This is a genomic window from Ferrovibrio sp. (genome assembly GCF_035304305.1).
GTDB lineage: Bacteria > Pseudomonadota > Alphaproteobacteria > Ferrovibrionales > Ferrovibrionaceae > Ferrovibrio.
The window spans coordinates 1-54,390 of sequence record NZ_DATGQG010000067.1 but is presented as its reverse complement, the minus strand read 5'-3'; the positions used below and the strand labels follow the sequence as shown (position 1 = coordinate 54,390).

The window sequence follows — 54,390 nt, the reverse complement described above, 5'->3', positions numbered from 1 at the left end:
GGCATAACCCGCGGCGGTGCTGAACACGCCCGGCGCCTGCCAGAACAGCCGCTCGGCGCCCCAGAAGCAGCCCAGCCCGAACAGGGCCCGCTGCATCTGCTCCGGGAACGGCGCCTTCAGCGGATTGCCGTTGACGAAATGCCGCTCCGGCACCGGCATCGGCGTGGCGCGGCCGGGCAGCGCCCTGTCGCGCGGCGGCATTTCGATCTTGTGACGCGGAACGCTGAACCACATGGCGGACTCCTGCTGTGACATGGACAAGCTGGGGCTGCCCTGCGCTGGGGTCAAGACAGGTCTGCAAGAAGCGACGGTTTTGCCCGCTGTCGCGAAAGGCTAGGGTGAGATCTGCAGCCATGACCGCGCCCGACCAACGCAGCCCTTCCCGCCCATGCCCATAGCCCTTTACAGCCGCCTGTTCGGTACCGGCACCGGACGCGGCATCGCCTCCATGGTCATCGGCATGGCCTCCTTTGTCGTCAACGACACGATGATCAAGCTGGCGAGCGAAAGCGCGCCGCTGGGCCAGCTCATCGTGGTGCGTAACGGCATGTCGCTGCTGCTGATCCTGGCGCTGATCTGGTTCAGCGGCGAGATCCGCCAGCTGCGCCGCGCCGCCAACCGCGCCGTGCTGGCCCGCAGTACCTTCGACATTGCCGCCACCTTCCTCTACCTGCTCGCCCTGTTCCACATGCCGATCGGCAACATCATGGCGATCAACATGGCGACGCCGCTGGCGATCACCGCCGCCGCCGCCCTACTGCTCAAGTCGCCCGTCGGCTGGCGGCGCTGGAGCGCGGTGACCATCGGCTTTGCCGGCATCCTGCTGATCGTCCAGCCGCGCGCCGAGGGCTTCAACGCCTATGCCCTGCTGGCGGTGGCCAGCGTGGTCTTCATCGTCGCCCGCGACCTTTCCACCCGCAACATCGACCAGTCGATCCCCTCGCTGGTGGTGACGCTGACCAACGCGATGTTCATCCTGCTGAGCGGCCTCGTCCTCTCCGTCTTTCAGGGCTGGGTGGAGATGAGCTGGCAGACCATGGCCCTGCTCGCCGGCGCCGGCTTCTTCCTGGTCTTCGGCTATCTGCTGATCGTCGACGCCTTTCGCCATGGCGACCTCATCGCCGTCGGCCCCTTCCGCTATACCGGCCTGGTCTGGGCACTGCTGTCCGGCTACCTGATCTGGGGCGACATCCCCAATCCGCTGGCGCAGGCCGGCATCGCCATCGTGGTGGCGAGCGGCCTCTACGTGCTGCACCGCGAACGCATCCGCGCCCGCGACGAGAAGCTCGCAACCGCAAGCCTTCCCAAATAGCCGCCCGCGCGGCACCATCGCGCAATGAGCGAGCCGCGCCTGAAGACCCGTTTCCTCGTGCAGGCGATCCTGCGCCGCTACGACCAGGAAGCCGTCGCCGCCTATATCCGGCGCAAGGGCGACCCGGATGCCGGTACCGTCATGCTCAAGATCGCGCTCAGCGCGCAGGAGGCGATCGTGCTGGCGCAGGCCCGCGACGCCGAGGGACGGCCGGGCTGGCTCCGGCTCGGCGGCGGGCGGATCGACGAGGCAGAGGCTGAAGCCCAGATCGCCCGGGCGATCCAGCGCGACCCCGATCTCTACGTCATTGAGGTGGAGGATGCGAAGGGCCGCCTGCTGGTCGAGGGGCAACTGCTCTAAGCCCCGGATACGGCGGCAGGAATTCATCATCCGCCCCAGCTTGACATTGCCTCCCCGGGCCCGTATCTCTGCGCCGCCCGACGGCGCCGTCCGCCGGGTCCCGTGGCGGGGTAGCTCAGTGGTAGAGCAAGGGACTCATAAGCCCTGGGTCGGCGGTTCAATCCCGCCCCCCGCTACCAATTTCCTCCCGACGATCCTGATATAAACCGTCATCCTTGCGCCCGGGCATCCACGGTTTTTGTTCCGGCACCAATCAAGACGTGGATGGCCCGGCCATGACAGGAGAGATTACGCGACCTGCTTCTCTCGTGCCGCCGGGCTTTCCGCCGCTGCTTCGCTGCGCGCGATCCAGCCGCCGCCAAGCAGGCGGTCGCCGTCATAGATGACGCCGGCCTGGCCGGGGGCAACGCCGTATTCGGGCGTGTAAAGCTCCAGCTCGGCCACGTCGCCGTCGCGCACGAACAGCCGCGCCGCCACAGCCGGCTGGGCCGAGCGCAGTTTCACGCTGACATCCAGCCCCTCGTCGGGTACCGGACCGGCCAGCCAGTTCAGTTCGCGCAAAATCACCCGCCGCCGCGCCAGCGCCGCGCGCGGGCCGACCACCACCTGCCGCTTCGCCGCGTCGAGGCGCAGCACGTAGAGCGGTTCGCTCGCCGCAATGCCGATACCCTTGCGCTGGCCGACGGTGAAATGGATCACGCCGTCATGGCGGCCGAGCACGCGGCCCTGCAGATCGACGATCTCGCCGGGCTCGACCGCGTCGGGCCGCAGCTTCGTCACCACGCTGGCGTAATCGCCGTTCGGCACGAAGCAGATGTCCTGGCTGTCCGGCTTGTCGGCCACGGCGAGGCCGAATTCCTCGGCCAGCCGCCGCACTTCGGGCTTTTCCATGTCGCCCAGGGGGAAGCGCAGGTATTCGAGCTGCTCGCGCGTCGTCGTGTAGAGGAAATAGCTCTGGTCGCGGCGCGGATCGCGGCCGCGATGCAGCTGCGCGCCGCCATCCTCTCCCACCACGCGCTTCACGTAATGGCCGGTGGCCAGCGCCTCGGCGCCGAGGTCGCGCGCGGTCTCCAGCAGGTCGCGGAACTTGACCCGCTGGTTGCAGCGGATGCAGGGGATCGGCGTCTCGCCGCGCATGTAGGATTCGGCAAACTCGTCGATCACCGACTGGCGGAAGCGGCTTTCGTAATCCAGCACGTAATGCGGAATGCCGAGGCGGTCGGCCACGCTGCGCGCGTCATGGATGTCCTGGCCGGCGCAGCAGGCGCCCTTGCGGCTGATCGCGGCGCCGTGGTCGTACAGCTGCAGGGTGACGCCGATGACCTCGTAACCCTCGCGCTTCAGCAGCCCGGCCACCACGGACGAATCCACCCCGCCCGACATGGCGACCACCACGCGGGTTTCGGAGGGCGGCTTGGCAAAGCCGAGGCTGTTCAACGCGTTCGTCATCACTTCCATCATCAGGGGCCCAACCGGGGCGCCGCCGCGGAGGGCGGACTATAACGCCCGGCCGCCCCGGGACAAGCGCATATCGCGCTGCGCCTCATCCCGCCGCTGGACGGGTGCCGGTGCAGGCGGCGACAAAGCCTGCTTATCCGGTGCTTATTCCAATCTTATTTTTCCTTAAGCGGGGCTTATGCCGCCTTAAGCGATGCTTACACGCGCCTGAATGCGGCTTATCGCCGCTTAACCGGTCGCCTCTCTGTCACTCGGGGCCCCGCTCGGCACTGACCATTCCAGCCCGCTGGAGTCCGCTAGGGCCCGCTGGAGTCCACTGGGGCCCGCTGGAGCCCAATCCGTTACCGTTCCGAACCATTCCGGCCGGCGGGCGCCCAATACCTCACCCCAACCAGCCCCCAAGCGCGGAAGGGAGGGACACAAATGAGCCATGGGAACATTTAGCGTACATTAGGCAGAAAGTCAATAGGGGCCTCCTCTCCCCGCTGCAGCGGGAAGCGGATGCGGCAGAGCAGGCCGTCGCGGCGCCAGGCCATCTCCACCTCGCCGTCGAGCTGGTGCTGCACGGTTTTCGCGATCACCCGCAGGCCCATGCCCTGCTCCCGCGGCCGCTCCACCGGCCTCGGGCTCCGCTCGCTCCAGGCGATCATAACGTCTCCGTTCTCGGCCCAGGTCACGTCCAGGCGGCCGCCCGGGCCGGACAGCGCGCCGTATTTCACCGCGTTGGTGGCAAGCTCGTGCAGGGTGATCGCCACCGATTGCGCCATCGCCGGCCGCAGCGAGAGCGGCGGACCGGCAAGGCGGATCGGCGTGCCACCGCCGCGGAAGGGCGCAAGTTCGTCGGCCACGACGCGCTGCAGATCGACGCCGGTCCAGCGGTTTTCCGCCAGCAGGGTATGGGTGCGGCCCAGCGCCATCACGCGCCCGGTCAGCGAGGCGGTCAGCTGCGGCACGGTCGCATCGCGCGCGAGCGAGATCATCCCGAGCACCACGGCGAGGATGTTCTTGGCGCGATGATCCACCTCCTCCGCCAGCAGCTTCATGCGCTCCTCGCTGCGCAGGCGTTCGGTGATGTCGCGCAGGATCACGGTCAGCAGGCGGCGGCCCCGCACCTCCGTCTGCGAGATCGAGGCCTCGATGGGAAATTCCTCGCCGCTGCGGCGCAGGCCGTGAACCGCATTGAGGGAAAGGCCCATCGGCCGGCGGCCGACGCCCGAGCGGATAAAGGCCTCGACATGATGCCGGTGCGCCGCGCGCAGCCGTTCGGGGATCAGGAGGTCGAGCGGCCGGCCGATCACCGCTCCGGGCTCATGGCCGAACATGCGCTCGGCCGCGCGGTTGAACATCAGGATCTTCTGGTTTTCGTCGGCGGTGATGATCGCATCCATTGCCGTGTCGATCACCGCCAGCATCCGCGCCTCGCTTTCCTGCAGGGCGGCCTCGCTGGATTGCAGGCGATCGCGGCTGAGCGCCAGCAGGCGGAAGTTGCGGCGGCCCGCAACCAGCGCGAAGACCATCCCGAGCAGCGCCAGGCCCATCGCGGCGCAGATCGCCACGATGAACCAGTTGGCGTGACGCAGCATCTGCGAGGGGCCCGCCAGCAGGGATGCCGGCGTCCAGATCGTGACATGCCAGCCGGCAATGGGCAGGGCTACCGTCACGGCGAGGCTGCTGGTGCGATCCGGCAGCAGGGCACTGCGGATCCGCCGCACCGTTCCGCCCGCCAGCACGCCCGGCAGCGACTGCAGTGGCTCGCCCGCCGCCACGCCTGCCGGCGGCGGCGCCGTATGGCCGACCACGATATTGTTGCCATCGGTCAGCGCGGCATCCCAGCCGGCCGGCAGATGCAGCGACTGCAGCAGTTCCGAATAGCGCTCCGGCAGAGCCGGGGCACCGAGCACGTAGCGTACGCTGCCGTCCCGGATCACCGGAACCCGTATTCCCGTTCCCGGTCCTTCGGCATCCGGGCGCAGATTACCCAGCGTCGGCAACTGCGTACGGAAGACCTCGGCAGCCGCGTCAGGATCGTGCAGAGGCGGCATCGCGGCGCCGAAAGCCTGGTAATTGAAGATCTGGCGGCTTTCGTCGGTGAGAATGAGGTTGAGCCAGTAGGGCCGGGACTGGATCAGCCGCTGCGCCTCGAGATGGAAGGCCGCCCAGTCGCCGGCATCGATCCGCGTCGATGCGGCAAGGGCGGACAGCGCCGCCGTTTCCTCTCCGATGAAACGCGTGACGGAAACCGTGGCAATATCGGCGGAACGCTCCAGCGACTGCCGCAGCTCGCCGATCCGCTCGACATTGAGCATCCAGGTGAAAACCGCGGCCATGGCCAGCAGGGGCAGCAGAATGGCTGCAAGCAGGATACGGAAGGGCAGCTCGCGCAGACCTGGCGCGAAATGGCCCATTGCGTGCCCGTTGCCGTCCGGATTTCCCGCATTACCGGGCCTGGTCGCCGCTGACACGCCACTCCATCCAAAAGCTACCACGCGGGACAGATGCGAAGTCCCGAACGGTAACAATGGACGTGACGCCTACAGGTTCCGGCGCGTGTTCAGCGCCGGCGGAATACCCGCTCTGCAAACCGGGGATAGGTCTCGGCAACCTCTTCGGCGATGCGGCTGCGCAGCAGCTGCAGGGTCGTTTCGTCGGGGACGGCGGTCTGCGGCACCCTGGCGGGGCAGTCGAAGTCGAAGCCGGTATTGTCGCGCACCTCTTCCACCGTATGGCCGGGATGCACGCTTTCGAGCCGAAAGCGGCGCTTTTCCTTCTGCCACGAGAACCAGCAGAGATTGGTCAGCAGACCGATCGGCCCGCCGGGACGATAGGTGCCGTCATTCCTCGGTCCGGCGGCGGAGATGAAATCCACCTTCGGCACCATGACGCGGCGCGTATGCTCCTCGCGGAACAGGATGACGCGCGGCACCAGATAATAGAGGTAGCCCGAGCCGAAGCTGCCCGGCCAGCGCACGTCAGTCTGCGGATAGGCGCCGCCGGCGCCGACCAGGTTGATGTTGGCCTCGCCGTCGATCTGACCGCCGCCGAGGAAGAAGGCATCCAGCCGGCCCTGCGCCGCGAGATCGAACAGCTCGACGCCGCCATCGCAGAGGAAGTCGTTGCGCACAGAACCCAGCACGTTGACGCGCAGCGCGCCGTTCGACTGCGCCCGCGCCAGCAGCGCGGCCGAACCGGGGATCGGCGAGGATGCGCCGGTCGCCACGATGCGGCAGCCCTCGAGCAGCCGGGCAATGGTGCAGATCAGCAGTTCTTCGCGGCTGAAGGCAAGCGTATCGGACATGGTCATGCTCATTCCGCGGCCCGCTCCCGGCCGGCAGCATGCACATAGCGGTCGAGGTAGCTGCGGAAACCCTCGTCGGAGCGCGCCATCTCGCAATAGGTCTTCAGATGCGCCTCGTCCTCGGCATGGATGTCCCACAGCCGCAAAGGCCAGGCGCCGCGCGGCGCCTCGGCGATGCCGCCGATATAGGCCGCCGTCAGCGTGCCGGCGGCGCTCTCTTCCGTTGCCAGCAGATCCACGTCGCGCACCTCCTCCACCGTCACCAGTGCCGCGGCGGAGGCATGCGCCATGGCGACCAGTTCGCGCCGGCGCCCGATGAAGACATTGCCGTTGCGGTCGGCGAACGGCGCATGGAACACGGCAAGGTCCGGCCGGATCGCCGGCAGCAGCACGATGGGATCGGGCTGTTCGCTGAAGGGATTATCGATCACCTTCCAGTCGGGACGGTTGGCCAGCAGGTCGCTGCCGAGAATGCCGCGCAGGGGCATGAAGGGAATTCCCTTGCCCGCCGCCTGGATCGCGGCATGGATGGCCGGACAGGTGGCGTCCATCATGCGGAACGCGCCCTGCTTCAGCTTCGCCGCAAAGCGCGGCGCACCGCCATATTCACCGAGCGTCACGGCCGAGGTTTCCAGCGTGGCGACGGCGCCGGCGCCGATCAGCATGTCGGCCTGCAGGCCGGCGACCGGCACGCAGACCAGATGCAGGTCGCGGATGTCGCGGCGGATCATGGCGCGCGTCAGTTCCATGGCGACGCCGGAATAATCCGGCGGCACGGCGATCTTCGCGCCGTTCGGAATGCGCGCGGCGAGAGCGTCGACGGACGGCAGAAGCTGGGAGGCCATGAGCTCGCTCCGTTTTTTTCTGGCGGTACGGAGCCTTCAGTGTCGGCGCAATATTCCGTGCTGGCAAGCCGGAGGTTTAAGACGCAAACCAGCCGGCCAGCGGCTTGAAACAGCCGAGGCCGGCCGCCTGCGCCAGCAGCTGCTCGGATTGCGTGCGCCCCAGCCAGAAGCATTCCTTGCGGTGGAGCCCCCTCGCCGTCAGCCGCCGGCGCAGCAGCGCGGCACGTCCTGCCATGCTCTGCCCGAGCCGGAAGGGCAGCACCAGCAGGCCCTCGATGCGCGCGCCGAAGCGCTCGCGCAGGGCGGCTTCCAGCTGCCGGCGACGGCGGGCATCGACCGGGCCGGAGACCGCCGCATCGGCGACGACGAAGAGCCGGCCCTCGAAGCGCTGCAGCAGTTCGGCGATGACGGCATCCGGGCGCAGGTCAATGCTGCCGTCATGCCGCAGGCTGACGCCGGCCAGTTCGTGCAGCGGCAGCAGGGCCGTCTCCAGATAGCTGCCGGTGTCGAGCAGCGCCGCGGAGATGTCGCGATAGGTCAGGCCGAGACGACCGGCGCGGCGCAGGCGCTGCATCACCACTTCGCGCGGCGGAGACTTCCAGGCTTTCGCCGCCGCGCGGCGCCAGATCCATGCATTGCCCGAGAGATCGAGCGGCGGACCGCCGTTATGGCCGATTCCCGGCAGGGACCACAGCGGAACGGAGGCCGGCCGCTGCAGCAGCAGCGCGATATTGGCATGGCGGCGCGGAACGTAGCGGTCTCCCATGCATCAGACGCTGCAAACGCCATGCCGTCCGCCCGCTCCGGGAATGGCGGGACTTACAGATGCTGCCGGGCGTCACGCTGCCCCAAAAACAGGCAGTCTGCGCACGCCATCATCACGTCTCCTTCTGGTCACGGAACGCGGCACGATCGTCCGGGTTTATGGCGGTCGTAAAAGGAGTTCGTCATGGCCGCCAATCGCAAATCCGAAAAGACACCCGCGTCGAAAGAGCAGCTGGCCGAAGCCCAGCGCAGCGATCGCGACCGGCAGGAAACCGAGATGGAGCTGGACGAAGCCCTGCGCGACACCTTCCCCGCCAGCGATCCGGTATCGATCAGCCAGCCGACCACGGCGGCACCCTCGCTCTCCGACCGCCCCGATGCGAAGGCCGGCGACCACGCCCGCATGGAACTGGTGGATGCGGCGCCCCGACGGGTGAATGTCAGCGAGGAAGACGACATCCGCTTCTGGACCGAGAAGTTCGGCGTCACCGAAGAAGAGCTGAAGGAAGCCGTGCGCCAGGCCGGTTTCTTCCCCTCTGACGTTGCCGATTATCTGGGCAAGAGTCTGTAGCAGGTCACCGGATTTCCCCGTTTACCGTGTGTTGGAACTGGAGTAGCCTTCCCTTGGGTAGACAGGGAGGCCCCGTGGCCCGCATTCTGGTCGTCGAGGACGAGAGTCTGGTCGCCGTGACGCTGTGCGACGCGCTGCAGGATCACGGGCACGAGGTGCTGCATGCCGTCAATGGCGGCGCGGCGCTGGCGGCGATGGAAAAGCAGGTGCCCGACCTCATTGTCACCGACTACCGCATGCCGCGCCTCAACGGCGCCGAACTGGTCGACGCGGTGCGCCAGGATCCGCGCTGGCGCGATGTGCCGGTGCTGATGGTGAGCGGCTATCAAGATCCGCAGGAGGGCGGCAGCCGGCGCCCCGGCGAGGCCTTCCTGCAGAAACCCTTTACCCATGACAGCCTGCTGGCCGCGGTGAACGGCCTGCTCGGCCGCCCGACCGTCGCCGCCTGAACACGCTCAGTCGTCGTCGCGGACGTAGGGGTTCTTGCCCTTGCGCAGATGCATGCGGATCGGCACGCCCTGCAGGTCGAAGACCTCGCGCAGGCCGTTGATCAGATAGCGCAGATAGGATTCCGGAATGTGGTCGGCGCGCGGCGCGAACAGCGCGATCGTCGGCGGCCGCGCCTTGGCCTGCGTTGCGTAACGGATGCGCACGCTGCGGCCGCCCGCCAGCGGCGGCGGGTTGCGCGCCACCGCCTCTTCCAGCCAGCGGTTCAGCTGGGACGTGGGAATGCGGCGGTTCCAGCGCTCGTACTGCGCCAGCACTGCCGGCAGCAGGCGGTCGAGATGACGGCCGGTCAGCGCCGAGAGCGTGACCACCGGAATGCCGCGCGCCTGCGGCAGCGATTTCTCCAGCCGCTCCTCGATGGCCTTCAGCGCCAGCGCGCGATCCTCCACCGCATCCCACTTGTTGACCGCGATGACCAGCGCGCGGCCCTCCTGCAGCACATGATCGGCGATGGTGAGATCCTGCCTGTCGATGCCGAGCGTGCCGTCCAGCACCAGCACGACGACCTGCGCCATGCGGATGGTGCGCAGCGTGTCGGCGACCGAGAGCTTCTCCAGCTTGTGGTCGACGCGGCTCTTGCGCCGCAGGCCGGCGGTATCGACCAGATGGATCCGGCGGCCCTGGAATTCCCAGGCGATGGCGATGGCGTCACGGGTCAGGCCCGGCTCGGGGCCGGTGAGCAGGCGGTCGCTGCCGATCAGCGTATTGATCAGCGTCGACTTGCCGGCATTGGGCCGCCCGACCACGGCCAGCTGAATGGGCCGCGTGAGGTCTTCCGGCGCATCGGAGTCGACCTCGACATCGATGCCGACCGAGGCCTCGTGCACATCGGCGGTTTCGTCCGTGCCGCCGAAGGCCGCATAGCCGATCTGCGCCACCAGCGCCTCGGCGATGTCGTACATGCCCTCGCCGTGCTCGGCCGAGACCGGCAGCGGTTCGCCGAAGCCCAGCGCATAGGCCTCGGCCAGGCCGCTGGTGCCGGCGCCGCCCTCGCATTTGTTGGCAAGCAGGATGACCGGCTTGCCCTGCCGGCGCAGCCAGTTGGCGAAATGCTCGTCGATCGGCGTCACGCCGGCGCGGCCATCGATGACGAACAGCACGGCGGCGGCTTCCTTCACCGCCATCTCGGTCTGCTGCCGCATGCGGCCGGCGATGGTCTCGTCGGCGGCGTCCTCGAGGCCGGCGGTATCGACGGCGATGAATTCCAGGTCGCCGAGCCGGGCATGGCCCTCGCGGCGGTCGCGCGTCACGCCCGGCGTGTCGTCGACGATCGCCAGACGCCGTCCGACCAGCCGATTGAACAGCGTCGACTTGCCGACATTGGGCCGGCCGATGATGGCGATCTTGGCGGTCATGCGACCTGTCAGCGGTAAGCGGTGATCTTCGCGTCGTCGGTGACGACGTAAACCGTTCCGTCAGCCACGATCGGCGCCACGCTCGCCTTGTCGGACAGCTTCACCTGGCCGATCAGGTCGCCGGTATAGGGCGAGATCGACAGCAGACGCTCATCCGTCGAGGCGATCAGCAGGCGGTCGCCGGCCAGCACCGGGCCGTACCAGGTGATGATGCCCTTGGCGATCTTGGCATCCGGATCCTTGTAGCGCCGCAACTGCCGGATCCACTTCACGCGGCCGTCGCGGCGCGACAGGCAGAGCAGTTCGGCATCGATGGTGACGGCGTAGATGAAGTCGCCGGCGACCCAGGGCGTCTGGATGCTCGGGATGACGCGCTCCCAGATGCGCTCGCCGGTGCGGATGTTGATGGCGACGAAGCGGCCCGACTGGCTGACCGCATACACGCGGTCGCGGTCGATCACCGGCCGGCCATTGATGTCGTTCAGCGCACCGGCCTGGCTGATGCGGCTCGAGGCGCGGATCAGCTGCTCACCCCAGGCGACCACGCCGGTATCGGCACGCAGGGCCAGCACCTCGCCCGAGGAATAGGGCGTGATGACGGTGTTGCCTTCCACCGCCGCGTTGGCACCGCCGAGGAAACCCGCGGCCTCGACCACGCCGGTATGGGTCCACAGCACCTCGCCGCGCTCGATGTCTAGCGCATGCATCTGGTTGTCGTAGGTGATGACGAAGACGCGCCCGGCATCGGCGGACGGCGCGCCGCGGATCGGCTGCTTTAGCGAGGTGGTCCAGAAGGCCAGGCCGGTTTCAGGCTGCAGCGCGATCACGTCGCCGAAGGCGGTGCTGACGAACAGCTTGCCGGCATGAAAGGCGAGCCCGCCGCCGATGGCGCCGCGCTCCTCGCGCCGCGGCGTGAGATTGATCCGCCACAGGCGCTTGCCGGTCGCGGCCTCGAAGGCGCTGACGCCGGCATGGGAATCCATGGTGAAGACGCGGCCTTCGGCAACCACCGGCTGGGCGAGGATCTTCTCCTCGTCGCTGGCCCCGGCGCCGATATCGGCACGCCAGGACTGGCGCAGGCTGTCGCCCAGGGCGAGGTGATGCATGGCATGGCTGGGATAGCCGCCGGCCTGCGGCCAGTCGGGATTATGCCACGGCTTGGGCAGCACCACCGGCGTTTCCGCCAGCTGCGGATCGGGGTCGAGCTGGCTGTCGAAGGCCAGCACGGAGATGCGCTCTCCCTGCGCCTTCGGCGGCGGATCGGCCTCGAACCATTCCGAGACGGTATCGCAGCCGGCCAGCAGGCTGGCCGAGACCGCGGCGATCAGGATTTTGCGATTCAGGAAAGCCATTTACTGGACCGGACCGCCAAGGGCTGCGAGCAATTCGGTGGCCCGGCCGCGCAGGCCGGCAGGCGCCAGGGCATCATCGGCGAGCGCCGTGAGCTGCTGCCGCGCGGCGTCGACGTTACCGGCCTTCAGATCGGCGATGGCCTGCAGTTCGCGGGCGTTGCCCGCCCAGGGGCTGTCGGCCGGAATGGCGGCAAGCCGCTGCTTCACGGCTTCGGCGTCCAGCGTCTCCAGCCCGTGGAAAGCGGCCATGTAGCGGGCGAGATCGCGGAACCGCGCCTCGGCGCCCGAGCTGGCGATCGCATCATAGGCGGCGATGGCGCCGGGGATGTCCTTGGCCTCGACGAGATTGGCGGCCTGCTGGAAGCGCGCCAGCAGGGCATAGCCCTCGCCCGCGCTGCCGGCCAGGCCGGCGAAGGCGGTCGCGGCTTCCGCCGGCTTGCCGGACTGGGCCAGGGTCAGGGCCGCATTGAAGGCCGCGGCATCGGCGGCCGCCTTCTCCGCCTTGTGGTTCTGCCAGAACTGCCATCCGGCCACCCCGACCAGCAGGACGACGACAAATCCGATGACGGCCGGAGACCAGCGCTTCCACAGCTTTTCCAGCCGTTCGCGCCGGACTTCCTCGTCAACTTCCTCGATGAAATTGGCCACACCCTGCTCCTCGACTCATGCGGGCGACGGACGCCGCGCCGCAAGGCGGCGTACATTATCCAAATCGCCGCCTGATGGCAAAGCCCGGCCGAAATTCCCGGTTATCAGTAACCTTTTGATAACTCATTGAGTCTTGGCAGGATTCGGAAAATCCCTTAGTCTCTGCGGCCACGAGTGACACGGTTCTGCCACACGTCTTAAGACGTCGGCATCTGGGGGGAGCTTCCCATGAATCCTATCTGGTTGGGACTGGCGGCACTGGCTGTATGCGCGGGACAGGTCATTGGCCTGGCCGACGCGGCCGCCCGGGAACCCAGGAAGCCGATGGCGTTGATCCCCTTCGAACAGGAGCGGGCCCAGGAACGCGGCGACCGCGTCCTGATCAATCTCAACGAAGACATCACCCGGGTCCCCGCCTTCCGGGTCGTGGAACTGCCGATCGTCGACGGCAAGATCGGCGAACATGCGCGCCTCGACGACGACGTCGAGATCTACTTCCCCTTCGGCCGGGTCGTGGTCGCCACCACGGAATTCCATAAATACCGCCCGGCGCTGCTCGCCAGCGCCGACCCGGGCGCCGGCGGCGAAGGTCTGCCCGATCCGGACTATGCGCGCGTGAAATCCTTCGACAAGCAGCTCGGCAAGCCCTGCGCCATCCAGATCCTGCCGAACGGCCACGAGGTCGAGATGCGGATCCGCCATGACCGTCTGATGTCGGTGGTGCACACCATGCCGGCGCGCCATGTCGGTCCGGAGTCCGAACAGCATCCCTCCTACCGCGTCGTCAGCGGCCTTGAGATGCGCTTCCTGGCGCTGAAGGAGCCGATGGCCGAGCCGCTCTATCGCCAGTGCATGAGCGCGAAGGGCCAGAAGGTCACCCAGAAGAACTGACCCGAGCCGGGCCGCCATGTCGCAGACCGACTGGCTCCAGCTCATCGCATTGCTGATGATGGGCGCGCTGATTCTGCCGGCCGTCCTGCGCCTGCCCTGGGCCAATCCGCGCATCCTGCTGTTCATCGCCGCCTGGCTCGGCATCTTCCTCGTCGTCAGCCTCGTCATCCGCTTCGCGGGATAGCCCGCCTGCTCACCCGGCGGTAACCGGCGCGTTGCGCATCCCGCCGGTACCTTCACGGGAATTTTTGTCGCCAAAGCGGCCGAACGCCCCAATTATCCTCCGCGTCTATGGGCAACGCGGCGAATGCCGCACTCGGAGGAAAACACCCAATGAATGCCGACATTCTGAGCCTGGTCCCGAAGGTCGATTTCACCCGCCGCGGCTTTGTCAAAACCGGTCTGATCACCGGCTTCACCGTTGCCGCCGGCCCGGTCATCGCGCAGTCCGCCATCACCACCGACACCAACGGCCTCACCGCCGGCGAAGTCAAAGTGCCGGTGCCGGGCGGCGAGATGGCGGCCTATCGCGCCATGCCCGCCCAGGGCGGCCCCTTCCCGACCATCCTGGTGATCCAGGAGATCTTCGGCGTGCACGAATACATCAAGGACACCTGCCGCCGCTTCGCCAAGGAGGGCTATCTCGCCATTGCGCCCGATCTCTACATGCGTCAGGGCGACATGAGCAAGGTGACCGACATGCAGGGCGCGATCGCCATCGCCGGCCAGGTGCCGGATGCGCAGGTCATGGCCGATCTCGACGCCATGGCCAACTGGGCCAAGAGCAACCGCGGCCATGCCGAGAAGCTCGGCATCACCGGCTTCTGCTGGGGCGGGCGCATCACCTGGCTCTATGCGGCGCACAACCCGAATGTCAAAGCGGGTGTCGCCTGGTACGGCCGTCTGGTCGGCCAGTCCAACGAGCGCACGCCCAAGCATCCGGTCGATCTGGCCAGAGACCTGAAGGCGCCGGTGCTCGGCCTCTACGGCAGCGCCGACCAGGGCATCCCGCTGGATACGGTCGAGCAGATGAAGAAGGCTGCGGCCGATGCCGGCAAGAAGGTCGAGTTCCACGTCTACGACGGCGCGCCGCATGCCTTCCATGCCGATTACCGGCCGAGCTACCGCAAGGAAGCCGCCGAGGACGGCTGGAAGCGCGCGCTGGCCTGGTTCCGGCAGCACGGCGTCGCCTAAGCCGGGCATCGCCTGTTTCACAAAGCCGGCGCGGGCCAGCCCTGCGCCGGCTTTTTCCTGCATGCTAGGATGCGCGCCTCAACCGGAGAGTCGCCGATGCTGCTTGTTCCCACCTATGCCGCCGCCAGCAGGATCGAGGGCGTCGGCCTGTTTGCCGCCGCGCCCATCCGAAAGGGAACGCTGATCTGGCGCTTCGAGCCGGGTTTCGACCGCATCATTCCGCAGGATGAATTCGAACGGCTGCCCGAGGTCGCGCGCGCCTTCGTCGACCGCTACGGCTATGTCACGCCGCAGATTCCCGGCGGCTGGGTGGTCAGCCTCGACAACACCCGCTTCATCAATCACAGCCCGACGCCGAACACCGACAACACCACGCCGGAAACCTACGCCGCGCGCGACATCGCGAAGGACGAGGAGATCACCTGCGATTACGGCGAGTTCTGCGAGAGCTTCGAGCTCTCCTAGCTGCAATAAAGAATGGAGGCGGAAACGGTTCCTGCGTCGGCCGTGATCCGAGAATCCCGTTCTTCACAGGCGGAAACAGGATGGCCGGGACAAGCCCGGCCATGACAACAATCGGGCAGGCTTACAGCCGTTCCTTCAGCTGGCTCGAGGCCTTGAAGCGTACCGACTTGGATGCCGGGATCTTGATCGTCTCGCCGGTCTGCGGGTTGCGGCCTTTGCGGGCGGCGCGGCGCGTGACCTTGAAGGTGCCAAAGCCGACGATGGTGAAGCCGCCTTCCTTCTTCATCGCCTTCGCCATCGCATCGAAGATCGCGTCCACCGCCGTGCCGGCCGCCGCCTTGGTGCAGCCCGCATTCTCGCGCACGATCTCGACCAAATCCGCCTTGTTCATCCGAACCCCCTGAAGCAAACAGTGACATGTCCCGCAGAGAATCGGGCGATCCGCTGCGAGCCGATGCAGTTACCATATCGGGACCGGCGGGCAAACACGGGCGGCCGATTCGCCGCCTGCGGTTTTCACCGAGGCGGTCCTTCCGCGGAACAGCCCGGTCTTTTGACCTAAATCAAAGCGCGACGCGCACGACGGGAGGAATCTGGAAGCCTTCTACGAGACCGGAGGAAAAAAGAAAAAAATGTCTTCCGCAGAACAGATCTTCCTGATCGGCATCCTCGCCGCCTTTTCGCTCTTCGCCGTCGTCCTGGCCTTTGCCGCCAGGACCTCGCCGTTCCGCCGGGACGACAACTAGAGCAGCGCTTCAGCCAGCTCGCGGCGCAGGGCACCTTCCGTTACCAGCGCCTTGGCGGCGGCCAGATCCGGCGCCAGCCAGCGGTCATCGGCCATGAATGCGACCTGGCCGCGCAGCAGGCTGTGCGCCTTCTGCAGCCGCGGCGAGGTCGCGAGCGGCTTGCGCATGTCCACGCCCTGGGCGGCGCAGAGATATTCGATCGCCACGATGCCGGCGGCGTTCTCCGCCATGGCCAGCAGGCGATGCGCGCCATGGGTCGCCATCGAGACGTGATCTTCCTGGTTCGCGGAGGTCGGTATCGTGTCGATACTCGCCGGATGCGCGCGCTGCTTGTTCTCCGACGCCAGCGCGGCGGCCGTCACCTGCGCGATCATGAAGCCGGAATTGATGCCGGGATTGGGCGCGAGGAAGGCCGGCAGGCCACTGAGCACCGGATCCACCAGCAGGGCGATGCGGCGTTCCGAAAGATTGCCGGTCTCGGCCAGCGCCAGCGCGATGATATCCGCCGCGAAGGCGACCGGCTCGGCGTGGAAGTTGCCGCCGGAGAGAATCTCGCCGGTTTCGGCGAACACGAGCGGATTGTCGGTGACCCCGTTCGCCTCGCGCTCGAGCGTCGCGGCCGCCTGACGCAGCAGGTCTAGCGCCGCGCCCATCACCTGCGGCTGGCAGCGGAGCGAATACGGATCCTGCACGCGCGGGTCGTTGCTGCGATGGGAAGCGCGGATGCCGGAGTCGGCCAGCAGCGTGCGCAGAATCCGCGCCACATCGATCTGGCCGGGCTGGCGCCGCGCTTCGTGAATGCGCGGATCGAAGGGCGTGTCGCTGCCGGCCGCGGCATCGACGCTCAGCGCACCCGTCAGCAGCGCCGCAGCGAACACATCCTCGGCGGCGAACAGGCCGGCCAGCGCCAAAGCCGTCGAAACCTGCGTGCCGTTCAGCAGGGCAAGGCCTTCCTTCGGCCCGAGCTGCAGCGGCTGCAATCCGGCCCTCGCCAGTCCTTCGCGGGCATCGATTTCCGCGCCGTCGATGCGCAGCCTGCCCTCGCCGATCAGCGGCAGCGAAAGATGCGCCAGCGGCGCGAGGTCGCCCGAGGCGCCGACGGACCCCTGCGCGGGAATGCAGGGAAGCGCATCGGCATTGAGCAGCGCGCAGAGCGCTTCGATCACTTCCCAGCGCACGCCCGACAGGCCCTGCGCCAGCGCGTTGATCTTCAGTACCAGAATGAGGCGGACGATGGAATCGGGCAGCAGCGGGCCGGTGCCGACGGCGTGGCTCAGCACCAGCCGGCGCTGCAGCTCCGTCACCTGCTCGGGCGCGACGCGCTCGCGCGCCAGTTTGCCGAAGCCGGTATTGACGCCGTAAACCGCCTCGCTCTGTGCCGCGGCCCTGCCTATTGTCTGCGCAGACTGCTCAACGGCGCGGCGCGCGTGGTCGTTGACAACCACCTGCACGCGACCGCCGCGGCAGATCTGCGCGAGATCGGCAAGGGCGACGCGACCGGGAACCAGGTGCCAGGGCATGCTGCCCTCCTTCTTTCGGCGTGGGAGCAGGCTAAGCCGCGCCGGTCAGGTTGTCTATACATGATTATTTGACTTGCCGCCGGATGGGCCGCGGCCTTAAATGCTGGCCGGAAGCTTTGCCCATCGCGGGCCGGGCGATTGCAACTCGGGGGAGTTGGCCATGACCATGAAAATCATCACGGGCGCCATCGGCGCCGCGGCTCTGCTGTTCGCCGGATCGGCCGCCGCGCAGGACAAGATCGTGCTCGGCATGAGCGGCTGGACCGGCTTCGCGCCGCTGTCGCTGGCCGCCGAGGCCGGCCTGTTCAAGAAGCATGGCGTGGATGTCGAGATCAAGTTCATCCCGCAGAAGGAGCGTCACCTGACGGTCGCCTCCGGCTCCACCCAGGCGGTCGCCACCACGGTCGACACCTTCGTGGCCTGGACCTCGGCCGGCATTCCGCTGACCCAGGTGCTGCTGCTCGACAAGTCGAAGGGCGGCGACGGCCTCGCGGTGCGCAGCCAGTACAACAAGATCACCGACCTGAAGGGCAAGACCATCGCCGTGGATGGCGCCGGCACCACGCCGCACTTCACCCTGATGGTGTTCATGAAGCGCAACGGCATGAGCGTGAAGGACGTGCAGTATGCGACGCTCGGCCCGGGCCCGGCCGCGCAGGCCTTCGTCGCCGGCCAGTACGATGCCGCGCTGACCTACGAGCCGTACCTGTCGCAGGTGCGCAACGCGCCGAACGCGGGCAAGATCATCCTCACCACGCTGGATTATCCCTGCGTCGTCGACATGGTCGCCTTCCAGCCCGACTTCATCAAGAAGAACCCCAAGATCGTGCAGGGCGTGGTCAACGGCTTCTTCGACGCGCTGGAGATGATCAAGCGCGAGCCGGACAAGTCCTATGAGATCATGGGCAGCAAGGTGAAGCAGAGCGGCGCCGACTTCGCCAAGTCGGCCTCCTACATCGCCTGGCAGGACAAGGCCGCGAACCAGGCCTATTTCAAGGGCGAGCTGCAGGCCTTCATGAAGGAAGCCGCCGAAATCCAGCTCGAGGCCGGCGTGATCAAGAAGATCCCCGATCTCGGGCCCATGGTTGACGACAGCTTCATCAAGTAAAGCCCGTGTTCGAACCTCTGCAACCCGTGTCCCCGGGACGGCGTACCGTCCTGGGGATTCTGTTTTTCGTGCTGTTCTTTGCCGTCTGGGGTGGCATCACCCTGGGCGGCATCGTGCCGCCGCTGTTCCTCGCCGATCCGCTCAAGGCGCTGCAGTCCGGCATCACGCTGTTCACCGAGCACGGCTTCATCGTCGATGTCGGGCTCACCATCTGGCGCGTGGTCGGCGGCTTCATCATCGCCGCGATCTTCGCCGTGCCGCTCGGCATCCTGATGGGCGCCTTCAAGGGCGTCGAAGCCTTCTTCGAACCCTTCGTGTCCTTCGCGCGCTACCTTCCCGCCTCCGCCTTCATCCCGCTGCTCATCCTCTGGGCCGGCATCGGCGAGACGCAGAAGCTCAGCGTCATCATCATCGGCTCAGTCTTCCAGATCATCCTGATGGTCGCCGTCACCGTCGGCGGCAGCCGGCTCGACCTCGTGGAGGCCTCCAAGACGCTGGGCGCCCGCCGCTCGGGCATCGTGCTGCGCGTACTGCTGCCCGGCGCCGCGCCGCAGATTGCCGAGATCCTGCGCCTCGTGCTCGGCTGGGCCTGGACCTATGTCATCGTCGCCGAGCTGATCGGTGCCCAGAGCGGCATCGGCCACATGATCATGGACAGCCAGCGCCTGCTCGATACCGGGCAGATGATCTTCGGCATCTTCATCATCGGACTGATCGGCCTGATCTCCGACTTCCTGTTCAAGAAGGCCAACCAGCGCCTCTTTCCCTGGTATTTCATCAAGTGACCAAGCTTCGCATCGATAACGTCAGCCGGGTGTTTCCGGGCGTGCGCGGGTCCGAGCCGACCCGCGCACTCGAGCCGGTCTCGCTGGATGTCGCCGACAACGACTTCATCACCATCCTCGGGCCATCGGGTTGCGGCAAGTCCACTCTCCTGCGCATCGTCGCCGGGCTGGACCAGCCGACCACCGGCAGCGTCCTGCTGGAGGGCCAGCCGGTCAGCCAGCCGGGACCGGACCGCGGCATGGTGTTCCAGTCCTACACCCTGTTTCCCTGGCTGACGGTGCGGGAAAACATCTGCTTCGGCCTGCGCGAGAAGAAGGTGCCGGACGCCGAACAGCGCGAGATCTCCGACCGCTTCATCGAGCAGGTCGGCCTGCGCGGCTTCGAGAACCACTACCCGAAGCAGCTCTCCGGCGGCATGCAGCAGCGCACGGCGCTGGCCCGCGCGCTGGCCAACGATCCGAAGATCCTGCTGCTGGACGAGCCGTTCGGCGCGCTGGACAACCAGACCCGCGCGCTGATGCAGGAGCTGCTGCTCGGCATCTGGGAAGCGTCGCGCAAGACCGTGCTCTTCGTCACCCACGACATCGACGAGGCGATCTTCATGGCCAACCGCGTGCTGGTCATGACCGCCCGCCCCGGCCGGGTGAAATGCGACATCACCATCGACCTGCCGCATCCGCGCCACTACACGATGAAGACGACGCCCGAGTTCGCCGCCTACAAGGCGCGGCTGACGGAAGAGATCCGCGTGGAATCGATCCGTGCCGCCGAGCTTGAACATTAGGGACTACCGCGCGGAAGACCGTGACGCGCTGATCGCGCTGTGGCAGGCCTGCGACCTGACGCGGCCGTGGAACGATCCCGCCACCGACATCGCCTTCTGCGTCTCCCGGCCGGAATCCACCATCCTGGTGGGCGAGCAGAACGGCAAGGTTGTCGCCTCCGTGATGACCGGCCATGACGGCCATCGCGGCTGGCTCTATTACCTCGCCGTGGAGCCGTCGCTTCAGAAGTCCGGCCTCGGCCGCCGCATGGTGGAGGCCGCCGAGGCGTGGCTGAAGGCCCGCGGCGTCCCCAAAGTCATGCTGATGGTGCGGCCGGAAAACGGGAAGGTCCGCGCCTTCTACGACGCACTGGGCTACGAGGAAGAGCCGCGCGTCATCTTCGCAAAACGGCTGGACGGGAAATAGCTATTTGCCGAGCGCCGCCGCGTAAGCCTCCGGCCTGAAGCCGGCCAGCGGCTTGCCCTTGCCCGTTTCCAGGATCGGCCGCTTGATCATCGAGGGCTGCGCCAGCATCAGGGCGATGGCCTTCTTCTCGGTCAGATTCTCGCGGTCGGCCTCAGGCAGCCTGCGGAAGGTGGTGCCGGCGCGGTTCAGCACCGTCTCCCAGCCCAGCGCCTGGCACCAGGCTTCCAGCTTCGCGCGGTCGGCGCCTTCCTTCCTGTAGTCGTGGAAGTCATAGGCGATGCCATGCTCGTCCAGCCAGGTGAAGGCCTTCTTCATGGTGTCGCAGTTCCTGATGCCGTAAATCCGGATGGTTCTAGTCGCCATGATCCGCTGACGTCCTGTTGAATCCTGTCGGGCGGACTTCCTGATCCGCGATGCCCCGTTCGATCACCGGCTCGAGCGGCCGTCCGGCATGCAGCAGCCACCGCCCGCGCGGATGATACATGGTCTGGCCGTGAAGGCTATGGACCAGCACCAGTTCCCGCACCGTCCAGGAGATCGGCTCCACCGGCTGCTCCGGCAGATCGTGATCGCCATAGAGCAGCGTGACATGCGGATGGAGGGCCGGGCTGGTGCTGTGACGGAAGCCCGCTCCCGCCACGGCCCGCCGTACCTTGTCCTGAAACATCTCCAGCCCGGCGGTGCCCTCGCCGCCGCACAGCACCAGCGGCCGGTGGCCGGCCCGGCCCGAGAAACTCTTCACGCGGTCGAACATGACCGTGAAAGGCCGTGCGGTGATGCCAGCCACGGCCTCGCGCAGCTGCGCGAGCAGGCCGGGCGGCAGGCCATAGTAATTGCCGACCAGACAGAGCGAGACATGGAACCGCTCCCTGCGCAGCGGCAGGCCGCGAATGCGATGGCGGGCGCGCAGCCCGAACGCCAGCCGCGCGATCCGCTCGGCAGCCGCCCGATCCGGGAAGGCCGCAAAGAAGAGCCGGTCGACGGACTGCGCCGCCATTTCACGCCGCCTGCTGCCGGCCCTGCTGGTACTGCAGGAGACGCTCGCCGATATCGCCCATCAGGTCGACCAGCGTCTTCAGGCGACGGCCTTCCTCGGTGAGGCTGTATTCCACTTTCGGCGGCACTTCCGGATAGATGGTGCGCTTCACCAGGCCGACCTGTTCCAGCGCACGCAGATCCAGCGTCAGCATGCGCTGCGAGATGTTCGGCATGGCGCGGCGCAGATCGCTGAACCGCATCGGCCCGTCCAGCAGGTAGTAGATCAGCACGATGCGCCAGCGGCCGCCGAGAATGCGCATCGCCTCTTCCAGCGGGCAGCCCGAAACGCTCTCCTTCATCGCAGATCCCTCGGTATAATTTTTGTGGCAGCGTAACAAAATAGTGCTGTCTTCCCAAAAGAAAGACGCCTCTCCATGTTCTGCGGCGTCAACCATTACTGCAGGGACAGGACCATGGAACCAGTGCTTTTCTACGGCGTGCCGCAGGGCTGCTCGTTCGGATCGATCGTCGCGCTCGAATGGCTGGGACAGCCCTACCGGCTCTGCCGCATCAACATGCCCGAAGACATGCAGGGCGATCTCTACGCTCGCATCAATACCGTGCGCGAGACTCCGGCGCTGCTGCTGGAAGACGGCACGACGCTGAGCGAGAGCGCCGCCATCCTGCACTACATCGCCGCGCGCGATCTCTCGAAAGGTCTCGGCTTCGCGCAGGGCACGCGGGATCATGACCGGCTGAACCAGGTGCTGGCCTTCCTCAACACAACCTACTTCTCCGCCTTCAGCCCGCTCTGGCGCGCCTACGAGATGGAGGAAAACCCACCGGTACAGAGCGTGCTGCGCGAGGTCGGCCGCGAGGATGTGCGCAAGGCGCATGGACATCTGGAGGCCATGCTGGAAGGCCGCGAATGGCTTGCCGGCAGTCAGCGCACGGTGGCGGATGCCTACTTCATCGGCCTGTCGCGCTGGGCCACCTACCACAGGGCCGTGGCGCTGCAGGACTACCCGAACATCTGGCGCCTGGTGCGGAAGCTGGAAGCTGATCCGGCCGTCGCCTTCGCCCATGCCATCGAGGCGGGCAGGCCGGCGACATCCTCCGGCGGCTTCCGTGGCCATGTCACGCTCGAGGAGCTGAGCCCGAAGCTCGCCGCATGAGCTAGCCCGCCTCGCGCGACAGCCGGTCGAGATGCTGCCGGATATGGGCGGCCTCGGCCGGCGTATGGGCCAGCGCGATGGCCTGGTCGAAGGCGCGGCGCGCCTCGTCGGCCCGGCCGAGCTGCTGCAGCAGCGCGCCCTTCAGGCCGTGAAAATGGAAGTAGCCCGACAGCCGCTCGGCCAGCGGCGCGATCATCTCGAGCGCCGCCTCGGGGCCGCGCAGCTTCATCACCGCGACGGCGCGGTTGAGCGTGATCACCGGCGAGGGCTGCATCCGCTCCAGCGCCGCATAGAGCTGATCGATCCCTGCCCAGTCGGTTTCGGCCGCTGATGGCGCCTGGGCATGCAGGCCGGCGATGGCGGCCTGTATCTGGTAGACGCCCGGACGGCGATGCCGCACCGCCTTGTCGATCAGCGCCAGCCCCTCGGCGATCAGATCCGGGTCCCACAGGCTGCGATCCTGGTCCTCGAGCAGGATGATGGCGCCGTGCTCGTCGAGCCGCGCCTTCGCACGGGCATGCTGCAGCAGCATCAGTGCGGTGAGACCCATGATCTCCGGCTCGGCCGGATAGAGCCGCAGCAGCAGCCGCGAAAGCCGGATCGCCTCCTCGCAGAGCGCGATGCGGATATGCGCCGCGCCGCCGCTGGCGGAATAGCCCTCGTTGAACAGGAGGTAGAGCATCGCCGCCACCGCCGCCACGCGCTCGGCGCGCTCGGCCGACCCCGGCGCCTCGAAAGGCACGCCGGCCTGCTCGATGCGGCGCTTGGCACGGGTGATGCGCTGCTCCATCGCCGCCTCGCCGACCAGGAAGGCGCGCGCGATCTCGGGCACGGTGAGGCCGGAGACGATGCGCAGCGCCAGCGCGATCTGCTGCGTCGCCGGCAGATCCGGATGGCAGCAGATGAACAGCAGCCGCAGCACGTCGTCGCGGTAGCGCGACTGGTCCAGCCGCTCGGCCGCGTCGCTTTCGGCATCATCGGTGTCGGAGATCGCCGCCTCGTCGGGCAGTTCGACGTTGCGGCTGCGTTTGCGCAGGTCGTCGAGCCCTGCATTGCGGCCGACGAAGACCAGCCAGGCGACGGGATCGCGCGGCGGACCGTTCTGCGGCCAGTGTTTCAGCGCCCGCAGGCAGGCTTCCTGGAAGGCTTCCTCGGCGCGGTCGAGATCGCGGAAATAGCGCAGCAGGGCTGCGATCGCCTGGGGCCGCGCGCCGCGGAGCGCCGTGTCGATCCAGGCGAGGTCCGTCATAGCGAGAGCGGCGTGCCCGGGCGGAAGACCCGCAGCGGACGGATTTCGAAACTGCCGCGCAGTTCGCTGCCATGCAGCTCGGTGGCGAAGGCAATCACCTCGTCGAGGCTGTCGGCCTCCACGACATAGAAACCGAGCAGCTGTTCCTTCGTCTCGGCGAAGGGGCCGTCCAGCACCACCGGCTCGCCCGCGCCGAAGCGCAGCGTGGTGGCCGCCGTGGTCGGCATCAGGCGGGCGACGGCGCCGAGTTTGCCCTTCGCCGCCAGTTTCTCCTGCACCTTCATGCGGTGGCCCAGCACCGCCTCTTCGGTTTCCCTCGGCCAGGCCTCGACCGCAGCCTCGTCGTTGTAGCAGAGGATGGCATAGAGCATGGGGCGCCTGTTCGTCTTCATGACCGGAGGACGGGCGAGCATGCCCGATCCCGACAGGGGCGCAAGGATTTTATCGCGCTGCCGATCCGCGGCGCATTCGCCGCACATGGGCGGCGTAGCGCGGCTTATTCGTGCTTATTCGATGCTTATTTTTTCTTATGCCACGCTAAGGCGCGCTTGCCGGTGCCTTATGCCGTCTCCAGTCCGCTTTTCCTCCTGGTGCCTGCCTGCTCTGCGCGCCCCGTCGCATCGCGGGCCACCCGGCAGATTACCGCATCGGGCCGGGGAGGTAAAGAACATAATGCGAACAGATAGCTGAAGGTCCGGCTTCCGGCGCAATCCGGTCCGGGATAATGATCGGTTCGATGAAGGCGACAGGAGATGGCCATGGCGAAGCTGCGCGTCGGTCCATTCAGCATATCGCTCGACGGCTTCGGGGCCGGACCTGATCAGAGCCGCGAGCAGCCGCTGGGCCGCGGCGGCGAGGCCCTGCATGAATGGTTCGTCCCGACCCGCACCTTCCGACGGGTCCATGGCGAGAGCGGCGGCACGACGGGGACCGATGACGAGATGTCCGCGCGCGGTTTTGAGAATATCGGCGCCTGGATCATGGGCCGCAACATGTTCGGCCCGGTGCGCGGCGACTGGGGCGATGAATCATGGCGCGGCTGGTGGGGCGACACCCCGCCCTTCCATGTGCCGGTCTTCGTGCTGACGCATCATCCGCGCGCCCCGCTGCAGATGAAAGGCGGCACGGTCTTCCATTTCGTTACCGGCGGCATCGCGGCGGCACTGAACCACGCGCGCGCCGCCGCGGCCGGCAGGGATGTGGGCGTCGGCGGCGGCGTCTCGACCATCCGCCAGTATCTGCTGGCGCGGCTGATCGACGAGATGCATCTGGCGATCCCGCCCGTCCTGCTCGGGCGCGGCGAAAGCCTGTTCGCGGGCATCGACCTGCCCGCGCTGGGCTACCGGGTCATGAAGCAGGTCGCCGGCGAAGCGGCGACCCATGTGCTGATCGCCCGTGCCTAGTCGAGCAGCGCGCTGACCTCCACCTCGATCAGCAGGTCGGGATGTACCAGCGCGGTGACGCCGACCAGCGTGCTGGCCGGATAGGGTCCGTCGCCGAAATGCTTCGCGCGGGCGGCGCGGATCGGCGGCAGCATCTCGGGCTTCAGGCCGACTACATAGGTATTCATCTTGAACACCTTCGAGAAATCCGCGCCGGCCGCCGCCAGCGCCTTGGCCAGATTGGCATAGACCTGCTCGGCCTGGGCCCCGATATCGCCCTTCCCGACCACGGCGCCGCTCGCGTCGAAGGCCACCTGCCCCGAGATATGCACCTGCCGCCCGGCGGACACGACGGCGACATGGGAATAGCCGGTCGGCTTCGAAAGGCCCTCGGGATTCATGCGGTCGATGGTCATGATGCCTCCCTGTGAATGTTCCTGTCCTACAGTATCGCCGCGTTGACCCAGAGATGGGTGAGGATGCTGGCCACGTAGCCGAGCGCGATGGCCCAGGACCAGCGCAGGTGGTTCATGAAGGTGTAGTGGTTGCGCACCAGCCCCATCAGCACCACGCCGGCCGCCGTGCCGATCGACACCAGACTGCCGCCGACGCCGGTGCTGAGCGTCACCAGCATCCACTGGCCGCTCGACATGTCGGGATTCATGGTCAGCACCGCGAACATCAGCGGGATGTTGTCGAAGGCCGCGCCCAGCAGGCCGATGGCGATGTTGGCCCAGGTCGGGCCGAAATCGCCGTAGAGCCAGTTCGACACCAGCGCGAGATGGCCGGCCACGCCGAGGCCGCCGACGGCGAAGATGATGCCGAAGAAGAACAGCAGCGTGTCCCATTCCACATGCCGCATGGCGCGGAAGGAGTCGAAGCCGATGGAATCGTCGCGGCGGCGGCGCCCGATGGTCTGCAGGACATAGGCATACATCTGCAGGTATCCGAGGCCGAGCATCATGCCGAGCGCCGGTGGCAGGCCGATCACGCTCTTGAACAGCACCGCGGTGCCGATGGTGGCGAGGAACAGGATGATCACCGTGACGCCGCCGGGCCGCAGCCGGGTGTCCTCGGTCACCGGCTCGGGCGATCCCTTCGGCACGGCGAAGTGCATGAACACCGCCGGCACGACGAAATTGACCAGCGAGGGCAGGAAGAGCCGGAAGAATTCCAGGAACTGCAGCTTGCCCTTCTGCCAGACCATCAGCGAGGTGATGTCGCCGAAGGGCGAGAAGACGCCGCCGGCATTGGCGGCGATGACGATGATGATGCAGCCCATGACGATGAAATGCGGGCTGCCGACGCCCAGCGCCACCACCACGGCGCCCATCACCAGGGCCGTGGTCAGGTTGTCGATGATCGGGCCGAAGAGGAAGGACAGTCCGCCGACCAGCCAGAAGAGCTGCCGGTAGGTGAGGTGCCGGCCGACCAGCACGGCGCGCAGCGAGTCGAACACGCGCCGCTCGCGCATCGTGTTGACGTAGGTGATCGCCACGACGAGGAACAGCATCAGCTCGCCGTAGTCGAGGATGACATGTTTCGCGGCAGCCTCGAGCGCCGCGCCCTCGCCATGAACGGCATAGACCACCCCGAGCAGCGCCCAGATCAGGCCGGCCGCCAGCATCACCGGCTTCGACTTGCGCATGTGGATGACCTTTTCGACCACCACGAAGGCATAGGCGATGAAGAAGATCAGCAGCGCCAGATAGCCGACAGGGTGGTTCGTCAGATCGATGAGCGGCACCGGCTCCGCCGCCCGGGCAGGAGCGGCAGACAGTAAGGGCGCGACGATCGCAGCCTGAAGCCACGGCCGTAAGCCGGTGCGGGCCATTCCTCCCCTCTTTCGCATGACGAAAGTCGAATCACGCCGATCATGGAAGGAACTGCCCCGCCGACGCAAGAAAACATGATGGCGGGGCGCCTTCTCTCCCCGGAGACCGGAATGCGCGCGGGGCACCGGAACCCGGCCCTGCGGGCGGGGATTGAGTCCGGCACACGGACCGACAGCAGCCCCACAGGGAGGCCGGCATGGATGCGCAATCCCTCACCCCCGCCCGGACGCTCGCGGGCATGGCGAAGACGCCGTTTCCCGGCGAAAGCGAAGACTACCGTCAGGCACGCGAGGCCCTGCTGGCCGAGGAGATCGAGTTCCGCCGCCACATGACGCGGCTGGCCGAGCAGCGCCGCCGCCTGCCGCCCGGCCCGGTGATCGAAAAAGATTACCGCTTCATCGACGAGACCGGCTTCGAATGCGGGCTGATCGACCTGTTCGGCGACAGGGATACGCTGGTGACCTATTTCTGGATGTACGGGCCGGAACGCGCGCGGCCCTGCCCGATGTGCACCAGCTGGCTCGGCGCCGTGAACGGCAATGCCATGGACATCAAGCAGAAGGTGGCGCTGAAGATCCTCGGCCGCAGCCCCGTCGAGCGGCAGTTCCTGTTCGCCCAGGAACGCGGCTGGCGTGACCTCGATTTCGTACAGACGAAGGGCGACGACTACGCCAGCGACCTCGGCCTGCTGCGCGACGGCTACGAATGGCCGGCGCTGACCGTCTATCGCCGCGACGGCGAGCGGGTGCGGCTGTTCTGGGCCAGCGGGATGACGCAGGCCATGGCTGACCCCGGCCAGGACCCGCGCGACGCGCCGGACATCGCATCGTTATGGACGATCCTCGACCTCACGCCGGAAGGACGCGGGACGGACTGGTATCCGAAGCTGAGGTATTGAAAGGCGGCGAAGCCTAGCCGCCGATGTTCCGCGTCATCAGCAGCCAGTCGCCATGCGGCTGCAGCTTCGGGTGCGGGACAGATGGCTCGCTGGCGAGGACACGGAAGCCGGTCGTCTCATAGAGACGCAGGGCATCGCCATTCTCGCTGGAGACGATGATGCTGATCACGCTGCGCCCGCATGCCCGCGTCACGTCCTCCGCCACGCGCAGCAGCCGGCTTCCAAGGCCCTGCCGGCGATAATCGGGCATCGTCGCCAGCACGTTGATGTACCAGCTGCCCGCCACGAGGCATTCCAGGCGGCACAACGGATGCACGAGAGCCGGCATCTTCGACAAATCGCCCGGATCGGTGTCGTCAATCGGATAGCCGAGCAGCAGCGCGGTGACCCGCCCCTGATCCTCGCCGACGATGGCGTTCTCGTAACTGAAGTTGACGCCGCTGCGTGCCGCCCGGCGGGCGCCTATATCCAGCGGCGTCTCGCCGGGCCTGCATTCCTCCGCCCAGAAGAAATCGGGCATCCCCTCGCCGGCATAGCTGGTGAGCTGCGCGATGGCGCGGGCATCGGACTCCCGTGCGCGGCGGAACGGCGGATCGAGGGCGATCTGCATTGGCGCCTCCCGTGGTTCAATGCAGGAGCATTCTACCCATGGAAAGTCCGCTCGTCTCAAATGACAGTACGCAGATCACCGCCGACGGCGATCAACGATACCCGATTTTCACCTTCTCCGCCGCGGCCCTTGCCGCCGCGCGGGCCTGGTCGGTGGTGCCTTCGCGGATCAGCGCCAGCGCAACGCCCATGCGGCGGTAGGGTCGCGTGGTCGGCTTGTTGAAGATGCGGACGTCGAGGTCGATGCCGCGCGCCGAAGGCTTCAGCGCATCGGCGATGCCCTCCACGGTGAAATCCGTCGCGTCGCGGTCGGCGAGGATCACGGCCGAGGCGGCCGGGCCGTGCAGGGTCAGCGACGGGATCGGCAGGCCGAGCACGGCGCGGGCATGCAGGTCGAATTCCGACAGGTTCTGCGAGATCAGCGTCACCATGCCGGTGTCGTGCGGCCGCGGCGAAAGCTCGGAGAAGATCACCTGGTCGTTCTTGACGAAGAACTCGACGCCGAAAATCCCGTAGCCGCCGAGATTGTCCACCACCGCCTTCGCCTGGCGCTGGGCCTCCTTCACCGCCGCCTCCGACATCGCGGTCGGCTGCCAGCTTTCGCGGTAGTCGCCGCGCTCCTGCCGGTGCCCGATCGGCGGGCAGAAGAACACGCCGTCGCGGGTGCGCATGGTGAGCAGGGTGATCTCGTAGTCGAAATCGATGAAGGCCTCGACGATCACGCGCCGGCGGTCGCCGCGCATGCCGGAGACGGCATACTCCCAGGCCTTGTCGATGTAGCCCTTCGCGCGCACCGTGCTCTGGCCCTTGCCCGATGATGACATCACCGGCTTGACCACGCAGGGAATGCCGATCTGCTCGACGGCCGCGCGCATCTCCTCCAGGCTCTCGGCGTAGAGGAATTTCGAGGTCGGCAGGCCGAGCTCGTTCGCCGCCACGTCGCGGATGCGGTCGCGGTTCATGGTCAGCATGGTGGCGCGGGCCGACGGCACCACGTTGTAGCCGCGATCCTCGAACTCCTTCAGCACCTCGGTGCGGATCGCCTCGACCTCGGGCACGATATAGTCGGGCCTGTGCTTCTCGATCACGGCCGAGAGCGCCGCGCCGTCCAGCATGGAGAAGACCTCCGCCTCGTCGGCCATCTGCATGGCCGGCGCGCCGGCGTAGCTGTCGCAGGCAACCACATGGGCGCCGAGGCGCTTGGCGGAGATGGTGAATTCGCGCCCCAGCTCGCCCGAGCCGAGCAGGAGGATCTTCGCAATGGCGGACATGGTCGAGACAAACCCCGGTTGAAAATGGCGGCCGATCCTACAATGCCGCCCGCCGCCCCGGCCAGATGTCCGGCCCCGCCGCCCGCGGGTTTGGGGGAGGAGCGCCGGAAGATTTTTTGCCGCCGCCCTGTCGGGACCGCCACCGTCCGGCCGTCCTCGGGTTGACGGCCCATGACGGAAGGAGCGACCGATGATGAACGTCACGCAATGCCTGTGGTTCGACCGGGACATGGACGCGGCCCTGCGGCTCTACACCTCGCTGATCCCCGGCTCCTCGCTGGACTGGAACTCGGCGCTGGCGGCCGATTCCCCCGGCGGCCCGGCCGGCAGCGTGCGGATCGCCGGCTTCACGCTGGGCGGCCAGCGCTACATGGCCTTCGAATGCGGGCGGCCCGAGGGCTTCACCCATGCCTCGTCGATCCTTGTGGAATGCGACACGCAGGAAGAGATCGACCGCCTGTGGGAGCGCCTGGGCGACGGCGGCCAGATCGAGCAATGCGGCTGGCTGCGCGACCGCTGGGGACTGGCGTGGCAGATCCAGCCGAAGCGCCTGCGCGAGCTGATGGACGGCCCCGACCGCGCGGCGGCGAAACGCGTCGCCGAAGCCATGCTGCAGATGGTGAAGCTTGATATCGCGGCGCTGGAGAAGGCCGCGAAGGGCTAGCGCGGCCATCGGCGATTGCCCCGGCCCCTGCCCCGGCTATATGACTGGTCGGGAGCAAGCAGACAGGAGGCGCCCGTGCCCGAACTGGTGATCGGCGAACGCCGCCGCGATATCGGCGATTTCGAGGTCGGCCGGGTGCTGCCCTTCGCCAGGCGGCGGATGATCGGGCCCTTCGTCTTCTTCGACCACATGCTGCCGGTGCAGCTGCCCGCCGGCGTGCCGCGCAGCGCCGACGTGCGGCCGCATCCCCATATAGGGCTGGCCACCGTGACCTACCTCTTCGCCGGCGAGATCATGCATCGCGACAGCGTCGGCTCGGAGCAGCCGATCCGGCCCGGCGAGGTGAACTGGATGACGGCCGGCCGCGGCATCACCCATTCCGAGCGGTTCGAGAAGGCGCGCGCCGAGGGCGGCCCGATCCACGGCATCCAGGCCTGGGTCGCCCTGCCCGAGGCCGACGAGGAAACCGATCCGGCCTTCTTCCATCACGGCAGCGACGAACTGCCGGTCTTCGAGGAGGACGGCGTCTGGGGCAGGCTGATCGCCGGCGAGGCCTTCGGCCATGCCGCCCGGGTGCGGACCCATTCGCCGCTCTTCTATCTGCACTGGGAGCTGACGCCCGGGGCGCGGGTGACGCTGCCGACCGAATATCCCGAGCGCGCCGTGCATGTCACCGCCGGCGCCATCGAGGTCGGCGGGCAGCGTTACGAACAGGGCCAGATGCTGGTCTTCGCCTCTGGCGCGCCGGTCGACATCCGCGCGCTGGAAGCCTCGACGGTGATGGCGCTGGGCGGCGAGCCGGTCGGCCCGCGCTTCATCGAATGGAACTTCGTCTCTTCCCGGAAGGAGCGCATCGAGCAGGCCAAGGCCGACTGGCGCGCCGGCCGCATGAAGCTGCCCGATCTGGACAACGCCGAATTCATCCCCCTGCCGCCGGATCCCGGCACGCCGGCCAATCCGATGTCGTGAGGATCGGATGATCGGTTTGACAACACCTACTCACCGTCCTCCACCCGGTAGCGCTTCAGCAGCGGCGCCTGGGCGAACATGAAGGCGAAAGTGAGGCCGAGCAGGCCGAAGACCTTGAAGGCGACCCAGACATCGGTGCTCTGGGTGCGCCAGACGATCTCGTTGAGCACCGCCATCGCGGCGAAGAACAGGCCGAAGCGCAGCGTGAGCTGACGCCAGCCCTCCTCGGTGAGCGACAGCGCCGCGCCCAGCAGCGGCCGCAGCCAGAGCTGGCGGAAGGCCAGGCCGCCGAGCAGCAGGACGGCGAAAAGCGCGTTGATGATGGTCGGCTTCATCTTGATGAAGGTTTCGTCCTGCAGCCACAGCGTCAGGCCGCCGAAGACCAGCACGACGCCGGCGGTGAGCAGCGGCATGGCCGGCACCCGGCGCTCGTAGAAGAGCGCCAGCGCCAGCGCGACGAGCGTCGCCGCCAGCAGGGCCGCCGTCGCGGCCATGAGTCCCTGCAGGGCATAGGCGATCAGGAAAACCGCGAGCGGACCGTAGTCGGTGGCCGGCTTCAGCCAGCGCGGCGCGGCATTGCGTGGTTCGGCGTTGCGTGTTTCTGTCATGCCGTCAGCGCAGCCGAAGCCGCTTCCGCCGTCAAGCCCCCGCCAGCGCTGCCAGTGCGCAGAGCCGCGCCTCGCTGCGCGCGATGATCCAGCCATCGAGCAGGACGGTGTCGCCGCCGACGAAATCGGCCTGGCGCCGCGCGGCCAGCGCCGTGCGGATCCCGGCCGGCGTCCCCGGCCCGGCCTGCGCCGCGATCTCGGGCAGCTGGCGCAGCAGGTCGCTGGCATTGCGCTCCGCCGGTTCCTGGGCGAGGTAGAGATGCCCGATGACTTCGGCATAGTCGCGGTACTGCCAGTAAGGCTCGGGCGGCAGCGCATTCTTTCCGCCGCCGTGATCCGGCGGCGGCGCGAAGATCGCCGCCAGAGCCGATGCGACCGCATCGCGCCGCAGATGAAGGAAAGGCGCGACGCGCGCGGTTCCGCGTGCGGGCAGGTGCTGGGGAATGGGCATGGCTCACCTGTTTCTTCCTTGTCCGCTGAACACACGGTGCCGCTTTTGGTTGCCGGCCGAAAAAATGTGCAGCGCGCGTGCGATGAAGCGATGACATCGCGTCAGGCGATGATGTCAGCCGTGTGACCGTATCGAGGAATGCGGATGCGCGCGACCGGAAGGCGGATCGCCCGTCCCATTGCCGTGATTGGCGGCAGTTACGGCGACAGAGCGCAATTCCGTGCTTGACGGAGTCGGGTTCGCGCTTATGGGAGTCTTATTTTCGCTTATTCCGTCCTTATCGGCGCCTGCCCGGCCTTCGTCGTCGTTCTTCCCTGTCTGCGTCTCCGCATGAGATGCGACCGTCGCTGCCGGCGATGCGGGCGCTGTCGCGGATTCCTCCCCGGGCGCCGGCGGCAGAATGCCATAGGAGCGGGCCCAGGCTTTCAGCGCGGCGAATTCGGCATTCATTCTCCGGCCTTCCTTCTGCAGGCGACGGAACTCGGCCATGTTCGGCGGCTGCCGGCCGGCCGCTTCCTTCAGCTCGGTGATCAGCTGCGCGTCCCGTGCCGCCAGCGCGTTCCCGCTGCCGCCCTGCCCGTCAGGATCGACATCCGGCGCAAGGCCGGTCTGGCGCGCCAGCCACTGCCAGCTTTCGCCATCGATCTCCGCGACGCGGCCGCCGCGCTGCACGACGGCTTCGCGGGCCGCGTTCTCGAAGGCCAGCCGCGCCGAGAGGCGAGAGCGTTCCAGCGCCCGCCTGAAAAGGAACCGGAAGCGCGCGCTCCTGTCGAAATGCCGCCACAGCCGGTCTTCGGAAATGCCGAGGGCTGCAGCCACCTGCCCGCCGGGCTCGCCGGCGGCCAGTCGTTGCGCCGCCTGCTTCCAGTCCACGCGATGCCGCGCCTTCGGCGGGGCAGCACCGTCCGGAAAGGTATCCTTATAGGGAACAGGGGTAGTGTGGGTCATAGGTAGCTCCCGCTGAAGTCTGCGTAGATACAAAGTAGCGCCAACTGACCCGATTGTAAACAAAAAAAGAACATATAGGATAATGAATCTATCCACCACCAACAATCATTGGTTCATCAACACTTTATTGTTTGACTTCCCGCCACGCGCTTGGCCTGATTCCCGGATTACTTTGTACGCCTCCATGAGAAACGTGGACGTGACACGCGATGCAGGGATCGAGGGCAGAAGCTGAACTCCCGCCGGCAGACTGGGCAGCCGACCTGCTCAGTTTTACCGATCGCCTGATCGCGAGCCCCGACCTTCAGACCGTCGCCGACGAAGCCGTCCAAGCCTCCGTCGCCCTGCACCGCGCGGATTTCGGCAAGCTGAAGCTGATCGACCCCGTCTCGGGACGGCTGCGCATCGTCGGCCAGCACGGCTTCAGCCCCGATTTCATCAGCGCTCTCGAGACGGTGTCGGATTGCTGCTGCGGGCGCGCGGTGCGCCGCCGCGAGCCGGTCATCATCGTCGACATCGAACGGGACGAGGGCTTTGCGGAATACCGCGCCATCGCCGCGCGCGCCGGCTTCCGCGCCGTGCAGTCGACGCCGCTGATCGATCGCTCCGGCGAGTTGCTTGGCGTGGTCTCGACGCATTTCCGCGAGCCGCATGTCTTCTCGCATTGCCAGATGCAGGCGATTGCGCATTACGCGCGGTATGCGGCCGAGATGGTGGCGCGCTGCCGCCGCGAGCAGGCGGCGCGGGAAAGCGCCGAGCGGCAGAGCCTTGTGAACGAGGAACTGCGCCATCGCGTGCGCAACCTGCTCACCGTGATCGAGGCGATCGCCTGGGAAACCGCGCGCGCCAATCCGCCGGAGGATTTCACCGACATCTTTTCCGGCCGGCTGCGGGCGCTCTACCGCGCGCAGAACCTGCTGATGGATTTCGGCGTCGCCGGCTGCGACATCCGCACCCTGCTGCGCGAACAGCTGATGCTGCCCGAGAGCGATCCGCGGGTGACCTGCAAGGGACCGGCGCTGATGCTGAGCGCCGCGGACTCGCTGGATATCGGGCTGCTGTTCTACGAGCTCGGCACCAATGCCCGCAAATACGGCGCGCTTTCGGTGGCGCGGGGCCGCGTCGCCGTCGAGTGGTCGCTGCCCGAGGGCGCGGAGGGCATGGCGATGCAGCTGCGCTGGCGCGAAAGCGGTGGCCCCGCGGCGGAGGTCCCCGTGCGCCAGGGCTTCGGCAGCAAGCTGATCCGCCGCATCTCGCGCGGCAACGCGCAGCTGCGCTTCGAGGCGACCGGCCTGACCTGCGACCTCACGATCCCGCTGCGCGGAGCCAACAACGGCTAGGAAGACTCTGAGAGGACGACCGCAGCCGCCCGCATGGTCCTCATGAAATCGGGTACAGCCTGCCGCCGCTCATCGGGCGTGCCACGCCGGTCGTGCCCGGCAGGCTGAGCGGCAGACCGCGCACCGCGCGCATGGCGAGGAAGGCGAAGGCTTCCGCCTCCAGGCTGTCGCCGCGCCAGCCGGCCGCCTCCACCGGCTCGACCGGCAGGTTGAGATACTGCGTCAGCATCCGCATCATCGTCGCGTTGTGCCGCCCGCCGCCGGTGACGAGGCAGCGCAGCGGGCGCTGCGGCAGATGCGACAGCCCGCGCGCCACGGCGGCGGCAGTGAACGCAGTGAGCGTCGCAGCGCCGTCTTCCAGAGAGAGGCCGTTCACCGCATCGGCGGTAAAGTCGTCGCGGTCGAGCGATTTCGGCGGCGGCGCGGCGAAATACGGATGCGCCAGCAGCTTCGCCAGCACGGCCTCGTCCACCCCGCCCTTCGCCGCCGTCGTGCCGCCTTCGTCCTGCGCGCGGCCCGCATGGCGCAGCATCCAGTCGTCGAGCAGCGCATTGCCCGGTCCGGTGTCGAAGGCGAAGATCTCGTCGCCGCCGCTGCCGATGAACGTCACATTGCCGACGCCGCCGAGATTGAGCACCAGCAACGGCGGCTGAAGCCCCGCCCTGCGGGCCAGCGCGGCATGATACAGCGGCACCAGCGGCGCGCCCTGTCCGCCGCCGGCGACGTCCTGGCTGCGGAAATCGCTCACGGTGGCGATGCCGGTCAGCTTCGCCAGCAGGCCGCCATCGCCGATCTGCCAGGTGCGGCGCTCGTCGGGCCGGTGCAGGATGGTGTGGCCATGGAAGCCAAGCCAGGCGATGTCGGAGGGCTTCAGGTTCGCCTCGCGCAGCAGGGCCGAAACGGCTGCGGCATGGGCCTCGGTGACGGCCTGGGAGACCGCCATGACAGGTCCCCTGCCGCCCAGGACGGACCGGATGCGTTCCCGCATCGCCGGGTCATAGGGCAGGGTCAGGGCGGGGCCGAATTCCGCCACGGCCTCGCCGTCGGTGCGCAGCAGGGCGGCGTCGATGCCGTCCATCGAGGTGCCGCTCATCAGGCCGATAATCCAGGGATGCTGCGTCAATTGGCTGGGACCGGAAAGCTAGGCGATTCAGGGACGCTATGTTAGACCATCGGGCCGTTCACGCCCACAGACGCATGCAACAGCCATGACCGAGTACAAATCCGACTTCCTGCAGACCATGGCCCGCCGCGGCTATCTCCATCAGTGCACCGATGGCGAGGCCCTGGATACGCTGGCGCAGCAGCCACGCGGCATCACCTGCTATGTCGGCTATGACTGTACCGGCCCCAGCCTGCATGTCGGCCATCTGCTGTCGATCATGATGCTGCGGCGGCTGCAGCAGGCCGGTCACAAGCCGATCGTGCTGATGGGCGGCGGCACCACCAAGGTGGGCGATCCCTCAGGCAAGGACGAGCAGCGCAAGCTGCTCACCGAGGCCGACATCGCCGCCAACATGGCCAGCATCAAGACCGTGTTCAACCGCTTCGTGAAGTTCGGCGACGGGCCGACCGACGCGATCATGGTCAACAACGCCGACTGGCTGGACAAGCTGCAGTATATCGAGTTCCTGCGCGATTACGGCCGGCACTTCTCGGTCAACCGCATGCTCAGCTTCGACAGCGTGAAGGTGCGGCTCGACCGCGAGCAGCCGCTCAGCTTCCTTGAGTTCAATTACATGATCCTGCAGGCCTACGATTTCGTCGAGCTGGCCCGGCGCTATGGCTGCAACCTGCAAATGGGCGGCTCGGACCAATGGGGCAACATCGTCAACGGCGTCGAGCTCGGCCGCCGCGCCCATGACCTCAGCCTCTACGGCCTCACCTGCCCGCTGCTGATGACCGCCTCGGGCCAGAAGATGGGCAAGACCGCGAGCGGCGCGGTCTGGCTCAACGACGACATGCTGCCGACCTGGGATTACTGGCAATACTGGCGCAACTGCGAGGATGCCGATGTCGGCCGCTTCCTGCGGCTGTTCACCGATCTGCCGATGGACGAGATCACGCGGCTGGAGAAGCTGGAAGGCGCCGAGCTGAACGAGGCGAAGAAGATCCTGGCCACCGAGGCGACCGCGCTGTGCCGCGGCCGCGAGGCGGCGGAAGCGGCGGCCGAGACCGCCCGCAAGGCCTTCGAGGAAGGCAGCTTTGGCGGCGAGCTGCCGGTGGTGAAGATCGACCGCGCGCGGCTCGATGCCGGCATCGAGGCCTTCGCGCTGGTGCTGGAAGCGGGACTGGCGAAATCCGGCGGCGAGGCGCGCCGCCATATCCGCGGCAACGCGATCAAGCTGAACGACAGGCCGGTGAAGGAAGAGACGCAGAAGATCGGCAGCGCCGATCTCGGCACCGACGGCCGCCTGCGCCTCAGCTTCGGCAAGAAGCAGCACGTGCTGATCGAGGCGGCGTAAAGCTAAAGCCTGGATGGCCGGATCAGGCCCGGCCAGACTTTGATTCAGCTCAAGGAACGATCCGCGCGCGCGTCGTGTAATACCCGCCCAGACGCGCCGCGCCAGGCGCGCCATCGGAGGGCCCCATCATGGCAGCGAAACAGGCGAAAACCCGTCGCCGCGCGGCTGGACGCGCGGATATCACCCCCGGCAGCGCCGCAGACGGCCTGCAGACCGGGGAACAGGCACGCCGCCAGGCCGAGCGGCTGCAATCGGTGCAGACCCGTCTGCTCGACATCTACAGCAGCTTCATGACGCACTGGCTGCAGCGGCGGCAGAGCGCGGCCCAGGCTGCCCTGGACGCAGCGCAGCGCGCCCTGGCCGACGGCGACCGTCCGGCCACGCTGCCGCAGATCTACGGCGAGTGGATGCAGGGCAGCCTCGAGCGCATCGCCGCCGATATCCGGGAATGCCAGGAATGCGGCAGCGAGATCATCGCCACGATGCAGGACAGCCTGCCGCTGCCGGATCGCGAATTGCAGGGCGAAGACGCCCGCTGAGCCGCTTCAGGGCGAGACGCGCTCCTCCGGAATGGCCGGACGCTCCACGCCATCCGAGCCGCTTTCCGGCGTCGCCGCGGTTTCCGGCGCCTGGAAGATGCGGCGCAGGAATCCCGGCGCGATGGCCGACAACGGATTGACGGTGAACTGCGGATCGTTGCGCGGACCCGAGACGGCGAAATTGACGCCGATGATGCCGTCGCCGACGAAGATGTCGCCCAGCACCGGGATCTTGCCCAGGATCGTGTTCAGCACGAAGGCGGGCACGGCCGTGCCATTGACGCTGATATGGTCGGTGTGGTTGTTGACGGTGCCCTCGAAAGTGATGCCGATCTGCGGGCCGCGCAGGCGCGACGGCTTGATCGTCAGGACGCCGTCCTTCTGCTCGAAGGGCACGTCGCCCTTCTCGAACAGGATGCCCTCGCCCGACAGCAGCGCGCCGAGACCGGTGAAGGAGCCGGCGCCGAACAGCCGCGCCAGGAACGGCGCCTTCACCGCGCGCACGTCCAGCATCACCATGCGGCCGCTGAGCGGCTGGCCCGGCTGCGCATCGTCGTAGCGGCCGAGCACTTCCATCCGGCCGCCCTGCATGTCGGTGATGCCGAGCAGATGCAGCACCGCCCCGGCATTGTCGGAGCGCAGTTCCAGCTTGCGGCCATCGAGCTGCGGCCCGATCGTCAGCGTCATGCCGCCGGTCTTCGCGAAGCCGCCGGTCAGGCTCACGGTTTCCAGCCGCGTCGGCTCGCGCCGGACGCTGACCGAGAGATTGCGCATCTCCAGATCCGTTTCGACCACGGCCTCGTCGAAGCGCAGGTCCAGCGCCAGGCGCGGTTTCGTCGCCGGCGCTCCGCCGGGCTGCGCAGCTGGAGCCGCCACATCGCTGCCCATCGCATCCTTGATGAAGGGACGCAGGTCGTAGCGTTTGCCGCGCAGCTCGATCTGCCCGTCACCGGCGGCGTTGAAGCTGATTTTGCCAGTGACGTCGTTGTCGTCATGGCGGAACTCGGCGATGTCGGCCGACCAGCCACCGCCCTGCGGCAGCACCGCCTTCGCTTTGAGGCTGAGCTGCGGGCCCTTCACCTCGATCAGGTCGAAGCGCACCGGCTGGCCGGTTTTGGTGCGGATCTGCACCCTGCCTTGTGCCGCCTGTCCGGCCGGCTTGGTGAAATGCGCGTCGGCGATGTCGAACACCGTCTCGGTAAAATCGAACTCGCCGTTGACCACCGTCTCGCCGCCGCGGCGCTCCTCGATCTCCAGCGAGGCCTGCGCCGGCCCGTCGATATAGGGCGCGAGCGGATAGCCGAGCGCCGCGCGCTGCGCCTCGTCAATGCTGCCCTTCAGGCGGTAGCGCGCCTGCACCGCAGCCCTGGCGCTGAATTCCTGCCGCCAGGCCAGCTGCAGCGGCACACCGTTCAGCACGGCATTGCCGCTGCCGTCGAGCCCGTTGGTATCGACCTTCAGCTTCATTTCGCCCTGGCTCAGCTCATAACGGTTGAGCAGACCGGCCATGCTCAGGTTTTTCAGGTCGGCTTCCGCCGTGACGCCGACATCCTCCACCTTGAGGCTGGCGACCAGTGGGAAGCGCAGGCGGAAGCGCACGGTGGCGTCGCCACCGACGCTGGCCGGCTTGATTCCCAGTCGCGAGGGAAAACCGAGCGGTTTCTGGTCGAGCAGCGCCAGCACGTCCCTGCCCGTGCCGCGTACCTGCGCGCTGATGTCGGTCTGCTGCTTCTCGGCCTGCAGGCTGAGAATCTTCACCACGCCGCTGCCGAGTTGCAGCGGCCCGGCCTTCGCGCTCTCGACATGCAGCTCGAAATCCTCGGCATCCATCGACGCCTTGCCCTTCGCCTCCGACAGCTTCGTCATCGGCGTAAGGTAGTCGACCTCGAGTCCCCCGAAGGTGAAATCGAGCTTCAGCGCCTCGCGCGGCATCGGCTCGGCGCCGTCCAGCATCGCCGGCGTGAGTTTCGCAGCGAACCGGCCGCTCTGGACCTCGCCCTTCCTGATGTTGGTCACCACCCAGTCGCGGGCATTCTGCGCCATGCCCTGCGGCCAGTAGAGCGCCAGGGCATCGGTGGCGAGACCGGAAAATTCCCCTTGCACGTCGAGGGAGAAGCGGTTGCGCGCCTCCTCGATCACGTTCCCGGCGAACGCGAGACGGAAGCCGTCGGCCATCGCGATCTCGGCCTGCTCCAGTACCAGTACGCCGTCGGCCGCGGCGATCAGCCCTCTGAAGGCCGCCGATTCCATCTGCAGCGGCGCAGCGAACAGTTCCGGCGCCTCGATGCTGCCGGCAGCGGCGGCGAGATCGAAACCGAGATCGAGCTGCCGGCCATCCTCGGTCACGGTGAGCATCAGGTTGCCGGAGAGCGGCGCGCGGACATAGGACAGCGGCGCGAGTTCGGGCACCACGTCGGCGAAATCCGACGGTTCGACATTGCCGAAGCCGAGGACCACGCGCGCAGATCGGTCGCTGGCTGCGTAATCGGCGTCGACCTTGAGTTCGACCTGACGGCCGCGCCAGTCGAGGCTGCCCGAGGCGGTGGCGAAGACATGCCCCTCGCCGCGCTGGAGCACGATCTGCGCGCCGGGCACGACCCAGCGCTGGTCGAGCCGCCAGTCCTCCAGCAGCAGCCGCTCGGTGAGAATGGACACCGTCTCGAGCTGGCCGAAGGGGTCGTCCAGGCTGCGCTCGCGCGACAGCAGTTCGAAGGCCGCCGCGAACAGCCGGGCTTCCGAACCGTCCACCGCGGACGGATCCTCCATCACCGCGCCGTCCTGCGCCTCGGGCGCCGCTGCCACGCCATCCTCCTCGGCGCTGCCGATCAGGAACTTTCCCGAGGCGTCGCGGACCAGGCGGGCCTGGACGCCGCTGATATGCAGATAGCGTGGCGCGATCACGCCGCGCAGCAGCGCCCTGCCGCTCAGCCCCATGTCGATGTTCGGCACCTCGAGGCCGACTCTTTCGCCCTTGATCTGGTAGCGCACGTTGAACAGCCGCAGTCGCAGACTCTCGTCGCGCTCGGACCAGGCCAGCACGACGTCGTCCATCTCGGCATTGATGCCGAGCTGCGGGACGGTCAGGGCCTCCCGGATATAGGGAATCAGGAAGTCGAGCGAGACCGGTCCCTGGGCAACGCGCCAGGCGAGGAAGCCGGCAAGAATGGCAAGGGTCGCCAGCACGGCCATCACCGTGCGCACCAGCAACCGACTCCACCGCAGCATCGCCCTGTTGTCCTCACATCATCCGGTCGTGGACGCCGCGGCCGAAGCCGGATCTGACCCACTGGCTTGACCCTTCGGCAACTTTAGCCGAACTTCGCGAACTGCACGAGAGAGACGCCATGTCCGACCCCGCCGTTCCATCACCTTTGCCGGACTGGCGCCGCCTGCCGCCGCCCTTCGACCGCGATGCGGTGGGGCTCGGCTTCGATGCCTGGTCGGCGGTCATCGCCGAGCTTGAGGACCGGTCCCGGGCCAGGGCACTCGCCGGGCTGGCCGCGAAGGGGAACGGAAAGGCGCTGCTGACCGCCCTGTTCGGCAATTCGCCCTACCTCACCCAGCTCGTGCTGAACGAGCCCGACATGGTGAATCTGCTGCTGGAATATGGCCCCAATGCGGCGGTCGACCAGGCCATGGCGGCACTGCGCGAGGCTGCCCGCACGTCGGCGGAACCGGCAGACCTGGCCGCGCCGCTGCGCCGGAACAAGCGGCGGATCGCGCTGGCCATCGCGGTGGCCGACATCACGGAGTTCTGGCCGCTGACGCAGATCACCGGCGCGCTGAGCGATTTCGCGGCGCTGAGCGTGGATGCCGCCATGACGGTGCTGCTGCGCGAGGCCGCCGCCCGCGGCGAGCTGGAGCTGCCCGCGCCCGAGGATGACCCCTGCCGCGGTTCGGGCTTCGTCGCCCTCGGCATGGGCAAGCTCGGCGCGCGCGAGCTGAACTACTCCAGCGATATCGACCTGATCATGCTCTATGACCAGGAGGTCACGCGCTACACCGGCCGCCGCTCGGCGCTCGAGGCCTTCATCCGCATGACGCAGCAGATGGTGCGGCTGCTCAGCGAGCGTACCGAGGACGGCTACGTCTTCCGCACCGACCTGCGGCTGCGCCCCGATCCGGGCTCGACGCCGGTAGTGCTCTCCATGGCCGCGGCCGAGACCTATTACGAAAGCTTCGGCCAGAACTGGGAACGCGCCGCGATGATCAAGGCACGGCCGGTCGGCGGCGATATCGACGCGGGCAAGGGCTTCCTGCAGCGCCTGACACCCTATGTATGGCGCAAGAATCTCGATTTCGCCGCGATCGAGGACATCCAGTCGATCAAGCGGCAGATCCATGCCCACAAGGGCCATGCCCGGATCGCGGTGGCGGGCCACAACATCAAGCTGGGTCGCGGCGGCATCCGCGAGATCGAGTTCTTCGCCCAGACCCAGCAGCTGATTTCCGGCGGCCGCGACACCCGTCTGCGGCCGCCCGCCACCTGCGACGCGCTGCGCGCGCTGGTCGCCACCGAACGGCTGGACCAGGCGGCCTGCGACGAGCTGATCGAGGATTACGAATATCTGCGCAAGGTGGAGCACCGGCTGCAGATGATCGGCGACGAGCAGACCCATACCCTGCCCGAGGACGAGCGCGGGCTTGCGCATCTCGCCTGCTTCCTCGGCGAGGCCGATGCCGAGGCCTTCCGGCAGAAGCTGCGCAGCACGCTGGAGCGGGTGAAACGCCACTATGACGGCCTGTTCGCGGAGGCGACGTCGCTGGGCAGCGAGAGCGGCAGTCTGGTCTTCACCGGCACCGACGACGACCCCGAAACGCTGAAGACGCTGAGCAGCCTCGGCTTCAGCGACCCGTCTGAAATCGCAGCGATGATCCGCGGCTGGCATTTCGGCCGTTACCGCGCCATGCGCTCGGAGCGCGCCCGCGAGAAGCTGACGGCGATCATGCCGCAGCTGCTGGAATGCTTCTCGCGCACCGGCTCGCCCGACGTGGCGATCCGCCGCTTCGACCATTTCCTCAGCGGCCTGCCGGCCGGCGTGCAGCTCTTCTCGCTGCTGCAGGCCAATCCCGCCGTGCTGGATACCCTGGCGGAAGTGCTGGCCGCGGCGCCGCAGCTGGCGGAAACGCTGGCGCAGAACAGTGCCCGCTTCGACAGCCTGCTGGAATATGCCACCCATGCGCCCGTCTTCGAGGCCGAGGCGCTGGACGCCAGCCTGAAGCGGCAGCTTTCGGCGGCGCGCGACTTCCAGGACGTACTGGATTGGACCCGGCGCTGGACCGCGGAGCACAAGCTGCAGATCGGCATCGCGCTGCTGCGCGGCACGATGAACGGCGAGGCCGCCGGCCATGCCCTCAGCCTCATTGCCGATGTCGTGCTCTGCGAGCTGCTGTCGCATGTGACAAAGGAGTTCGAGGCGCAGCATGGCCGGATCCGCAACGCGAAGGTGGCGCTGCTCGGCTTCGGCCGGCTCGGCAGCCGCGAGCTCACACTGGAATCCGATCTCGACCTGGTGCTGATCTTCGACTGCCCGGCTAATGCCGGGCAATCCAGCGGCACGCGGCCGCTGACGCCGGGCCTGTATTTCGCACGGCTCTGCCAGCGCTTCATCAACGCGGTGACCGCGATGACCGGCGAAGGCCGGCTGTACGAGGTCGACATGCGGCTGCGGCCCAGCGGCGGCGCCGGCCCGATCGCCATCAGTTTCGACGCCTTCGCCGAATACCAGCGCAGCGAAGCTTGGACCTGGGAGCATATGGCGCTGACGCGGGCACGCACGATCTGCGGCCCTGCCGCCTTCCGGGGCAAGCTGGAAAAGCTGCGGCTCGAGGTGCTGAAGCAGCCGCGCGACGCCGACCGGCTGCTCGCCAATGTCGCCAGCATGCGCGCGCGCATGGCGGCGGCGCAGAAGAGCCCGGTGCCGCTGTGGGACCTGAAGCTGCAGCGCGGTGGCCTCGTCGACCTTGAGTTCGTCGTGCAGTATCTCCTGCTGCGTCATGGCGCCGGGAAGCCGGCGATCCTGCAGAGCAATCCGCGCCAGGCGCTCGCAGCCATCGCGAAGGCGAAGCTGCTGGATGCGAAGACGGCTGCCCTGCTGAGCGATGCGGCCGATTTCTACGCCACCCTGCTCGGCGTGACGCGGCTGGCCGGCAAGGACGAAGCCACCGATCCCGAACGCTGGCCGCCGGCCCTGCGCCTGCGCCTGCCGAAGCTGGTCGGCGAGCCCGATCTCGATGCCGTGACGGCGCGTCTTGCCGCCACACAGAAAGCCGTGCATGAGATTTTCCAGAGCCTGATCGAGACACCCGCGGCGCCGCATCTGGCGCTGGCGGATTCTCTCAGCGCGCAGCAGGAGACATCCGGAGAACCGTCATGAGCAAAAGCAGCAAGAGCAAGGAACTCGAAGTCGGCGACAAGGCGCCGGCCTTCACCCTACCCACCGATGGCGGCGGCAAGGTCTCGCTGAGCGAACTGAAGGGCAAGCCGGTGGTGCTGTACTTCTATCCGAAGGACGACACGACCGGCTGCACGAAGGAAGCCCTCGACTTCTCGGCCGCCAAGGCGAAGTTCGACCGGCTCGGCGCGGTGGTGATCGGCTGCTCGCGCGACTCGGTCGCCAGCCACGACAAGTTCAAGACCAAGCACAAGCTGAAGCTGACGCTCGCGGCCGACGAAACCGGGAAGGTGACCGATTCGTACGGCGTGTGGGTCGAGAAAAGCCTCTACGGCCGCAAATACATGGGGATCGAGCGCGCCACCTTCCTGATCGGGCCCGACGGGCGAATCGCGGCGATTTGGCGGAAGGTGAAAGTGCCGGGTCATGTCGACTCCGTGCTGAAGGCGATTCAGGCCCTAAGAGAATCAAGAGCTTGCCATGCTTACCCACACCCTGTGGATAACCGACGCGACATCCCGTAAGTATGTGTTCGGGCGAGTTTTTTTGCTCTATGCAGGTGATTCTTCCTTGCGTTTACCAAGTTAAATAAGCCCTAATCAGCCCCGGAGTTTTGGCGAGCGGAACAGCAACAGTTGGGGGGCTGAGTGACGCGACGCGCGAGACGGCAATGGCGGGAGTTGCGCGACCGCCTGTTTCCGGAAAGACAGATCATTTTCCGCAGTCGGGGCGACGTGCGTTACATCGCCCTGTCGACGCGGAGCCAGCTGCTGCTGGCGACCGGCACCGTCCTGTTTGCCGGCTGGATCGGTTATTCCTCCGTGAACGTCTTCTACCGCGACGCGATGCTGGAAGCCCGTGACCGCCGCATTGCCGAGCTGAGCCTCGCCTACGACCGCCTCGCCGCCGATTTCAGCAAGACCCAGGAAAACTTCGTCGTCGCCTCGCGCGACCTCGAGGAGCGCTACAACCGCCTCTACGAGATGGCGACGCAGCAGCGCGGCACGGCCATGGGTGAAGGCGGCGCCGATCCGAAGGTAACCGTCCTGCCGAAGGACAAGCCCGCCCTGCCGACCGCCGTCGCCACCGCCGATCCCGTGGTCGCGGAACCGAAACCGGCCGCGGAGCGCGTGACCGAGAATCCGGCCGAGCCCGCCCCGGCAGTGGCTGACAAAACGACCGCCGAGAAGACCGCGGCCGAAGAGTCGGCCCCGCAGCAGGTCGCCACGCTGGATGCGAAGGTCGAGCCGGCGGAGGACGCCGCAGCGCCGGTCGAAGACCTCGAGGCCATGCTGCGCGAGTCGAAGGTCAAGCCACCGGTTCCGGCGGTGAAGCCGCGCGAGATCGAAAGCCGGCTGCTCGCCGTGCGCGGCCGCCAGCGCGAGTTGCTGGACGAACTGGCGCAGCGCACCGAGAAGAGCGTCGCGGCGATGGAGAAGGCCCTGGCGCGCACCGGACTGGATCTGGCAGGCATGCTGGGCCGCGCGGCCGAAGCGCGCGCCGATGTCGGCGTCGGCGGGCCGCTGCGCGCGCTGGGCATGAACGAGCGCGAGACGACCGGCGTGGCGCTGGCCTCAGCCGACGACACCGTCGCCCGCGACATGGCCAATCTGGAAGACAAGCTCGGCCGCTGGGGCGAACTGATGGCACTGGCGCAGCGCCTGCCGCTCGCCGTCCCGATGCAGGGCGAAGCGGATATCTCGAGCAATTTCGGCCGTCGTCTCGACCCCTTCACCAAACAGTGGGCCTTCCATGCCGGCATCGACTATATCGGCCCGTACCGCGCGCCGGTGATGGCGACGGCGCCGGGCGTAGTGGTCTTCTCGGGCCGCAAGGGCCCCTATGGCCGCACGGTCGAGATCGATCACGGCCTGGGCATCAAGACGCGCTACGCGCATCTGAGCTCGATCAGCGTGAATACCGGCGAGGTGGTTGCCTTCGGCAAGACGGTGGGCACCATGGGCTCGACCGGCCGCAGCACCGGACAGCATCTCCACTACGAAATCCTGCTCGACGACGAACAGATCGACCCGAGCAAATTCATCGAGGCTGGCTATCATGTTTTCAAGCAGCAAGAAAACCACTCCGCCGCCCGCTAAGCAGGCGCCGCCCTCCATTCTTTCCGCCGGTCTGGTGGTGAATGGCGACCTCAACTGCGATGGCGAGATGCAGATCGACTGCCTGGTGAATGGCGACGTCACCGCGGTACGGCTGGCCATCGGCGAGAATGCCAGGGTGACCGGCGAGGTTATGGCCGAACATCTGCTGATCCGCGGCGAGGTGATCGGCCGCATCCGCGCCAAGTCGGTGGAACTCGACCGCACCGCCAAGGTGCGCGGCGACATCTGGCACGAACTGCTTTCGATCGCGGCCGGCGCCAAGATCGAAGGCCTGTGCAAGTTCGTCGAGAATCCGCGCGAGGCTGCCAAGCTGAGCGTCGTCGAAACCGCCGAACCGGCCACCAAGGCGATCAAGGCAACCGGCGACCTGCCGCTGCCCAGCCTCGCCCGCGCCGCCACGAGCTGATACGATCCCCCGGCGTCGTCACGAACCGGGCGGCGCAATCCGCCTGAACCCTGACTTATGGATGCCGCGATGAGTCTCGTTCTTCACACCATTATCTGCAGTACCCGCCCCGGCCGCGTCGGCCTGCCCGTCGCGCAATGGTTCCACGGCGTGGCCAGCAAGCATGAGGCATTCGATGCCAGGCTGGTCGACCTGGCGGAATTCAACCTGCCGATCTACGACGAGCCGAAGCATCCCACACTGCAGCAGTACGAGCACGAGCACACGAAACGCTGGAGCGCGAGCGTCGCCGCCGCCGACGCCTTCGTGTTCGTCACGCCGGAATACAATTTCGGCCCGCCACCCTCGCTGGTGAACGCGCTGAACTACGTCTACAGGGAATGGAACTACAAGCCCGCCGCCTTCGTCAGCTATGGCGGCGTCTCCGGCGGCATCCGCGCGGTGCAGATGGAAAAGCACACGCTCACCACGCTGAAGATGATGCCGATCCTGGAAGCAGTGATGATTCCGATGGTGGCGCAGCATATGGAGAACGGCCGCTTCATGGCCAAGGAGATCCATGAGACCTCCGCCACCGCGCTGCTCAACGAGCTGGCCCGCTGGGCCGCCGCGCTCAAGCCGATGCGTTCGGGCGTCTAAGGCTCAGAACCGTCCCTCCCGCAGGAACCGGATCACTGCCGCGATCACCCCGTCGTCGGCGGGCATGAAGGTGTGGCCGACATCGAGCGTCAGGATGGCCGTTGCGCCCTCCAGACGCGCGGAATCGCATTCCACCGTACCGTCGCTGTCCTCCGTCGCGCCATGCAGGCGGTTGATCCAGGCGCTGGGATTGAGCGGATCGAAGCGCCGCGTGCCGACGATCACACCGGTTTCCAGCGGTGGCCGGCCGATCGAGGCCAGCCAGGGCGCGTCGCGGTAGAGCTCACGGGCGCAGCGCCCCAGCAGGCCGGGCAGCGCGCGCGTCCAGCCCTTCGCCTGCAGCCGCGTGACGGAGAGCGCGCCGCGGTTGGGCACGCCGAGCAGCACCAGCCGGCCGCAGGGAAAAGGCGGCGTCTCGCACAAAGCCGCGCGCAGGATCAGCCCGCCGAGAGAATGACCGACGAAATGCGTCCGCGGCGCGGGATCGAGGCCGGCGCAGAAGGCGCGAAACTGCGCCACCAGTTCGGCGAAGCCGTACCGCCGGCTCGAATATCCATGATTGATGACATGGTAGCCTTCGCGACGAAGCGCAGCAGCCATGCGCGCCATGCTGCGCCGCGTGCGCGACAGGCCGTGCAGGAGAATGACGCGGTCGGGCGGCGTCTCGTTGCCCTCGCCCTCCCGCTTCGCGGGTCCTTCCCTCCCCTGCATCCGGGAGAGGGCCGGGGCGAGGGTATTCACGCCCGCTTACGCCGCCTTGTCGCCGCCGACTTTGGCGGCGAGCTGCGCGGCCATGAACTGGTCGAGATCGCCATCCAGCACGCCCTGGGTGTCGCTGGTCTCCAGCTCGGTGCGCAGGTCCTTCACCATCTGGTAGGGATGCAGCACATAGGAGCGGATCTGGTGACCCCAGCCGATGTCCGTCTTGGAGTCGAACGCCGCCTGCTTCTCCGCCTCGCGCTTCTGCAGTTCGCGCTCATAGAGGCGCGCCTTCAGCATCTTCATCGCCTCGTCGCGGTTGCGGTGCTGCGACTTGTTGGTCTGGCAGGCCACCACGATGCCGGTCGGGATATGCGTGATACGCACGGCCGAGTCCGTCTTGTTGACGTGCTGGCCGCCGGCGCCCGAGGCGCGGTAGGTGTCGACGCGCAGATCCTTATCCAGCACCTCGATCTCGATCGTGTCGTCGATCACCGGGTAGGCGCCGACAGAGGCGAAGCTGGTGTGCCGCCGCGCGTTGGAATCGAAGGGCGAAATGCGCACCAGACGGTGCACGCCGCTCTCGTTCTTCAGCCAGCCATAGGCATTCGGGCCGATGACCTTGATGGTGGCCGACTTGATGCCGGCCTCCTCGCCCTCGCTCTCTTCCTGGAACTCGACCTTGTAGCCCTTGCGCTCGGCCCAGCGCACGTACATGCGCAGCAGCATCGAGGCCCAGTCCTGGCTCTCGGTGCCGCCGGCGCCGGCATGCACTTCGAGGAAGCTGTCATTGCCGTCGGCCTCGCCCGACAGCAGGCTTTCCAGCCGCGCCTTGGCCACCTCGTCGCGCAGGGCCTCGATGGCGCCTTCGGCCTCCGCGACGATGCCCGCGTCGCCCTCGGCTTCGCCCAATTCGATCAGTTCGATATTGTCGGCAAGCGCCTGTTCCAGCCGGCGCTGCGTGCCCACGGCACGGTCGAGCCGGTTGCGCTCGCGCATCAGCGCCTGCGCCTCGGCCGGGTTGTCCCAAAGAGTGGTGTCTTCGGCCCTGGCGTTCAGTTCCTCAAGTCTCTTGACTGCGTTATCCCAGTCAAAGAGACCTCCTCAGCAGTCCGAGCGACTGCTGGATTTCGTCGGCCATCGCCCTGATTTCGGCGCGCATCTGCTTAATTCCCGGTACTGAAAACTGCGGGCCGGACCATACGGATTCCGGCCGGTTTCGTCAAATAGCCCAATCTCGTCACCCCCGCGCCTGCTTCACCAAGCTGCGCATGGCTTCCAGCGGAATGGCGCCGGGCACCAGTTCCTCGCCGATCACGAAGCCTGGCGTGCCCTGGATGCCGAGCTTGCCGGCGAGTTCGTGATTGGCGCGCAGGACCTGCTCCACCTTCGGCGCCGTCATGTCGGCCTTCAGCTTGGTGACGTTCAGGCCGGCCTCGCGCGCCATGCGGAAGATCTCGGCTTCGGAGAACTGGCCGCGATGACTCATCATCGCATTGTGGAAGGCAAGATACTTGCCGCCCTTGTCCTGTTCGAGGGCGGCGACGGCGGCGCGCGAGGCGACCAGGCTTTCCGGCCCCAGCACCGGAAGTTCCTTGAGCACCAGCCGCACCTTGCTGTCCTCCTTCAGCAGCGCCTGCAGGGAGGGATGCACCTGCTTGCAGTAACCGCAGCGGTAATCGAAAAACTCGACGATGGTGACGTCGCCCTTCGGGTTGCCGGCCACATAGGAATGGCTGTCGTTGAAGAGTTCGCCGCGGTTGGCGGCGATGGCGGCGCGGGCCGTCTGGGAAGCCTGGGCCTCCTGCTTTTCCTCCAGCGCCTGCATTGCTTCGATCAGGATTTCCGGATTGGTGACCAGCACCTCGCGGACCAGCCGCTCGATGGCCGCCTTCTGCTCCGGGGTGAAAGGCTGCTGCTGCGCCGCGGCCGGCAGGGCGAAGCAGGCCAGAAACGGCAGAAGAGCGAGAAGACGAAATGACATCTGTATCTTTCCTGTTGCGGTGAAAAATGGTGATCAGCGATTGCGCTGCAGCCGGCGTTCATCCTTGGCGGCGGAGATGATGTCCTGGGCGCGCAGCCAGCCGGGACTGCCCTCCTTCATCAGCCGCGCCGCCCGCTCGGCCTGGCCCTGGGCATCGCGCAGGGCATTGAGTACGAGATAGCGTTCGGCCGACGCCAGCGACGCCATGCCGATGTCGCCGGTACGGCCATAGGCGGTGGCCAGCTGCTGCCAGGCAGCGGCGTTGTCGGGCTCGCGCAGGGTCACCTGCTTGAGGATACCGATCGCCTCCTCGAGCCGGCTGTCGTCTTCCAGCGCGACGAGGCGCTGGGCGACACCGAAAGCGATCAGCGGCTCGCCCGGCGCCAGGCGGTAAGCCTCCTGCGACGGCGGCAGAGAGTCTGCTACCCGGCCCATGTTCAGCAGGATGTCGGCCTTCAGTTCGCGGAAGAACGGGTCGTTGGGATAATCGGCAATCAGCCGGTCGGTCTCGGTCAGGGCGCGATTGAAGTCCAGCGCGCGGAAATAGGCAAAGGCCCGCGCGTAGCGGCCATAGAGGGATGTATCGGTTTCCGGATACTTGCGGAGGGTAACGGAAAGCCCCTCGAGATAGCCGACCAGCTTGGCCTGCATGCGCTTGAAGCGCTCGATATTCTCCGGCGTGTCCTTCGCATCGCGTGCCGCCGAGCGAGCATTGCGCGATTCCAGGGCGGCGACGCGCTCCGGCGTCATCGGGTGGGTGCGCGCATAGGGATCCTGCCGCGTGGAATGCAGCAGGTCCTGCTGACCGAGGATCTGCAGGAACTCGATCAGGCCCGAGGCGCTCTGGCCGGTCTGTTCGAGGTAGCCGGCGCCGGACTGGTCGGCGGCCGATTCCTGGCTGCGGGTGAAGGCGAGAAAGCTGCGCTCGGCCAGATGCTGGCCGCCCAGCACGGCCGCCATGGCGGCGTCGCCCGACCCGGCCACGGCGGCGGCGGCGCCGAACAGCATCGAGAGGATCATCGCCGTGGTGGCGTCCTCGATCGCGCCGCCCATCCGGGCGAGATGGCCGCCGGCGATATGGGCGATTTCATGGGCCAGCACACCGATCACCTGGGCCGGCCGCTCGGCGCGGATCAGCAGTCCGGTATTGATGAAAATCCGCTGGCCGCCGGCCACGAATGCGTTCAGCACCCGGTCGTTGACCAGATGCACGGTAATGGCGTCGTTGTTCAGTCCGGCGGCCGCGAAGAGTGGCGCGGCATAGGCCCTGATGGTATTTTCGATCTCGGCGTCGCGCACCAGAGAGGCGCCGCGGCGCTGGGCCTCGGCGGCGGTCGGCAGGACCGTCGCGAGCACCATCAGCAGGATGCAGCCGACAGCGAGAATGGAACGGATGAAGGACCAGCGAAAGGCCATGGCGGAGTATTGTCCCAGCGGGCTGGCCCTGCAACGCCGGCAAGGCTCCGGTAAGTCCGTATTAGGTAGGCACAGCCATGCCATGCGTCAATGCGCACTGGTTGTCCTCACGGGCATGTTCCTCGCCGCATGCTCGAAATCCGACGGAATCCAGTCTCCCACCGCGCCCGGATCGATCGATTTCGTGAAGGGCTTCATCGGCGGCGTCGCTGCCGACGAGCCCCGCGCAGCGCTGGTGGCACGCGACATCCTGTCGGCCGGCGGCTCGGCCGCCGACGCGGCGGCTGCAGCCGCGCTCACCTATGCCGTCACCTATCCCTCCGGCGGCGGACTGGGCGCGGGCGGTGTCTGCATCGCCAGCGACACCAACCGCAAACGCGCCGAGACGATCGAATTTCCCGCCCTCGCCGCCAAGGCCGGTGGTCCCATCGCCATGCCGGCACTGGTGCGCGGCATCGGCCTGCTGCAGGGCCGTCACGGCAAGCTGCGCTGGGAAGCCGTGGTAGCGCCGGCCGAACAGCTGGCGCGCTTTGGCGAGAATGCCAGCCGCGCCTTCGTCCGCGCGGCGACGGATGCCCAGCCGCCGGTGGTCGGCGATCCGGCCCTGGCTACGCTTTTCGCCGCGCGCACCGGCGTGCCGGTGGAAGGCGAGCGGCGCAGCCAGCCGCAGCTCGCCGCCGTGCTGGCGCGCCTGCGGGCTGCCGGTCCCTCCGACTTCTACCAGGGCGCCCTGGCGCAGCAGGTGGCGGCCGATATCACCGCGGCCGGCGGCGGCATCACGCCGGACGAGTTGCGCGCCTACAGCGCCGGCATCGGCAAGCCGATCGAAGTGCCCTTTGCCGAGAACATGACCATCTATGCCTCGAACAATCCCGGCGGCGGTGCGGTTGCCGCCTGGCTGATCGAGCAGAGTTTCGAGAAGGGCCTGCTGATCGGCTCCGACAGCTTCAGCCGGGAGAAGTTCGTCTCCAGCCTCGGCCAGGCATATCGCGGGCTGGACGGCGCGCCGATGCGCGGCTACGGCTCCAGCAGCGTCGCGGTGCTCGACCGCGACGGCAAGGCGGTGGCCTGCACCTTCTCCATGGGCCCCGCTTTCGGCGCGCGCAGGCTGGGTCGTGAAACCGGCATCCTGTTTGCCGCCGCGCCGGGCACGCCGGGCGACGAAACGCCGTACATGACCGCCATGATCGGCATCAACACCCGGGTTGCGCAGAGTTTCGTCGCGGCCGCCTCCACCGGCGGCGCGCCCGCGCCCGCGGCCGCCGCGCAGAGCGTGCTGGAAGCGGTTCTGGGCAAGAGCAAGCAGGACAGCGCCCCGGCCGCACTCGCGCAGCCGCGCCTGCTGCAGTTCGGCAGCCAGGCGCCACTGCTGCATGAGCCCGGCGCGGATCCCGCCCTGCTTGCCGCGATGCGCAGCCGCGGCACGGCCCTCAGCGAGACTTCAGGGCTTGGCCGCGTCAATCTCGGCTATTGCAGCGCAGGTCTGCCGCGCGCACCGGGAAGCTGCAGCTTCGCCGCCGACCGCCGCGGCTTCGGTCTCGCCACGGGACTGAATTTCTGAACCGTATTGTTCCAAGCGTCATTACCGGAGTGAGCGTGATGTCCCCGTCCCTGCAGCCGTCCAAGCGCGGCGCCATCGATCCCTTCTATGTCATGGAGGTGATGAAGGCCGCCGCCGAACGCGAGGCCGCCGGCGGTGACGTCATCCATATGGAAGTCGGCCAGCCTTCCACGCCGGCGCCGCGTGCCGCCATCGCCGCCGCCGTCGCCGCCGCGCAGCGCGAGCCGCTCGGCTACACCCTGGCGCTCGGCGTACCGCAGCTCCGCGAGGCGATCGCAAAGCATTACCGTGACTATTACGGGCTGGCGGTTCCGGCGGAACGCATAATCGTCACCACTGGCTCTTCGGCCGGCTTCCTGCTCGCCTTCCTCGCCGCCTTCGATGCCGGCGACAAGGTGGCGCTGGGCGAGCCCGCCTATCCCGCCTACCGCAACATCCTCAAGGGCGTGAATCTCGAACCGGCGATGATCGTTACCGAGATGGCAACGCGCTTCCAGCCGACGCCCGCCGACATCCAGAAGCAGGCGCCGGATGCGAAGGGCGTGCTGGTGGCGAGCCCGGCCAATCCGACCGGCACCATGCTGGGCGAGGCAGAAATGAAGGCGCTGGTGGACGATTGCGCGGCGAAGAGCCGCTGGCTGATCGTCGACGAGATCTATCATGGCATCACCTATCACGGCCGCGCCCAGTCGGTGCTGGCACTCACCGACCAGGCGATCGTGATCAACAGCTTCTCGAAATATTTCTCGATGACCGGCTGGCGGCTCGGCTGGATGGTGGTGCCCGAGATCCTGCTGCGGCCGATCGAATGCCTGATGCAGAATCTCTACATCTCCTCGCCCGGCATCAGCCAGGTCGCCGGCATCGCGGCGCTCTCGGCCTATGACGAACTGGAGCAGAATGTCGCGCGCTATGCGAAGAACCGCGAGATCCTGCTGAACGAACTGCCGCAGGCCGGCTTCGACCGCCTGGCGCCGGCGGACGGCGCCTTCTACATCTATGCCGATATCAGCCGCTTCACCAACGACGCGAACGACTTCTGCAAGCGCATGCTGGCCGAGACCGGTATTGCCGCCACGCCGGGGATCGATTTCGACCGCGGCCGCGGTCATTACTTCATGCGTTTCTCCTTCGCCGGCGCGACCGACCGCATGAGCGAGGCGGCGAAACGGCTGAAGGCCTGGGCGAAGTAATCTCTCGTTCGTCATGCCCGGCCTGGTGCCGGGTATCCGCAACTTGCCCCGACATACGAGACGTGATGCTCCGGTGACCATCGGCGGGCGCCGGAACTTTTACCGTTTCGACGCGGTTGCAGCTTCGGGATCCGGAGGACGGCGATGCGCATCCACCACCTGAGCTGCGGGACCATGTGTCCGTGGGGCGGGAATCTGATGTTCGGGCCGGAAACCGATCCGAAGCTG

General features: G+C 67.3%; 56 protein-coding genes and 1 tRNA gene (1 of these 57 only partly in view). 28 read left to right on the top strand and 29 right to left on the bottom strand.

Annotated elements, in window-relative coordinates:
• Window positions 1-234 carry the beginning of a peptide-methionine (S)-S-oxide reductase MsrA gene (gene msrA / locus VKZ87_RS08705; protein WP_324220861.1) on the bottom strand. The gene continues 426 nt to the left of window position 1, outside the view, so the window shows 234 of its 660 coding nt (coding positions 1-234); the start codon lies at window positions 232-234; its stop codon lies beyond the left edge, outside the window.
• A 154-nt stretch (window positions 235-388) separates the two neighbouring features.
• On the opposite strand from msrA, the gene VKZ87_RS08700 reads away from it, so the two are divergent.
• The 3 genes from VKZ87_RS08700 (at window position 389) to VKZ87_RS08690 (ending at window position 1,851) form a co-directional block, all read left to right on the top strand.
• The gene (locus tag VKZ87_RS08700; protein ID WP_324220860.1) at window positions 389-1,312 is read left to right on the top strand and encodes a DMT family transporter; all 924 of its coding nucleotides are present in this window, start codon (window positions 389-391) and stop codon (window positions 1,310-1,312) included.
• Between the two features lie 24 nt (window positions 1,313-1,336).
• Window positions 1,337-1,672 (top strand): DUF1491 family protein, encoded by a 336-nt coding sequence (locus VKZ87_RS08695; protein ID WP_324220859.1) that lies wholly within the window; start codon window positions 1,337-1,339, stop codon window positions 1,670-1,672.
• A 104-nt stretch (window positions 1,673-1,776) separates the two neighbouring features.
• Window positions 1,777-1,851 (top strand) — tRNA-Met (locus VKZ87_RS08690).
• Window positions 1,852-1,960: 109 nt separating this feature from the next.
• Here VKZ87_RS08690 and mnmA read toward each other — a convergent pair.
• From mnmA to VKZ87_RS08665, 5 genes are all read right to left on the bottom strand, one after another.
• Window positions 1,961-3,109, bottom strand: a complete 1,149-nt coding sequence (mnmA, locus tag VKZ87_RS08685) for a tRNA 2-thiouridine(34) synthase MnmA (RefSeq protein ID WP_324220864.1) — start codon at window positions 3,107-3,109, stop codon at window positions 1,961-1,963.
• A gap of 461 nt (window positions 3,110-3,570) precedes the next feature.
• Window positions 3,571-5,535, bottom strand: coding sequence for a PAS domain S-box protein (locus tag VKZ87_RS08680; RefSeq protein ID WP_324220858.1), 1,965 nt, complete (start codon window positions 5,533-5,535; stop codon window positions 3,571-3,573).
• Window positions 5,536-5,681: 146 nt separating this feature from the next.
• Window positions 5,682-6,431: a CoA-transferase gene (locus VKZ87_RS08675; RefSeq protein WP_324220857.1), complete on the bottom strand. Its 750-nt coding sequence runs from the start codon at window positions 6,429-6,431 to the stop codon at window positions 5,682-5,684.
• Between the two features lie 2 nt (window positions 6,432-6,433).
• The gene (locus VKZ87_RS08670) at window positions 6,434-7,270 is read right to left on the bottom strand and encodes a CoA transferase (protein ID WP_324220856.1); all 837 of its coding nucleotides are present in this window, start codon (window positions 7,268-7,270) and stop codon (window positions 6,434-6,436) included.
• A 76-nt stretch (window positions 7,271-7,346) separates the two neighbouring features.
• On the bottom strand, window positions 7,347-8,036 hold the full coding sequence (locus VKZ87_RS08665) for a hypothetical protein (protein WP_324220855.1): 690 nt from the start codon (window positions 8,034-8,036) through the stop codon (window positions 7,347-7,349).
• A gap of 183 nt (window positions 8,037-8,219) precedes the next feature.
• On the opposite strand from VKZ87_RS08665, the gene VKZ87_RS08660 reads away from it, so the two are divergent.
• Window positions 8,220-8,606, top strand: a complete 387-nt coding sequence (locus VKZ87_RS08660; protein WP_324220854.1) for a DUF3606 domain-containing protein — start codon at window positions 8,220-8,222, stop codon at window positions 8,604-8,606.
• A 74-nt stretch (window positions 8,607-8,680) separates the two neighbouring features.
• Window positions 8,681-9,055 carry a response regulator gene (locus VKZ87_RS08655; RefSeq protein ID WP_324220853.1) on the top strand — a complete coding sequence of 125 codons (375 nt, stop codon included), beginning with the start codon at window positions 8,681-8,683 and terminating at the stop codon, window positions 9,053-9,055.
• Window positions 9,056-9,061: 6 nt separating this feature from the next.
• Here VKZ87_RS08655 and der read toward each other — a convergent pair whose 3' ends face one another.
• From der to VKZ87_RS08640, 3 genes are read right to left on the bottom strand one after another with little or no spacing between them, the layout of a single operon-like run.
• Complete coding sequence (der, locus tag VKZ87_RS08650; RefSeq protein ID WP_324220852.1) at window positions 9,062-10,468, bottom strand: ribosome biogenesis GTPase Der; 1,407 nt, start codon at window positions 10,466-10,468, stop codon at window positions 9,062-9,064.
• A gap of 8 nt (window positions 10,469-10,476) precedes the next feature.
• Entirely contained in the window at window positions 10,477-11,820 is a 1,344-nt protein-coding gene (locus VKZ87_RS08645) for a PQQ-like beta-propeller repeat protein (protein ID WP_324220851.1), read from the bottom strand.
• Window positions 11,821-12,468, bottom strand: coding sequence for a tetratricopeptide repeat protein (locus tag VKZ87_RS08640; RefSeq protein WP_324220850.1), 648 nt, complete (start codon window positions 12,466-12,468; stop codon window positions 11,821-11,823).
• A gap of 228 nt (window positions 12,469-12,696) precedes the next feature.
• Here VKZ87_RS08640 and VKZ87_RS08635 point away from each other — a divergent pair, with 228 nt between their 5' ends.
• The 4 genes from VKZ87_RS08635 (at window position 12,697) to VKZ87_RS08620 (ending at window position 15,018) form a co-directional block, all read left to right on the top strand.
• Window positions 12,697-13,359: a hypothetical protein gene (locus VKZ87_RS08635; protein ID WP_324220849.1), complete on the top strand. Its 663-nt coding sequence runs from the start codon at window positions 12,697-12,699 to the stop codon at window positions 13,357-13,359.
• Between the two features lie 16 nt (window positions 13,360-13,375).
• On the top strand, window positions 13,376-13,543 hold the full coding sequence (locus tag VKZ87_RS08630) for a hypothetical protein (protein WP_324220848.1): 168 nt from the start codon (window positions 13,376-13,378) through the stop codon (window positions 13,541-13,543).
• Between the two features lie 149 nt (window positions 13,544-13,692).
• Complete coding sequence (locus VKZ87_RS08625; protein WP_324220847.1) at window positions 13,693-14,553, top strand: dienelactone hydrolase family protein; 861 nt, start codon at window positions 13,693-13,695, stop codon at window positions 14,551-14,553.
• A 96-nt stretch (window positions 14,554-14,649) separates the two neighbouring features.
• The gene (locus tag VKZ87_RS08620) at window positions 14,650-15,018 is read left to right on the top strand and encodes an SET domain-containing protein (RefSeq protein ID WP_324220846.1); all 369 of its coding nucleotides are present in this window, start codon (window positions 14,650-14,652) and stop codon (window positions 15,016-15,018) included.
• A gap of 121 nt (window positions 15,019-15,139) precedes the next feature.
• Here VKZ87_RS08620 and VKZ87_RS08615 read toward each other — a convergent pair whose 3' ends face one another.
• Both VKZ87_RS08615 and hutH read right to left on the bottom strand, forming a co-directional pair.
• Window positions 15,140-15,409, bottom strand: coding sequence for an HU family DNA-binding protein (locus VKZ87_RS08615; protein WP_324220845.1), 270 nt, complete (start codon window positions 15,407-15,409; stop codon window positions 15,140-15,142).
• Between the two features lie 351 nt (window positions 15,410-15,760).
• Window positions 15,761-17,284 (bottom strand): histidine ammonia-lyase, encoded by a 1,524-nt coding sequence (gene hutH / locus VKZ87_RS08610; protein WP_324220844.1) that lies wholly within the window; start codon window positions 17,282-17,284, stop codon window positions 15,761-15,763.
• A gap of 160 nt (window positions 17,285-17,444) precedes the next feature.
• On the opposite strand from hutH, the gene VKZ87_RS08605 reads away from it, so the two are divergent.
• From VKZ87_RS08605 to VKZ87_RS08590, 4 genes are all read left to right on the top strand, one after another.
• Window positions 17,445-18,392 (top strand): ABC transporter substrate-binding protein, encoded by a 948-nt coding sequence (locus VKZ87_RS08605; RefSeq protein WP_324220843.1) that lies wholly within the window; start codon window positions 17,445-17,447, stop codon window positions 18,390-18,392.
• Between the two features lie 68 nt (window positions 18,393-18,460).
• Window positions 18,461-19,177: an ABC transporter permease gene (locus VKZ87_RS08600; RefSeq protein WP_324220842.1), complete on the top strand. Its 717-nt coding sequence runs from the start codon at window positions 18,461-18,463 to the stop codon at window positions 19,175-19,177.
• Entirely contained in the window at window positions 19,174-19,962 is a 789-nt protein-coding gene (locus VKZ87_RS08595; RefSeq protein WP_324220841.1) for an ABC transporter ATP-binding protein, read from the top strand. The genes VKZ87_RS08600 and VKZ87_RS08595 overlap by 4 nt, the downstream gene beginning before the upstream one ends.
• Entirely contained in the window at window positions 19,952-20,368 is a 417-nt protein-coding gene (locus VKZ87_RS08590; RefSeq protein WP_324220840.1) for a GNAT family acetyltransferase, read from the top strand. The genes VKZ87_RS08595 and VKZ87_RS08590 overlap by 11 nt, the downstream gene beginning before the upstream one ends.
• Here the strand turns inward: VKZ87_RS08590 and VKZ87_RS08585 are convergent, their stop codons facing one another.
• From VKZ87_RS08585 to VKZ87_RS08575, 3 genes are read right to left on the bottom strand one after another with little or no spacing between them, the layout of a single operon-like run.
• Window positions 20,369-20,731: an ArsC family reductase gene (locus tag VKZ87_RS08585; RefSeq protein ID WP_324220839.1), complete on the bottom strand. Its 363-nt coding sequence runs from the start codon at window positions 20,729-20,731 to the stop codon at window positions 20,369-20,371.
• A complete protein-coding gene (locus VKZ87_RS08580) occupies window positions 20,721-21,365 on the bottom strand; it encodes a 2'-5' RNA ligase family protein (RefSeq protein ID WP_324220838.1) in 645 nt (214 codons plus the stop codon). The genes VKZ87_RS08585 and VKZ87_RS08580 overlap by 11 nt, the downstream gene beginning before the upstream one ends.
• Before the next feature lies 1 nt (window position 21,366).
• A complete protein-coding gene (locus tag VKZ87_RS08575) occupies window positions 21,367-21,705 on the bottom strand; it encodes a helix-turn-helix domain-containing protein (RefSeq protein WP_324220837.1) in 339 nt (112 codons plus the stop codon).
• Between the two features lie 114 nt (window positions 21,706-21,819).
• Here VKZ87_RS08575 and VKZ87_RS08570 point away from each other — a divergent pair, with 114 nt between their 5' ends.
• Window positions 21,820-22,521: a glutathione S-transferase family protein gene (locus VKZ87_RS08570; protein WP_324220836.1), complete on the top strand. Its 702-nt coding sequence runs from the start codon at window positions 21,820-21,822 to the stop codon at window positions 22,519-22,521.
• Window position 22,522: 1 nt separating this feature from the next.
• Here VKZ87_RS08570 and VKZ87_RS08565 read toward each other — a convergent pair whose 3' ends face one another.
• Together VKZ87_RS08565 and VKZ87_RS08560 are read right to left on the bottom strand one after the other, a co-directional pair.
• Window positions 22,523-23,770: an RNA polymerase sigma factor gene (locus VKZ87_RS08565; RefSeq protein WP_324220835.1), complete on the bottom strand. Its 1,248-nt coding sequence runs from the start codon at window positions 23,768-23,770 to the stop codon at window positions 22,523-22,525.
• Window positions 23,767-24,183, bottom strand: coding sequence for a YciI family protein (locus VKZ87_RS08560; protein WP_324220834.1), 417 nt, complete (start codon window positions 24,181-24,183; stop codon window positions 23,767-23,769). Before VKZ87_RS08560 ends, VKZ87_RS08565 begins: the two co-directional genes overlap by 4 nt.
• 345 nt (window positions 24,184-24,528) lie before the next feature.
• On the opposite strand from VKZ87_RS08560, the gene VKZ87_RS08555 reads away from it, so the two are divergent.
• Window positions 24,529-25,173, top strand: a complete 645-nt coding sequence (locus VKZ87_RS08555) for a dihydrofolate reductase family protein (protein ID WP_324220833.1) — start codon at window positions 24,529-24,531, stop codon at window positions 25,171-25,173.
• Here the strand turns inward: VKZ87_RS08555 and VKZ87_RS08550 are convergent.
• Together VKZ87_RS08550 and nhaD are read right to left on the bottom strand one after the other, a co-directional pair.
• Window positions 25,170-25,568, bottom strand: coding sequence for a RidA family protein (locus VKZ87_RS08550; protein ID WP_324220832.1), 399 nt, complete (start codon window positions 25,566-25,568; stop codon window positions 25,170-25,172). The two genes, VKZ87_RS08555 and VKZ87_RS08550, sit on opposite strands and share 4 nt — an antisense overlap.
• Window positions 25,569-25,594: 26 nt before the next feature.
• Window positions 25,595-26,899 carry a sodium:proton antiporter NhaD gene (nhaD, locus tag VKZ87_RS08545; protein WP_324220831.1) on the bottom strand — a complete coding sequence of 435 codons (1,305 nt, stop codon included), beginning with the start codon at window positions 26,897-26,899 and terminating at the stop codon, window positions 25,595-25,597.
• 284 nt (window positions 26,900-27,183) lie between these two features.
• Between nhaD and VKZ87_RS08540 the strand changes: the two genes are divergently transcribed.
• On the top strand, window positions 27,184-27,885 hold the full coding sequence (locus VKZ87_RS08540) for a DUF899 family protein (protein ID WP_324220830.1): 702 nt from the start codon (window positions 27,184-27,186) through the stop codon (window positions 27,883-27,885).
• A 13-nt stretch (window positions 27,886-27,898) separates the two neighbouring features.
• On the opposite strand, the gene VKZ87_RS08535 is transcribed toward VKZ87_RS08540, so the two are convergent.
• Both VKZ87_RS08535 and purT read right to left on the bottom strand, forming a co-directional pair.
• On the bottom strand, window positions 27,899-28,495 hold the full coding sequence (locus VKZ87_RS08535) for a GNAT family N-acetyltransferase (RefSeq protein ID WP_324220829.1): 597 nt from the start codon (window positions 28,493-28,495) through the stop codon (window positions 27,899-27,901).
• A 91-nt stretch (window positions 28,496-28,586) separates the two neighbouring features.
• Window positions 28,587-29,765 carry a formate-dependent phosphoribosylglycinamide formyltransferase gene (gene purT, locus VKZ87_RS08530; RefSeq protein WP_324220828.1) on the bottom strand — a complete coding sequence of 393 codons (1,179 nt, stop codon included), beginning with the start codon at window positions 29,763-29,765 and terminating at the stop codon, window positions 28,587-28,589.
• A gap of 190 nt (window positions 29,766-29,955) precedes the next feature.
• Here purT and VKZ87_RS08525 point away from each other — a divergent pair, with 190 nt between their 5' ends.
• Window positions 29,956-30,429: a VOC family protein gene (locus VKZ87_RS08525; protein ID WP_324220827.1), complete on the top strand. Its 474-nt coding sequence runs from the start codon at window positions 29,956-29,958 to the stop codon at window positions 30,427-30,429.
• Between the two features lie 75 nt (window positions 30,430-30,504).
• Complete coding sequence (locus VKZ87_RS08520) at window positions 30,505-31,398, top strand: pirin family protein (RefSeq protein ID WP_324220826.1); 894 nt, start codon at window positions 30,505-30,507, stop codon at window positions 31,396-31,398.
• 26 nt (window positions 31,399-31,424) lie between these two features.
• Here the strand turns inward: VKZ87_RS08520 and VKZ87_RS08515 are convergent, their stop codons facing one another.
• From VKZ87_RS08515 to VKZ87_RS08505, 3 genes are all read right to left on the bottom strand, one after another.
• Window positions 31,425-32,006, bottom strand: a complete 582-nt coding sequence (locus VKZ87_RS08515) for a septation protein A (protein ID WP_324220825.1) — start codon at window positions 32,004-32,006, stop codon at window positions 31,425-31,427.
• Between the two features lie 31 nt (window positions 32,007-32,037).
• A complete protein-coding gene (locus VKZ87_RS08510) occupies window positions 32,038-32,457 on the bottom strand; it encodes a hypothetical protein (protein WP_324220824.1) in 420 nt (139 codons plus the stop codon).
• A 114-nt stretch (window positions 32,458-32,571) separates the two neighbouring features.
• Window positions 32,572-33,405, bottom strand: a complete 834-nt coding sequence (locus tag VKZ87_RS08505) for a hypothetical protein (protein WP_324220823.1) — start codon at window positions 33,403-33,405, stop codon at window positions 32,572-32,574.
• Window positions 33,406-33,614: 209 nt separating this feature from the next.
• Here VKZ87_RS08505 and VKZ87_RS08500 point away from each other — a divergent pair, with 209 nt between their 5' ends.
• Complete coding sequence (locus VKZ87_RS08500) at window positions 33,615-34,745, top strand: sensor histidine kinase (RefSeq protein ID WP_324220822.1); 1,131 nt, start codon at window positions 33,615-33,617, stop codon at window positions 34,743-34,745.
• Between the two features lie 40 nt (window positions 34,746-34,785).
• On the opposite strand, the gene VKZ87_RS08495 is transcribed toward VKZ87_RS08500, so the two are convergent.
• Window positions 34,786-35,868, bottom strand: a complete 1,083-nt coding sequence (locus VKZ87_RS08495) for an anhydro-N-acetylmuramic acid kinase (protein ID WP_324220821.1) — start codon at window positions 35,866-35,868, stop codon at window positions 34,786-34,788.
• Window positions 35,869-35,953: 85 nt separating this feature from the next.
• Between VKZ87_RS08495 and tyrS the strand changes: the two genes are divergently transcribed.
• Window positions 35,954-37,210, top strand: a complete 1,257-nt coding sequence (gene tyrS, locus VKZ87_RS08490; protein WP_324220820.1) for a tyrosine--tRNA ligase — start codon at window positions 35,954-35,956, stop codon at window positions 37,208-37,210.
• A 128-nt stretch (window positions 37,211-37,338) separates the two neighbouring features.
• Entirely contained in the window at window positions 37,339-37,749 is a 411-nt protein-coding gene (locus tag VKZ87_RS08485) for a hypothetical protein (protein ID WP_324220819.1), read from the top strand.
• 6 nt (window positions 37,750-37,755) lie between these two features.
• On the opposite strand, the gene VKZ87_RS08480 is transcribed toward VKZ87_RS08485, so the two are convergent.
• The gene (locus tag VKZ87_RS08480; RefSeq protein WP_324220818.1) at window positions 37,756-40,974 is read right to left on the bottom strand and encodes an AsmA-like C-terminal domain-containing protein; all 3,219 of its coding nucleotides are present in this window, start codon (window positions 40,972-40,974) and stop codon (window positions 37,756-37,758) included.
• 119 nt (window positions 40,975-41,093) lie between these two features.
• Between VKZ87_RS08480 and VKZ87_RS08475 the strand changes: the two genes are divergently transcribed.
• From VKZ87_RS08475 to VKZ87_RS08455, 5 genes are all read left to right on the top strand, one after another.
• Entirely contained in the window at window positions 41,094-44,126 is a 3,033-nt protein-coding gene (locus tag VKZ87_RS08475) for a bifunctional [glutamine synthetase] adenylyltransferase/[glutamine synthetase]-adenylyl-L-tyrosine phosphorylase (RefSeq protein ID WP_324220817.1), read from the top strand.
• Complete coding sequence (locus tag VKZ87_RS08470) at window positions 44,123-44,668, top strand: peroxiredoxin (protein WP_324220816.1); 546 nt, start codon at window positions 44,123-44,125, stop codon at window positions 44,666-44,668. Before VKZ87_RS08475 ends, VKZ87_RS08470 begins: the two co-directional genes overlap by 4 nt.
• Before the next feature lie 123 nt (window positions 44,669-44,791).
• On the top strand, window positions 44,792-46,243 hold the full coding sequence (locus VKZ87_RS08465) for a peptidoglycan DD-metalloendopeptidase family protein (protein WP_324220815.1): 1,452 nt from the start codon (window positions 44,792-44,794) through the stop codon (window positions 46,241-46,243).
• Window positions 46,203-46,670, top strand: coding sequence for a polymer-forming cytoskeletal protein (locus VKZ87_RS08460; RefSeq protein WP_324220814.1), 468 nt, complete (start codon window positions 46,203-46,205; stop codon window positions 46,668-46,670). The genes VKZ87_RS08465 and VKZ87_RS08460 overlap by 41 nt, the downstream gene beginning before the upstream one ends.
• Window positions 46,671-46,739: 69 nt before the next feature.
• Window positions 46,740-47,309, top strand: coding sequence for an NAD(P)H-dependent oxidoreductase (locus tag VKZ87_RS08455; RefSeq protein WP_324220813.1), 570 nt, complete (start codon window positions 46,740-46,742; stop codon window positions 47,307-47,309).
• Window positions 47,310-47,312: 3 nt separating this feature from the next.
• On the opposite strand, the gene VKZ87_RS08450 is transcribed toward VKZ87_RS08455, so the two are convergent.
• From VKZ87_RS08450 to VKZ87_RS08435, 4 genes are all read right to left on the bottom strand, one after another.
• A complete protein-coding gene (locus tag VKZ87_RS08450; protein ID WP_324220812.1) occupies window positions 47,313-48,050 on the bottom strand; it encodes an alpha/beta hydrolase family protein in 738 nt (245 codons plus the stop codon).
• A 6-nt stretch (window positions 48,051-48,056) separates the two neighbouring features.
• Window positions 48,057-49,170 (bottom strand): peptide chain release factor 2 gene (gene prfB / locus VKZ87_RS08445; RefSeq protein WP_324220811.1). Its coding sequence is split into 2 segments (ribosomal slippage): window positions 48,057-49,100 and window positions 49,102-49,170, totalling 1,113 coding nucleotides; the frame shifts between segments, so codons are not numbered across the junction.
• A gap of 78 nt (window positions 49,171-49,248) precedes the next feature.
• On the bottom strand, window positions 49,249-49,992 hold the full coding sequence (locus VKZ87_RS08440) for a DsbA family protein (protein WP_324220810.1): 744 nt from the start codon (window positions 49,990-49,992) through the stop codon (window positions 49,249-49,251).
• A gap of 33 nt (window positions 49,993-50,025) precedes the next feature.
• Window positions 50,026-51,408 carry a M48 family metalloprotease gene (locus VKZ87_RS08435; protein ID WP_324220809.1) on the bottom strand — a complete coding sequence of 461 codons (1,383 nt, stop codon included), beginning with the start codon at window positions 51,406-51,408 and terminating at the stop codon, window positions 50,026-50,028.
• A gap of 115 nt (window positions 51,409-51,523) precedes the next feature.
• Here VKZ87_RS08435 and VKZ87_RS08430 point away from each other — a divergent pair, with 115 nt between their 5' ends.
• Together VKZ87_RS08430 and VKZ87_RS08425 are read left to right on the top strand one after the other, a co-directional pair.
• On the top strand, window positions 51,524-52,969 hold the full coding sequence (locus tag VKZ87_RS08430) for a gamma-glutamyltransferase (RefSeq protein ID WP_324220808.1): 1,446 nt from the start codon (window positions 51,524-51,526) through the stop codon (window positions 52,967-52,969).
• Between the two features lie 38 nt (window positions 52,970-53,007).
• Window positions 53,008-54,162 (top strand): pyridoxal phosphate-dependent aminotransferase, encoded by a 1,155-nt coding sequence (locus tag VKZ87_RS08425; RefSeq protein WP_324220807.1) that lies wholly within the window; start codon window positions 53,008-53,010, stop codon window positions 54,160-54,162.
• Window positions 54,163-54,390: the final 228 nt, after the last annotated feature.

Coding starts and splice junctions, on each gene's coding strand:
- VKZ87_RS08475 (WP_324220817.1), top strand. CDS start 41,094: ATGTCCGACCCCGCCGTTCCATCACCTTTGCCGGACTGGCGCCGCCTG.
- VKZ87_RS08630 (WP_324220848.1), top strand. CDS start 13,376: ATGTCGCAGACCGACTGGCTCCAGCTCATCGCATTGCTGATGATGGGC.
- VKZ87_RS08645 (WP_324220851.1), bottom strand. CDS start 11,820: ATGGCTTTCCTGAATCGCAAAATCCTGATCGCCGCGGTCTCGGCCAGC.
- VKZ87_RS08525 (WP_324220827.1), top strand. CDS start 29,956: ATGATGAACGTCACGCAATGCCTGTGGTTCGACCGGGACATGGACGCG.
- VKZ87_RS08480 (WP_324220818.1), bottom strand. CDS start 40,974: ATGCTGCGGTGGAGTCGGTTGCTGGTGCGCACGGTGATGGCCGTGCTG.
- VKZ87_RS08510 (WP_324220824.1), bottom strand. CDS start 32,457: ATGCCCATTCCCCAGCACCTGCCCGCACGCGGAACCGCGCGCGTCGCG.
- VKZ87_RS08575 (WP_324220837.1), bottom strand. CDS start 21,705: ATGAAGGAGAGCGTTTCGGGCTGCCCGCTGGAAGAGGCGATGCGCATT.
- purT (WP_324220828.1), bottom strand. CDS start 29,765: ATGTCCGCCATTGCGAAGATCCTCCTGCTCGGCTCGGGCGAGCTGGGG.
- VKZ87_RS08700 (WP_324220860.1), top strand. CDS start 389: ATGCCCATAGCCCTTTACAGCCGCCTGTTCGGTACCGGCACCGGACGC.
- VKZ87_RS08580 (WP_324220838.1), bottom strand. CDS start 21,365: ATGGCGGCGCAGTCCGTCGACCGGCTCTTCTTTGCGGCCTTCCCGGAT.
- VKZ87_RS08470 (WP_324220816.1), top strand. CDS start 44,123: ATGAGCAAAAGCAGCAAGAGCAAGGAACTCGAAGTCGGCGACAAGGCG.
- VKZ87_RS08670 (WP_324220856.1), bottom strand. CDS start 7,270: ATGGCCTCCCAGCTTCTGCCGTCCGTCGACGCTCTCGCCGCGCGCATT.
- VKZ87_RS08620 (WP_324220846.1), top strand. CDS start 14,650: ATGCTGCTTGTTCCCACCTATGCCGCCGCCAGCAGGATCGAGGGCGTC.
- VKZ87_RS08585 (WP_324220839.1), bottom strand. CDS start 20,731: ATGGCGACTAGAACCATCCGGATTTACGGCATCAGGAACTGCGACACC.
- VKZ87_RS08560 (WP_324220834.1), bottom strand. CDS start 24,183: ATGCTCGCCCGTCCTCCGGTCATGAAGACGAACAGGCGCCCCATGCTC.
- VKZ87_RS08455 (WP_324220813.1), top strand. CDS start 46,740: ATGAGTCTCGTTCTTCACACCATTATCTGCAGTACCCGCCCCGGCCGC.
- VKZ87_RS08485 (WP_324220819.1), top strand. CDS start 37,339: ATGGCAGCGAAACAGGCGAAAACCCGTCGCCGCGCGGCTGGACGCGCG.
- VKZ87_RS08500 (WP_324220822.1), top strand. CDS start 33,615: ATGCAGGGATCGAGGGCAGAAGCTGAACTCCCGCCGGCAGACTGGGCA.
- VKZ87_RS08460 (WP_324220814.1), top strand. CDS start 46,203: ATGTTTTCAAGCAGCAAGAAAACCACTCCGCCGCCCGCTAAGCAGGCG.
- hutH (WP_324220844.1), bottom strand. CDS start 17,284: ATGCCCTGGCACCTGGTTCCCGGTCGCGTCGCCCTTGCCGATCTCGCG.
- VKZ87_RS08635 (WP_324220849.1), top strand. CDS start 12,697: ATGAATCCTATCTGGTTGGGACTGGCGGCACTGGCTGTATGCGCGGGA.
- VKZ87_RS08660 (WP_324220854.1), top strand. CDS start 8,220: ATGGCCGCCAATCGCAAATCCGAAAAGACACCCGCGTCGAAAGAGCAG.
- der (WP_324220852.1), bottom strand. CDS start 10,468: ATGACCGCCAAGATCGCCATCATCGGCCGGCCCAATGTCGGCAAGTCG.
- VKZ87_RS08625 (WP_324220847.1), top strand. CDS start 13,693: ATGAATGCCGACATTCTGAGCCTGGTCCCGAAGGTCGATTTCACCCGC.
- VKZ87_RS08435 (WP_324220809.1), bottom strand. CDS start 51,408: ATGGCCTTTCGCTGGTCCTTCATCCGTTCCATTCTCGCTGTCGGCTGC.
- VKZ87_RS08425 (WP_324220807.1), top strand. CDS start 53,008: ATGTCCCCGTCCCTGCAGCCGTCCAAGCGCGGCGCCATCGATCCCTTC.
- VKZ87_RS08540 (WP_324220830.1), top strand. CDS start 27,184: ATGGATGCGCAATCCCTCACCCCCGCCCGGACGCTCGCGGGCATGGCG.
- VKZ87_RS08515 (WP_324220825.1), bottom strand. CDS start 32,006: ATGACAGAAACACGCAACGCCGAACCACGCAATGCCGCGCCGCGCTGG.
- VKZ87_RS08695 (WP_324220859.1), top strand. CDS start 1,337: ATGAGCGAGCCGCGCCTGAAGACCCGTTTCCTCGTGCAGGCGATCCTG.
- VKZ87_RS08665 (WP_324220855.1), bottom strand. CDS start 8,036: ATGGGAGACCGCTACGTTCCGCGCCGCCATGCCAATATCGCGCTGCTG.
- VKZ87_RS08430 (WP_324220808.1), top strand. CDS start 51,524: ATGTTCCTCGCCGCATGCTCGAAATCCGACGGAATCCAGTCTCCCACC.
- VKZ87_RS08440 (WP_324220810.1), bottom strand. CDS start 49,992: ATGTCATTTCGTCTTCTCGCTCTTCTGCCGTTTCTGGCCTGCTTCGCC.
- VKZ87_RS08680 (WP_324220858.1), bottom strand. CDS start 5,535: ATGGGCCATTTCGCGCCAGGTCTGCGCGAGCTGCCCTTCCGTATCCTG.
- VKZ87_RS08550 (WP_324220832.1), bottom strand. CDS start 25,568: ATGACCATCGACCGCATGAATCCCGAGGGCCTTTCGAAGCCGACCGGC.
- VKZ87_RS08675 (WP_324220857.1), bottom strand. CDS start 6,431: ATGACCATGTCCGATACGCTTGCCTTCAGCCGCGAAGAACTGCTGATC.
- VKZ87_RS08555 (WP_324220833.1), top strand. CDS start 24,529: ATGGCGAAGCTGCGCGTCGGTCCATTCAGCATATCGCTCGACGGCTTC.
- VKZ87_RS08615 (WP_324220845.1), bottom strand. CDS start 15,409: ATGAACAAGGCGGATTTGGTCGAGATCGTGCGCGAGAATGCGGGCTGC.
- VKZ87_RS08505 (WP_324220823.1), bottom strand. CDS start 33,405: ATGACCCACACTACCCCTGTTCCCTATAAGGATACCTTTCCGGACGGT.
- VKZ87_RS08535 (WP_324220829.1), bottom strand. CDS start 28,495: ATGCAGATCGCCCTCGATCCGCCGTTCCGCCGCGCACGGGAGTCCGAT.
- VKZ87_RS08605 (WP_324220843.1), top strand. CDS start 17,445: ATGACCATGAAAATCATCACGGGCGCCATCGGCGCCGCGGCTCTGCTG.
- VKZ87_RS08570 (WP_324220836.1), top strand. CDS start 21,820: ATGGAACCAGTGCTTTTCTACGGCGTGCCGCAGGGCTGCTCGTTCGGA.
- VKZ87_RS08565 (WP_324220835.1), bottom strand. CDS start 23,770: ATGACGGACCTCGCCTGGATCGACACGGCGCTCCGCGGCGCGCGGCCC.
- tyrS (WP_324220820.1), top strand. CDS start 35,954: ATGACCGAGTACAAATCCGACTTCCTGCAGACCATGGCCCGCCGCGGC.